This is a genomic window from Bacillus sp. JJ664 (assembly GCF_036962205.1).
Lineage (GTDB): Bacteria > Bacillota > Bacilli > Bacillales > Bacillaceae_G > Gottfriedia.
The window spans coordinates 89,682-130,481 of sequence record NZ_JBALMS010000005.1 but is presented as its reverse complement, the minus strand read 5'-3'; the positions used below and the strand labels follow the sequence as shown (position 1 = coordinate 130,481).

The 40,800-nt window shown below is 33.6% G+C and carries 36 protein-coding genes and 1 pseudogene; 19 read left to right on the top strand and 18 right to left on the bottom strand.

The annotated features are described in order from the left end of the window. Positions 1-478: 478 nt before the first annotated feature. Together V7056_RS01200 and V7056_RS01195 are read left to right on the top strand one after the other, a co-directional pair. Complete coding sequence (locus V7056_RS01200) at positions 479-1,951, top strand: sensor histidine kinase (protein WP_499698533.1); 1,473 nt, start codon at positions 479-481, stop codon at positions 1,949-1,951. Next, complete coding sequence (locus V7056_RS01195; RefSeq protein ID WP_499698532.1) at positions 1,952-2,641, top strand: response regulator transcription factor; 690 nt, start codon at positions 1,952-1,954, stop codon at positions 2,639-2,641. A gap of 153 nt (positions 2,642-2,794) precedes the next feature. On the opposite strand, the gene V7056_RS01190 is transcribed toward V7056_RS01195, so the two are convergent. Next, positions 2,795-3,703: a Gfo/Idh/MocA family protein gene (locus V7056_RS01190; RefSeq protein WP_499698531.1), complete on the bottom strand. Its 909-nt coding sequence runs from the start codon at positions 3,701-3,703 to the stop codon at positions 2,795-2,797. A 169-nt stretch (positions 3,704-3,872) separates the two neighbouring features. On the opposite strand from V7056_RS01190, the gene V7056_RS01185 reads away from it, so the two are divergent. The 3 genes and pseudogenes from V7056_RS01185 to V7056_RS01175 all read left to right on the top strand — a co-directional run. Further along, the gene (locus tag V7056_RS01185; protein WP_499698530.1) at positions 3,873-4,859 is read left to right on the top strand and encodes a LacI family DNA-binding transcriptional regulator; all 987 of its coding nucleotides are present in this window, start codon (positions 3,873-3,875) and stop codon (positions 4,857-4,859) included. 132 nt (positions 4,860-4,991) lie between these two features. Continuing rightward, positions 4,992-6,278, top strand: a complete 1,287-nt coding sequence (hisD, locus tag V7056_RS01180; RefSeq protein ID WP_499698529.1) for a histidinol dehydrogenase — start codon at positions 4,992-4,994, stop codon at positions 6,276-6,278. 7 nt (positions 6,279-6,285) lie between these two features. After that, positions 6,286-6,642, top strand: a pseudogene (locus tag V7056_RS01175) (GntT/GntP/DsdX family permease); the annotation flags it as partial. A gap of 205 nt (positions 6,643-6,847) precedes the next feature. Here the strand turns inward: V7056_RS01175 and V7056_RS01170 are convergent. Then, complete coding sequence (locus V7056_RS01170; protein ID WP_499698528.1) at positions 6,848-8,365, bottom strand: DHA2 family efflux MFS transporter permease subunit; 1,518 nt, start codon at positions 8,363-8,365, stop codon at positions 6,848-6,850. Positions 8,366-8,548: 183 nt separating this feature from the next. On the opposite strand from V7056_RS01170, the gene V7056_RS01165 reads away from it, so the two are divergent. After that, positions 8,549-9,445, top strand: coding sequence for a TetR/AcrR family transcriptional regulator (locus V7056_RS01165; RefSeq protein ID WP_499698527.1), 897 nt, complete (start codon positions 8,549-8,551; stop codon positions 9,443-9,445). A 156-nt stretch (positions 9,446-9,601) separates the two neighbouring features. Here the strand turns inward: V7056_RS01165 and V7056_RS01160 are convergent, their stop codons facing one another. Then, complete coding sequence (locus V7056_RS01160; RefSeq protein WP_499698526.1) at positions 9,602-10,270, bottom strand: YdeI/OmpD-associated family protein; 669 nt, start codon at positions 10,268-10,270, stop codon at positions 9,602-9,604. 233 nt (positions 10,271-10,503) lie between these two features. Between V7056_RS01160 and V7056_RS01155 the strand changes: the two genes are divergently transcribed. The 4 genes from V7056_RS01155 to pdxA all read left to right on the top strand — a co-directional run bounded on the left by V7056_RS01155 (position 10,504) and on the right by pdxA (position 15,707). Then, positions 10,504-12,270, top strand: coding sequence for a sigma-54-dependent Fis family transcriptional regulator (locus V7056_RS01155; protein ID WP_499698525.1), 1,767 nt, complete (start codon positions 10,504-10,506; stop codon positions 12,268-12,270). 122 nt (positions 12,271-12,392) lie between these two features. Continuing rightward, complete coding sequence (locus tag V7056_RS01150) at positions 12,393-13,355, top strand: 2-keto-3-deoxygluconate permease (RefSeq protein WP_499698524.1); 963 nt, start codon at positions 12,393-12,395, stop codon at positions 13,353-13,355. Between the two features lie 49 nt (positions 13,356-13,404). Continuing rightward, positions 13,405-14,709: a four-carbon acid sugar kinase family protein gene (locus V7056_RS01145; RefSeq protein ID WP_499698523.1), complete on the top strand. Its 1,305-nt coding sequence runs from the start codon at positions 13,405-13,407 to the stop codon at positions 14,707-14,709. Continuing rightward, the gene (gene pdxA / locus V7056_RS01140) at positions 14,709-15,707 is read left to right on the top strand and encodes a 4-hydroxythreonine-4-phosphate dehydrogenase PdxA (RefSeq protein ID WP_499698522.1); all 999 of its coding nucleotides are present in this window, start codon (positions 14,709-14,711) and stop codon (positions 15,705-15,707) included. The genes V7056_RS01145 and pdxA overlap by 1 nt, the downstream gene beginning before the upstream one ends. Positions 15,708-15,750: 43 nt before the next feature. On the opposite strand, the gene V7056_RS01135 is transcribed toward pdxA, so the two are convergent. The 8 genes from V7056_RS01135 to queC all read right to left on the bottom strand — a co-directional run bounded on the left by V7056_RS01135 (position 15,751) and on the right by queC (position 22,758). Then, complete coding sequence (locus tag V7056_RS01135; RefSeq protein ID WP_499698521.1) at positions 15,751-17,697, bottom strand: FtsX-like permease family protein; 1,947 nt, start codon at positions 17,695-17,697, stop codon at positions 15,751-15,753. Continuing rightward, positions 17,687-18,448 carry an ABC transporter ATP-binding protein gene (locus tag V7056_RS01130; protein WP_499698520.1) on the bottom strand — a complete coding sequence of 254 codons (762 nt, stop codon included), beginning with the start codon at positions 18,446-18,448 and terminating at the stop codon, positions 17,687-17,689. The genes V7056_RS01135 and V7056_RS01130 overlap by 11 nt, the downstream gene beginning before the upstream one ends. Before the next feature lie 102 nt (positions 18,449-18,550). Further along, entirely contained in the window at positions 18,551-19,555 is a 1,005-nt protein-coding gene (locus V7056_RS01125; RefSeq protein ID WP_499698519.1) for a sensor histidine kinase, read from the bottom strand. Next, positions 19,552-20,241, bottom strand: coding sequence for a response regulator transcription factor (locus tag V7056_RS01120; RefSeq protein ID WP_499698518.1), 690 nt, complete (start codon positions 20,239-20,241; stop codon positions 19,552-19,554). The genes V7056_RS01125 and V7056_RS01120 overlap by 4 nt, the downstream gene beginning before the upstream one ends. A 170-nt stretch (positions 20,242-20,411) precedes the next feature. Further along, the gene (queF, locus tag V7056_RS01115; RefSeq protein WP_088001569.1) at positions 20,412-20,909 is read right to left on the bottom strand and encodes a preQ(1) synthase; all 498 of its coding nucleotides are present in this window, start codon (positions 20,907-20,909) and stop codon (positions 20,412-20,414) included. 5 nt (positions 20,910-20,914) lie between these two features. Next, positions 20,915-21,631 carry a 7-carboxy-7-deazaguanine synthase QueE gene (gene queE, locus V7056_RS01110; RefSeq protein WP_499698517.1) on the bottom strand — a complete coding sequence of 239 codons (717 nt, stop codon included), beginning with the start codon at positions 21,629-21,631 and terminating at the stop codon, positions 20,915-20,917. After that, a complete protein-coding gene (gene queD, locus V7056_RS01105; protein WP_088001565.1) occupies positions 21,624-22,100 on the bottom strand; it encodes a 6-carboxytetrahydropterin synthase QueD in 477 nt (158 codons plus the stop codon). Before queD ends, queE begins: the two co-directional genes overlap by 8 nt. Further along, a complete protein-coding gene (gene queC, locus V7056_RS01100; protein ID WP_499698516.1) occupies positions 22,093-22,758 on the bottom strand; it encodes a 7-cyano-7-deazaguanine synthase QueC in 666 nt (221 codons plus the stop codon). Before queC ends, queD begins: the two co-directional genes overlap by 8 nt. Positions 22,759-23,627: 869 nt before the next feature. Between queC and V7056_RS01095 the strand changes: the two genes are divergently transcribed. Next, the gene (locus V7056_RS01095; protein ID WP_499698515.1) at positions 23,628-24,809 is read left to right on the top strand and encodes an Alp7A family actin-like protein; all 1,182 of its coding nucleotides are present in this window, start codon (positions 23,628-23,630) and stop codon (positions 24,807-24,809) included. Between the two features lie 9 nt (positions 24,810-24,818). Continuing rightward, positions 24,819-25,388 (top strand): hypothetical protein, encoded by a 570-nt coding sequence (locus V7056_RS01090; RefSeq protein WP_499698514.1) that lies wholly within the window; start codon positions 24,819-24,821, stop codon positions 25,386-25,388. A gap of 56 nt (positions 25,389-25,444) precedes the next feature. Here V7056_RS01090 and V7056_RS01085 read toward each other — a convergent pair whose 3' ends face one another. The 3 genes from V7056_RS01085 to V7056_RS01075 form a co-directional block, all read right to left on the bottom strand. Next, a complete protein-coding gene (locus V7056_RS01085) occupies positions 25,445-25,858 on the bottom strand; it encodes a CBS domain-containing protein (protein WP_499698513.1) in 414 nt (137 codons plus the stop codon). A gap of 142 nt (positions 25,859-26,000) precedes the next feature. Next, positions 26,001-26,909, bottom strand: coding sequence for an EamA family transporter (locus V7056_RS01080; protein ID WP_499698512.1), 909 nt, complete (start codon positions 26,907-26,909; stop codon positions 26,001-26,003). Between the two features lie 65 nt (positions 26,910-26,974). Beyond that, positions 26,975-27,796: a purine-nucleoside phosphorylase gene (locus V7056_RS01075; protein WP_499698511.1), complete on the bottom strand. Its 822-nt coding sequence runs from the start codon at positions 27,794-27,796 to the stop codon at positions 26,975-26,977. 280 nt (positions 27,797-28,076) lie between these two features. On the opposite strand from V7056_RS01075, the gene V7056_RS01070 reads away from it, so the two are divergent. The 7 genes from V7056_RS01070 (at position 28,077) to V7056_RS01040 (ending at position 35,959) form a co-directional block, all read left to right on the top strand. Next, positions 28,077-29,294 (top strand): ROK family protein, encoded by a 1,218-nt coding sequence (locus tag V7056_RS01070; RefSeq protein WP_499698510.1) that lies wholly within the window; start codon positions 28,077-28,079, stop codon positions 29,292-29,294. Between the two features lie 310 nt (positions 29,295-29,604). Continuing rightward, positions 29,605-31,023 carry a PTS system trehalose-specific EIIBC component gene (gene treP, locus V7056_RS01065; protein WP_499698509.1) on the top strand — a complete coding sequence of 473 codons (1,419 nt, stop codon included), beginning with the start codon at positions 29,605-29,607 and terminating at the stop codon, positions 31,021-31,023. A gap of 68 nt (positions 31,024-31,091) precedes the next feature. Continuing rightward, positions 31,092-32,756, top strand: coding sequence for an alpha,alpha-phosphotrehalase (gene treC, locus V7056_RS01060; RefSeq protein WP_499698508.1), 1,665 nt, complete (start codon positions 31,092-31,094; stop codon positions 32,754-32,756). Positions 32,757-32,791: 35 nt separating this feature from the next. Then, positions 32,792-33,514, top strand: a complete 723-nt coding sequence (gene treR, locus V7056_RS01055; RefSeq protein ID WP_499698507.1) for a trehalose operon repressor — start codon at positions 32,792-32,794, stop codon at positions 33,512-33,514. A gap of 190 nt (positions 33,515-33,704) precedes the next feature. Continuing rightward, complete coding sequence (locus V7056_RS01050) at positions 33,705-34,163, top strand: MarR family winged helix-turn-helix transcriptional regulator (RefSeq protein ID WP_499698506.1); 459 nt, start codon at positions 33,705-33,707, stop codon at positions 34,161-34,163. A 29-nt stretch (positions 34,164-34,192) separates the two neighbouring features. Then, positions 34,193-34,558 (top strand): DUF1304 domain-containing protein, encoded by a 366-nt coding sequence (locus V7056_RS01045; protein WP_499698505.1) that lies wholly within the window; start codon positions 34,193-34,195, stop codon positions 34,556-34,558. Positions 34,559-34,759: 201 nt separating this feature from the next. Next, positions 34,760-35,959, top strand: coding sequence for a class I SAM-dependent rRNA methyltransferase (locus V7056_RS01040; protein WP_499698537.1), 1,200 nt, complete (start codon positions 34,760-34,762; stop codon positions 35,957-35,959). 329 nt (positions 35,960-36,288) lie between these two features. On the opposite strand, the gene pepT is transcribed toward V7056_RS01040, so the two are convergent. The 4 genes from pepT to V7056_RS01020 form a co-directional block, all read right to left on the bottom strand. After that, positions 36,289-37,521, bottom strand: coding sequence for a peptidase T (pepT, locus tag V7056_RS01035; protein WP_499698504.1), 1,233 nt, complete (start codon positions 37,519-37,521; stop codon positions 36,289-36,291). A 104-nt stretch (positions 37,522-37,625) separates the two neighbouring features. After that, the gene (locus tag V7056_RS01030; RefSeq protein WP_499698503.1) at positions 37,626-38,261 is read right to left on the bottom strand and encodes a lysoplasmalogenase; all 636 of its coding nucleotides are present in this window, start codon (positions 38,259-38,261) and stop codon (positions 37,626-37,628) included. 179 nt (positions 38,262-38,440) lie between these two features. Beyond that, positions 38,441-40,021 carry a L,D-transpeptidase gene (locus V7056_RS01025; RefSeq protein ID WP_499698502.1) on the bottom strand — a complete coding sequence of 527 codons (1,581 nt, stop codon included), beginning with the start codon at positions 40,019-40,021 and terminating at the stop codon, positions 38,441-38,443. Between the two features lie 357 nt (positions 40,022-40,378). Further along, the coding region (locus tag V7056_RS01020) for a nucleoside transporter C-terminal domain-containing protein (RefSeq protein WP_499698501.1) at positions 40,379-40,800 on the bottom strand (422 nt) is incomplete at its 5' end.

Genomic DNA, 40,800 nt, shown 5'->3' with positions numbered 1-40,800 from the left:
GATTTAAATAATATAAACTATAGGAGAAATTTAACTAGTACAGAGATTAATAAAGTTGAAGCATAGAATAAAGGAAGCGCGGAAGTAAAAGAAGCAAATAAATAGACTTGGTGCATATCGATCAGGTAGTGGTAGAATAACTTTTGAAGTAAATCATAAGAACATTGCTAATGAATTTTAATACTAGGTTGTTTTCTCATTAAGAGACCGAAGTGTTACAATTATCTTTGAAATAGAGGGGAAAATGACTGTAAACTACGTGTCATTTGTGCAAGCAGTAGTTCAAGGGCATACCCAAAAATTTCGATTGCCTGAAGGGAAATCGTAAAGCCTGGAATTAATTATAAAGTGTCATCTGAAAGGCAGTAACGTAACAAGTGTTTCCTTTGTTGTTAAATGAAATTAGGCTTTAATAATAGTTGTCATTTATTTAAGGACAACCTTTCTTTTTAAGTTTTATTTATTTAGGAGTGATTGCATGTCAATCCGTTTGAGAATGTTATTATCTTATACAGCTATGTTAGTCGTAACAATTGGACTATTTATTATATCGGGGTTACTAATGATTTTAGCTATAACAGGAGATATGGGTAGTATCAAACACTTATTTGCAAATCATTATTCACATAAACCTATAACGGCTCAGGAGGAAAGCGTATTTTTAGATTTGAAATATTTAGCTTTGAAACAACCTGAACAGCTCTTAGATGAAGATACTTTAAAAGGATATGACGAACAGTTAAAGGACGTACCGTCAGCCCTTATTATTCGAAAGGGAAATTCATTTGTTTATAAAACAGATAAATTAAAATCGATCCATAGTGTGAAAAATCTTCCAAAATTTGAGCCATCTAATATTCATATTAGAGATACAATTAGTTACGGTAAGTATTATTTTTCTTATGTGAAATTTGATTTTTATTTTAATGATAAAGATTTAGGTAGCATTTTTGTGATAAAGAAAGTTAGTCCATACGTGGCTTTATCGAAGAATTTATTTCCAATCTTAATTGGTATATTACTTATATTATTAATTGTAACGAATGGCATATTAAACTTCTTGGTAACGAGAAGTATCGTAACACCCTTGTCTGCTTTAAAGCTCGCTACACAAAAAATTAGAGATGGAAACCTAAATTTCAAAGTGACAGCAAAATCAAATGATGAGATTGGACAACTAAGTGTAGCTTATGAAGAAATGCGTCAGAAACTAAAGGAATCAATAGATCTACAGTTAAAATATGAGGAAAATCGAAAAGAACTTATTTCAAATATATCCCATGATTTAAGAACACCAATCACAGCTATTAAAGGATATGTAGAAGGCATCAAAGATGGAGTCGCTGATTCTCCTCAAAAAATGGATAGTTATCTTTCAACAATTTATAATAGGGCAACTGATATGGATGCTTTAATTGATGATTTATTTCTATTTTCAAAATTAGATTTAAAGAAGATACAGTTTAATTTTGAAGAAATAGATATGGTACGCTACATTAACTATTTTATTGAGGAACTAAGCTGGGAATTTGAAGAACAGGGTATCGAAGTACGCTATCATACAAATGAAAACAACCACGAATTGGTTATTGCAGATAGGGAGAAATTAAAGAGAGTATTCGTTAATATCATTCAAAATTCGATTAAACATATGAAAAGTCATGAGAAAATAATAGAGTTCTCAATAGAAAATACTAATGAATTTATTAAGATTGAAATAAGGGATAATGGTAATGGAATAGAACCTACTTCTATACCTCATATATTTGATCGATTCTATCGAGCAGATAATGCTAGAAATGCTTTAACTGGTGGAAGTGGACTTGGTTTAGCTATTTCTAAACAAATCATTCATGAACATGGTGGGGATATTTGGGTAGAAAGTGAATTATGTAAAGGAACGAGTATATTTTTCACACTTCAATATGCCAAAAAAAGTGAGGGAAGTTAATTGAAAAAGATATTAATAATTGAGGACGATCCAAGTATCGGCGAACTTCAAAGAGACTATCTTGTAATCAATGGATTTAACGTAGAATTGGTCGCATCAGGAAAGGAAGGGCTTAACCAAGCTCTTTCGATTGATTACGATTTAATCATTTTAGATTTAATGTTACCTCACGTAGATGGATTTGAGATTTGTCGTCAAGTCCGCGCTGTAAAAGAAATTCCTATATTAATCGTCTCAGCTAAAAAAGAAGACATCGATAAGATTAGAGGTCTGGGCCTTGGCGCTGACGATTATATCATTAAGCCCTTTAGTCCGAGTGAACTTGTAGCGAGGGCAAAGGCACATCTAGCACGTTATGAAAGATTGAGCGGCAACAAGCCAGTTGAAAAAAAAGAAATTCGAATTAGAGGGTTAATAATAGAGGGAGCATCACGGAGAGTCTATGTTAATAATAAGGAAGTAAATCTAACTGCAAAAGAGTTTGAGCTATTAACATTTCTTGCAAAGCATCCTAATCGGGTATTTAGTAAGGAAGAACTGTTTGAACTGATTTGGGGATTCGACTTAGCGGGAGATATCTCTACTGTTACAGTACACATTCGAAAGATTCGTGGGAAAATCGAATTAACTCCCGCGAATCCACAATATATTGAAACAGTTTGGGGTGCAGGATATCGTTTTACTATTTAAATAGTAAACATAGAAATGATTTGATTGAAATTCTTGTGGGGCGTGAAAAGTTAGACCCCACAGGCGCAATTGCGCGAACGTTGACTCACCATCTATAGCCCCACAGAAAGCATCCTATAATTAAAATCATCGATCTTTTATATCATCTAAAACTTAATTACGATTTTCAATATACTCAACAATTTTTTCACATATCTCATGCGTAATCAATGAATCATCAATTGAAGGATTAGGTGTTTTATTCTGTCTTATACAGTCAATAAAATGGTCAACTATTTGGTGAAATCCACGCTTATATAGGGTAGGCTCCCAGTCGCCAAATTTCGTTATATTAACTTCATCTTGGTGATAATGTGTTGTTTCCACAAGGCTGTTTAATACAAACTTATGCTGATTGACCATATACTCAATTGTTTCTTCTGTTACGCCGCTATTCCTATTCATAATTCCGATCGCAGTACACTGTTCTCCTATTAATTGAAGTACGATATGATCAAGCTTTTCGTCATTTTTTAGATACTCAACTTTTATATCATTCACTGGTGTATCCATCAAATATCTAAGTGTATCCACGACATGAATAAAATCCTCTACAATAAATCTTCTAGTATAGTCAGGGGATGCATATCTATTTTTTTGCATAATCATTAAGCTCGGTTTTCCATGTTCCTTGAGCTCTTTGACTCTAGGAATGAATCTTCGGTTAAAACCAACCATTGCAATTTTACCTGCTTTTTTTGAAAGCTCGACGATTTGTGCTGTTTCCTCAAAATTCATTGAAATAGGTTTATCTATGTATACATGAATTCCGTTATTAAGTAGCGTTTGAGCTATCTCAAAATGAGCCTCTGTAGCGGTGCTGACAAATGCAGCATCGATATTTTTTGTTACCAACTCTTCAACAGTCTCGGCTGTTTCCCATATTCGGTATTTTTTTGCTAATTGATTTAACGTTTCCGTATTTCTAGTACAAAGCACCAACTCTAGATCTTCTCTTTCTGATAGAACAGGTAAGTAAGCTTTTTTAGAAATATCGCCTAATCCAATTATCCCAATCTTCATTTATTCACCCCACATCATACGTAATGAAACTATTTTACATAAATAAGTTTACTTTACTAAAGGAAGAGGAAGTAAGCAAATAAGTAGTCAGAACACTCTATTTTTTTAGCCCTAAATGATAGTATAATTAATTATTATACGTAATTTAAGATAAGGTTGGTTATGAATCATGATAAATGGGGTTAATGCAAAAGATGTTGCTAAACTTGCAGGTGTTTCACAGTCTTCTGTTTCAAGAGTGTTTTTTGGCGGGACACCTGTTTCTGAGAAGACGCGTAATAAGGTGTTATCTGCAGCAGAAGAATTAGGATATAATCCAAATGAATTTGCACGTAGTTTAATCACAAAAAAAACTAGAATTATTGGTCTTGTCATGAAGGGTGTAGAAAATCCTTTCTATCCACAGGTATTAAAAGAGTTTACGACAGCTTTTAAAAAGCTAGGTTATAGCATTCTATTTGTTCAAACGAACAATGAAGAAATTCAAAAAGAAGATATTGATATGCTATTAAACTATAATGTTGCCGGTATTATTATTACAGATGCAATGCTTTCTTTAACTGTGACAAATGATATTAAGAAAAATAAAATTCCACTAGTTTTATTTAATCGAAAAGCAGAAAAAAATGATTTCCTGTCTGTTTGTACAAATAATTTAGATGCTAGTCGCCAAATAGCTAATTTTTTACAACAAAAAGGCTGCTCAAATATGGTGTATATTTCAGGTGATCGAAACACATCAACGAGTAGGGATCGTGAACAAGGTTTTACTGAAACACTAGATAAGCACCAAGTAGAATATAAAATTTATGAATCTGATTATTCTTATGAAGGTGGATATCAAACAGCAAAGAGTATTGTACAAAAAGGCGAGATTCCGTCAGCATTTTTCGTAGCGAACGATATCATGGCAATGGGTGTATTAGACGCGCTCCGTAAACATTCTATTGAAGTTCCTTTAGCAACGAAAGTAGTTGGATTTGATAATATAGCTATGGCGAATTGGCCAATTTATAATTTAACAACGTGGGAACAACCAATTTCTAAGATGGTTGAAGAAACCGTAAATTATGTGATGGAAGAAATTGATAATTATTCTGGCATTGCTGGAAATATAGAAATTGAAGGGCAATTAATTGAAAGAAGTACAACATAAAGTGTTGACTTTTTGTTATTTTTAGAATATTCTCTACATATAGTTTTTGCATACGTATTCAAAAAAATGAATGCGTTTTCTTTTATCGAAAAATGAATACGTATGCAGAAAAGGGTAAAGGGGGTATTTATAATGGTAAAGGTAATTAAAGCTGGTAAATCGAAAGAGGAAGTATCTAAAAATGATTTGGAAGTTTCAAAAATAGTAGCGGAAGCAGTTAAAGAGATTGAAACTCGTGGTGATGAAGCAGTTCGTGAGTTTTCGATTAAATTTGATAACTGGTCACCAGAATACTTCCGTTTATCGAGTAAACAAATTGAAGAGATCATCTCTGAAGTACCAAAAGAAGTAATTGAAGATATAAAATTTGCACAAAAAAATATTCGTGAATTTGCTGAGGCACAATTGGCATCACTTCATGAAGTTGAGGTTGAAAATATTCCAGGTGTTATTTTAGGACATAAAAATATTCCTGTTAATAGTGTTGGTTGTTATATTCCAGGTGGGCGTTACCCAATGGTGGCGTCTGCACATATGAGCGTACTAACAGCAAAGGTTGCAGGTGTGAAGCGAGTGATTGCATGCACACCACCAATAAATGGAGAAATTCCGAATGCGACAATTGCAGCAATGTATTTGGCAGGTGCAGATGAAATCTATTTATTAGGTGGAATTCAGGCTATGGCAGCTATGGCAATTGGTACTGAAACGATTGATGCAGTTGATATGATCGTAGGTCCAGGTAATGCATTTGTTGCAGAAGCTAAACGTCAATTATATGGTCGTGTAGGAATTGATTTATTTGCAGGTCCAACAGAAACTTTAGTAATTGCCGATGAAACTTCAGATGGTGAGATCATTGCAACTGATCTTCTTGGTCAAGGTGAGCATGGTCCAACTTCTCCTTGCGCATTAATTACGACTTCTGAAAGAATTGCACATGAAACACTCGCAGAAATTGAAAGACAACTTAAAACACTGCCAACTGCCGATGTAGCGAGCGTTTCATGGAGAGATTATGGGCAAATTTTATTAGTTGATAGCATTGAAGAGGCTGTAATCGAAGCAGATAAACTTGCTTTTGAACATGTTGAGGTATTAACAGAGGATCCAAATTATTTCTTGGAAAATATGACGAATTATGGTTGTTTATTTTTAGGTCCAGAAACAAATGTTGCTTATGGAGATAAAGTAATTGGAACAAACCATACACTTCCAACAAAAGGCGCTGCTCGTTACACAGGTGGGCTTTGGGTAGGGAAATTTATTAAAACAGTAACTTATCAAAAAGTGAGCCCTGAAGCGACTGCTTACATTGGAGAATATGCTGCACGACTATGCATGATTGAAAACTTCACAGGTCATGCAGAGCAAGCATTATTACGCGTACGAAGATATGGAAACGGTGGGGAGAAGTGATGAAATGATTCTTGGATTTATTGGTTTGTTTGGTGGATTAGGTTTGCTAATCTATTCAACGATGAAAGACATGAATCTGCTTATAGTAGCACCTCTTTCTGCAGTATTTGTTTCAATCTTAAGTGGTCTTCCGCTGCTTCCCCAACTTGCTGAGGAAGGTACAGCTAAATTTGTGACGAATTATATGAATGGATTTGCAGGATTTATAACCTCCTGGTATCTCATGTTTTTAACTGGAGCTATTTTCGGAAAGGTAATGGAAGATAGCGGTGCTGCAGACAGTATATCAAAATGGAATGTTGATGAAATTGGAATGAAAAGGGCTGCTCATAATATAAATGTGAATGCTGTTGCACCGACATTTATAGAAACTGAATTAATATCTAAAATGTTTGAAGACGAAAAGTTTAAAAAGATATTTAGCATCTAATCTAGCCAATTTTGTAACAGGAGAAACAATCAAAGTTGATGGTGGTTGGACTGCGATTTAATTTTGAAAAGTCATGACAGGCTACTTACGTAAAAGAATCAAAAAAGTTCAACCATATAAAGGTTGAACTTTTTTCTTTTTAGTTTTCAGCTAGTTTTTTATTTAATGTTGTATTTGGTTGTTCTACTACTTCTTCAGCTGGTGTTGCTCGCTTAATAAAGAACGCAAGGACCAATGCCACAAGCGCGACAAATACTGTTACATAGAATGAGAAGTTAATTCCTTCTAACATTGCTTTCGCTGTAATTTCTTGTTTAATTTGAGCTAACATTTCAGGTGAAGGTTTAGTTGTTACATTTTTCATTGCATCCGCTGCTAAATCCTTAGCATATGATTCTGTACGGTTAGACATGATTGTAATTAATAACGCAGTACCAATCGCACCTGATACTTGCTGAAGTGTATTATTCATTGCAGTACCATGCGGATAAAATTGTTTTGGTAATTGATTTAATCCATTTGTTGAAACAGGCATCATTACCATAGACATACCAAACATACGTAATGAGTATAAGATGATTAAGTTTGTATATGTTGTATCCAAAGTTAGTTTGCTTAAGAAGTAAGTTGTTACTGTCATAATCGCTAAACCAATGACAGCAAGTATTCTCCCACCAATTTTATCAAATAATTTACCTGTGATTGGTGACATAATTGCCATTAAAAGCGCACCTGGTAGAAGCATTAAACCAGCATCAAATGGCTTAATTCCACGAAGTGTTTGAGTGTAAATTGGTAAAAGCATCATTGCAGAGAACATTGCCATTGTAACAACAATCGAAATCGCTGAAGACAAAGCAAACATTGGATAGCGATAAATTTTAAAGTTTAGCATTGGTTTATCAAGTTTTAATTGTCGAACGATAAATAAAACTAATGAAATTGCTCCGACGATCAGTGTTACATATACATACGGGCTATCCCAGCCTTTACTTCCAGCCGAGCTAAATCCATACAGTAATCCACCGAAACCTAAACTTGATAGCAATACAGATAAAAGATCTAAGCTACTAATTACTTTTTCTTTTTTATCTTTTAGTAAGAAAAAGCCAATAATTAGGATGATTAGAGCAATAGGTGTAACGAAATGGAATAACATTCTCCAATCGTAATGCTCAATTAACCAACCCGATAATGTTGGTCCAATTGCTGGAGCACCCATCATAACAAGTCCAAAGAATCCCATTGCCGTTCCTCTTTTTTCGATAGGGAAACTTGTTAACATAACGTTCATTAACAAAGGCATTAAAATTGCTGATCCTGAAGCTTGAATCATACGTCCCGCTAATAATAGAGGGAAAATATGCGCAAACCCTGCCGTAAGTGTACCTATATTAAATAAAAGCATTGCCGCAATGAATAAATGTCTAACTGAGTATTTTTGGATTAAAAATGCTGTAGTTGGTATTAAGATACCATTAACTAACATATAGCCAGTAGATAACCATTGAACTGTAGAAGGCTCTACATCTAAATCCTTCATAATTGAAGGTAATGCGATATTAAGTAAAGTATTATTTAAGAATGCAATAAAAGCCCCAATCATCAAGATTGTAATAATCCCGTATGGTGGACGTTTTTCCATGGACTGTACCATGAATTCCCCTCCTTTATACCTTTAGTATATTTTTTTGAACTGTATTTCCATATAAGTTTATATGATATACCATTGTTACAAATGTTTCAATTAAAAATCTCTAATGTTTCTACTAGTTTAATTTGATAAAATAATGTACTATGTGTTTTAAACAGAAATTTATTGGGAATTAAAGGTGATTAAATGAACGATAGAAAGCAGCGTGTCATAAAAATAGCCCATGAATTATTTATTGAAAAAGGATATCAAGCAACGTCAATACAAGACATTTTAGAATATAGCGGTATCTCAAAAGGAACTTTTTATAACTATTTTTCTTCCAAAAGTGATTTATTAGTCGCTCTTTTTCAGATGATTTACTCAAAGCTTGAACAAGAACGAAATCAGTTGCTTATTGGTCAAGAGCCTTCAAATATAAATATTTTCATTAAACAAATGGAATTAATCTTGCAGACAAATAGAAATAATAAATTATTTACTCTTTTCGAAGAAGTAATCTTTATTAACGATATAGATGTAAAGCATTTTATCAAACAAGGTAATTTTAAAATGCTGAACTGGTTGTACGCTCGATTTTTAGATATTTTTGGTGAAAGCAAAGAGCCATATTTATTGGATTGTGCCATTATGTTTATTGGGATTTTACATCACAATATAAAGTACACTGATTTGGCTGATGAATTAGATTTAAGTGTTCATCAAGTAGTGAAATATAGTGTAGAACGACTTGTGAAAATCGTTGAAGAGGTTTCATTGGCTGGGGAGCAATTAATTAAGCCTGAATTACTAAAAAATTGGGTTCCTGCTTGTAAAACAAGTGTGACTATTCAACAGGAGTTAAATGAGTGTATCTGCAAAATGAAAAAGAAGCTTACTCAATGTGAGGAGCAGGCAAAATATCAAGAGTTACTGGAATTTATTCATAATGAATGTAACCATACAAAAATTCCACGTAAATTTTTAATTGAAAGTACACTAGCTGCTATAAATAAAGCACAACCTTTCTTTGAAGAAAAGGAACTACAAAAATTGCATCAATTAGTAACATTAAATATTAAAAGTAAAAATCCAATAGATTAAGATTAATGTGAATTGTACAGGTGGTACAAAATAGACGTTCTTCCTCTCTTTAAAGGGAGCTGCAATAAAATAGAGGGTGTCTCTTTGGTTGATGATGTTGACCAAGAGACACCCTTTATATTTCTTCTAAAACTAATACATTTGTTATTCATTTTTTTATTTATTACGTTTATACAAATCCACACTTTTAAAACCAAATCCTAAAATCATTCTCATTTCTTCACGTCTTTTGGATTTAGTGCTTTCTTGTTTTGCACTATAAACATATCTAGCCCAATCTTTCTGATAACCTGGGGTAAGAGATTGGAAAAACGTTAATAAATCTGGTCTTGCTTCTAGATCCTTTTCAATGAAAGGGATCATTTCAATATAATCATCTACACACTGGCTTGCTTTAGAAGAAGCCTGGACTTTACTACGAGAATCTTCTTTAAAACCTACGACAGTAAAAGTTTCATCTAATCCTACCATACGGGCAAATTTCATATTACTCGTCCCTATAAACCCATCTTCATCTGCACCCAGGCCTCCAAATAAATCATCTCGATGAATATATGTTGGATATACTTTGTTACCTTTTTTAGGATAGGCACAATATAAATAGCTAGTTTTATGTAAGTAATTCTGTTCAATAACTTTTGTTACGAGTGCTTTCAAAGAATCCATATCAAACACAAATGCAAAAATTAAGTCATAAGTTTCTTCCACTAAGCTTGTGTCATAATTTGTTAATTGCTCGAAATAATTTGCACCACTTGGTAATTGTAATACAGCTATCTTTTTATATTTTTGCAAGTTTAGTTTTTCCACTATTGTTTTGTTCATCAGTAACCACCTCGTATTGGACCGCATCATTTCCATTCTTCATAAAACTATTATAAAGCTGCACATAGATTTAATGTATCGGTAAAATTAATTTTTTTGTAGAGAGGTATCACCTTAAAATAGAAATGGTTCAATTTTAGCCAAATCCTATCTGTTATTTTGTTAATTTATAGCGACTATTGTATAATTTCCACATACTGTTTCAAATAGAAACACTTTTGGAGGAAGCATAAATGAAAATTAAAGTGAAAGGGATTGCGCCTTACCCTGGACTTCGTGATCTTCTATTACAAGTTGTTGGTGAAGATAATAGATTTGAAATAGATGTGGAAGTTGCAGATTTAGAAGCTGCACTCCCAATTGTATTAAGTGCTCAAGAACAGAACTATGATGTCATTATTAGTCGAGGTGGTACGGCCTCTTTTATTAGGAAACATGTTTCAATTCCTGTCGTAGATATACCTGTTTCGGGATATGACATTTTAAGAGTTTTAACATTAATAAAGGATTCAAATAGTAAGTTGGCTATTATCGGTTTCCCTAATATTTGTCAAGGTGCTCTAACAGTTTCTAGTTTATTAGATTTTGAAATTCCAATTTACTCGATTAACCATGAAGCGGAAGTTAGAGTAAAGCTTGAAAAGGCAGTCAAGGAGGGAGCCCAAATCGTTCTTGGTGATGTGGTAACAGTTAAAACAGCCCAAGAAATGGGACTTCATGGAATCCTTATTACATCAGGTGTTGAATCGATACAGGATATGTTATCGGAAGTGAAATCTGTACATGATATTTATTTAAAGAGTCATCAAAAAGCTTCTTTTTTCCAGCATATACTTCAGAACTTCCCGACTGGAACATTAGTATGTGATCCAAAGGGGAAAGTTCTTTATGTAAATGACACATGTCAGCAGTTATTTGGCGAAATAACGATATTGCCACAGGACTTAGCATTTTTACTGAAAGTTACTGGGATTCATTCAGATAAAATTCATTTTGAACATGTACTGATTCAGAAAAAATCATACAATCTTAAAACTGTGCCCTACGGTGAGGATGTTTTCATTTATATTGAACCTAATAAAACACCATATATGTCGGAGTTAGATATGGTTCAGATGCCTGCACAAATTGCTTCGTTCGCTCAAATTATTGGGTCAAGTTATGAAATTACGAAAACAATTAAACGGGCTATTGCCTACGCAAAAACAGATAATCATGTATGGTTATCAGGTGAAGTTGGGACAGGTAAAGCAGTATTTGCAGAAGCCATTCATTCAGCTAGCTCCCGTAATAGAGGGAGATTTTATCATGTAACTTGTCACTCAATTATTGAATCAAAATTAGCAGCAGAACTATTTGGAACTGATTCAAAGGTAGGTCTACTTCAGATTCCATCTAATGACACTTTATATCTAGAGTATATCGAAAATCTTTCAATTCAATTGCAGGAACGATTGGCAAATGAACTTCGAAAAGGAACTAACTTGAGAGTAATTAGTTCTTCTAAGAGTACATTCAAACATCTATTGAAAGACCCAAATATACATCAGGAATTACTTCACTTACTTGGGGAATATCAACTAGTTATTCCACCTCTTCGTGATCGAACCGAGGATATAGAGGAGATCGCAAGAGTATTAATTGCAAATCATAATTCAATATACGGTAAACAGTTTGTAGGAATGAGAGAAGAAGTTCTAAATCGACTAATGGAGTACAATTGGCCAGGTAATTTAAAGGAATTAGAAAATATAATTAGCGAATTACTAGCACTGGCAAAAGGACATTATATTGGGATAGCAGAATGGGATCTTGTTTGGGAAAGATATAGCTTTACGGAAGTCAGTTCTTCTGCTCAAAGAATCGATTTAAGTAAAACGTGGGTAGAAATCGAAAGGCAAATATTAGAGGAAGTATTAAAAGATGAAGGAATGAACCAATCAAAGGCTGCTAAAAGATTAGGCATTAGTAGAGCAACACTTTGGAGGAAAATGCAATAACTGTTTCGTATTTAAACGATACCAGTGTTGTATTTAGAATTTTCAAGAAGTATAATCAAAATTGTAAACGCTTTTAAAATTTAATGTTTCAAATTAAAACACATACAAGGGGGATTATTTTTATGAAAATCAAAGCAACACTGGACCGTATTCCAGGTGGAATGATGATTGTTCCATTATTATTAGGTGCTATTATTAATACACTTTTTCCAACTGCAGGAGTGACATTTGGATCATTTACAGGAGCGTTAATGACGGGGGCATTACCAATCCTGGCAGTGTTTTATGTATGTATGGGATCAACAATTGATTTCAAAGCAACTCCTTATATTATGAAAAAAGGTGGATCTTTACTTGCAACTAAAGTAGGTATGGCAGCATTAGTAGGATTTATTGGTGCAAAAGTATTTGGCGACGGTATGGTTGAAAGCGGATTCTTTTTAGGCTTATCAGTTCTAGCGGTAGTTGCTTCAATGAATGATACAAACGGTGGATTATATATGGCCTTAATGGGTCAATTCGGTAAAAAAGAAGATGTTGGAGCTTACTCAATTATGAGTTTAGAATCTGGACCATTCTTAACGATGGTTACACTAGGGGTTGCAGGGCTTGCAGCATTTCCTTGGCAAACATTAGTAGGCGCAATTATTCCGCTAATCGTTGGTATGGTTCTAGGAAACCTAGATAAAGATATGAGAGATTATTTAAGTAAAGCAGTGCCAGTTTTAGTGCCATTCTTTGCATTCGCATTAGGTGCTGGCATGAGTTTACAAAACGTTTGGAAAGCAGGTATCTTAGGAGTTTTACTGGGGGTAGCCGTAGTAGCAGTTACAGGTACTGCTTTATTAATAGTAGATAAATTAATTGGTGGAAATGGTATTGCAGGATTATCGGCTGCTTCAACAGCGGGTAATGCAGTAGGTGTACCGGCGGCTGTTGCTTCGGCAAACGCAGTGTATGCACCATTTGTTCCATCTGCTACAGCTCTAGTTGCTTCTTCTGTTATCGTAACATCTATTTTAGTTCCGATTGTAGTTGCATGGTATGCAAAACGAATTGGAGTAAAAGGAAATACGGTCGAATAAATACTAACTTCTAGTTTAGTATCGAGAGGAAGAAAGGACAGGGTACATCATGAATAAAGTCGGAATGATTGCAGATGATTTAACAGGAGCAAATGATAGTGGTGTACAGCTAGTAAAACAAGGATTACGTTCATCTGTCATCTTAGATTTAAATGTATTAGCACCCGAACATGTTACAAGCGATGCCATTATCATTGATACAGATAGTCGCGCAATAAGTAAGAATGAAGCATATGAGGCTGTTCGGAAGGCTTCAATCTTTTTAAAAGACAATCTATATACGCATATTTTTAAAAAAGTTGATTCAACTTTAAGAGGAAATCTTGGTGTTGAAATTAAAGCAGTAACCGATGTTTTTGAATACGATTTTTGTATAATTGCACCAGCATTTCCACGTATAGGAAGAACAACTGAAAAGGGAGTTCATTATTTAAACGGGAAGCCTCTTTCAGAAACAGAAATTTCAAGAGATCCAAAATGTCCTGTCACTGAGTCTTCTATTTGTAAATTGATTGAAAACCAGACAGGTGTAACTGTTGGGCTTGTAAATACTGCTGAATTAGGTACAGATTTAAGTGAATGGAAAGCTGAGTTGCAAAAATGGCAAGAAGCAGGTATTAAGTGGTTAGTATTTGATGTAACGACGGATAATCATCTTCAACAAATAGCTAACAATATTTCTCAAATTACGAAGCAAGTCATTTGGATAGGTTCCGCAGGTTTAGCTGAATTCTTACCGAATGAACTAGGGCTTACCAAATCAAATGATCGTTCAAAACAGGTTGCTATTAGCAACAAGAATATTTTAGCGGTATCAGGTAGTCTCTCAAGTGTGACGAGACAACAAGTAAAGAGATTAATAGAGATGGATGATATGAAAGCTGTCGAGGTTAATCCTTTAGAAATGTTTGAAACTGATGACCAATGGGAGAAACAAAAGAATCAATATATCAACCAGCTCGTATCGACATATGAAAAAGGATATAATGCGGTATTATATGTAGATTCAAGTACTGAAAATCGTCAAAATACAGCTAATGCTGGAAAGCAGTTAGGTTTAACATCTTCTGAAGTTAGTAACCGTATTTCAAAAGGGTTAGGTGAAATTGCAAGTGAGCTTGTAAAAAACTACTCTTTTGTTTCAGGACTTGTATTAACGGGTGGAGATACCGCAAAGGATGTTTGCCTTCAAATTGGAGCAAGTGGCTTAGAGTTATTGAAGGAAGTTGAAGCAGGTATTCCATTAGGGAAATTAGTAGGTGAACACGAGTTGTTCGCGATTACGAAAGCAGGCGCTTTTGGAAATGAATTTTCCTTAGTTAATGCAGTGAGAGAATTAAAAGGAGGACAATAATGAGTACATTACCAGTAGTTGGCATTACAATGGGTGATCCCGCAGGAGTAGGGCCAGAAATTATACTAAAGAGCTTAAACAATAAAGAAGTTTACCAACAATGCAGACCAATTGTCATTGGTGATGCAAAAATTTTAGATCGTGCTCAACAATTTGTGAATACGAACCTAGAGATTATCACGATTGAAGATATCGGAGAAGCGACGTATGAAGAAGGTAAAGTATATTGTTTAGATATGAACCTTGTGCCGGCTGATCTGCTAATAGGTCAAGTTTCAGCAGAGGCGGGGCATGCTGCATTTGAATTTTTAAGAAAAGCAATAGAGTTAGCAAATGACGGGAAAATCGATGCGATTTGTACTGCTCCATTAAATAAAGAGGCATTGCATAAAGGTGGTCATATTTATCCTGGACATACTGAAATTTTAGCAGAATTAACGAACACAAATGACTTCTCAATGATGCTATCGGCACCTAATTTAAAGGTTATTCATGTAACAACTCATGTCGGAATTATTGATGCCGTTAAAATGATTAACCCAGAGAGAGTTTATAAAGTCATTAAACTTGCTGATGAAACACTTAAAAAAGCAGGCTATACAAATCCTAAAATTGCTGTATGTGGTATAAATCCTCATGCAGGAGAAAATGGCTTGTTTGGCTATGGTGAAGAAGAAGAAAAAGTAATTCCTGGAGTGGAGAAAGCTGCATTAGAAGGAATTAATGTAGTAGGTCCACTACCAGCAGATACACTGTTTTTCCGTACGGTTCGTGGAGATTTTGATATCGTTGTAGCGATGTACCACGATCAAGGTCATGGTCCAGTAAAAGTACTAGGATTAGATGCAGGTGTAAATATTACAGTTGGATTGCCGATCATTCGTACTAGTGTTGACCACGGAACTGCATTTGATATTGCAGGAAAAGGAATCGCTGATGAAAAGAGTTTGCAAGAAGCAATTCGTCAAGCAATAGAGTTAGCGCCAAAAAGAGTGTGAAAAGTAAAAGCTCCGGTCATTAAAATGACTGGAGCTTTTTAATTTATAGTGCGTCGTTAATTACTTTTTTATAGTAAAACACAGACAAGATACCAAAGATTGAGTATAGCACTGTATAAAGAACCATAACGATAATCATAGGAGCCCAAACTTCAGTTCCAAAAAGGAACCAGCCAGATTGTACTGCAAAGTAGCTATGAAGTAAGCCAACGACTAATGGAATGCCAAAGTTAAACACTTGCTTTGAGCGTATTCCTTTAACTAAGTCTGAACGTGAGAATCCAAGCTTTCTTAAAATTGTATAATTTGGTTTCTCATCAACACTTTCGTCCATTTGTTTAAAGTATAAAATACACCCAGAAGTAATTAAGAATGCTAAACCTAAAAACCCAACGATAAACATAATTAATCCCATTGTTTGTTTTTGCTGATTACTGATTTCTAGTCGCGAGCTATTTAAATATCCATCATTTAAATTATTTAGATTAAAGATTTCATTTGCTTTAACGAGATTTTTTTCATCATTAATATCAATACCGATATAGATTGTCGAATCTCTTTGAATAGATGGATCGATATCTGCTTTTAATTTGTTAAAAACCTTTTCATCAACGATTGCAGTTGGAAAACCACCGCTCGTAAAATAATTAGAAATAATATAGTCTTTCTTTAATCCTATATATGATTGTGGTATCTCTTCATGTTTAGTATTAAATTTAATGTGACCACTTTCTTTTAACGTCATAAAGCGTTGCAATAAATCATTGTAGCCTGTAAAAACTGTTTCCTCTTCAGATAAGTTCATTTTAACCGAGTTTTCACTAATGACTGGGATCGGTAAATCATCTGAACTTTTCATAGCAGATGCATCAAGCTTGGATTCTAAAATGCTATCTAAATTTGCACTAACTTGGATGACTTCAATCTTCTTTTCAGTAAATTTGATATTATTTTTTGATAATGCATCCGTAAATTGATCAGCGTCTTTTGTATTGGTAATAGAGAAATTGTTAGGTACGTTATTTTCGGCTGTTTTTTCAGCTGAATAATAAGAAATATAACTTAAAGATAATAAACCAATTGCTAATCCAGACACAGTCGTGATGATAGTTAACAATAGTGCATTTGATTTCATTCTGAACATAATTGATGACAGTGATAATACATTGTTGATTGTTAAATAACCATTTTTACTTTTACGGATGATATTTAATATAAATCGTACTGAGCCTTTATAGAATAAATACGTACCGATAATAACAGAAGCTAATATAAAAATCATTGCTAAAAATAGCTCCATTGTTGAAGAAAAGTCCCCGCCAAATAGTTTCGATGAAATAAAATAGCCAGAGCCGATTGAGATAATCCCCACAATTCCAATGATAATTTCAAAAACAGACATTTTCTTTACTTTACCTTCTGTTAAAGAAATCACTCTGAATAAAGATAAGATGGTTTGTCTTTTAATAAAGGTGTAATTCATTAACATAATGAATAAATAGATGACCAAGAAGACAATAACCGTTTGAATTAATGCACGACCTGAAAAGTGAAGTGTTGCGATCGCATTAATACCTGTAACTTTAAATAAAATCATAATAATTAATTTTGAAACTGAAAAACCTAGAAGAATCCCTAAGATTAAAGAAGTAAAATATAGGATGAAATTTTCAACTGTTAAAATTCGAAAAATCCTATTTTTTGTCATACCAATTAACTGGAATAGTCCAATTTCTTTACTTCTTCTTTTAATAAAAATGTTGTTAGCATATAGAAGGAATATAGATACAATTGCTACTAATAAAACTGATGCTGATTTTATTGCCGCAGCACCTTTAATTGAACCTTTTGTTTCATTCATTGAAGGATCATATTGCAAAGTAACAAATGCAAAATATAGAGCTGCACTAAATATTAATGCAAATACATATAAGTAATAGTTTTTAAGGTTTTTCTTTAAATTACGGAATATGAGTTGATTAATGCTCATTTTGCACCCCGCCTAACACACCTTGAGTTTTCATGATGTCTTTGAAGAAGTTTTGTCTTGTATCATTGCCTTTGTGTAATTGAGTATAAATTTGTCCGTCTTTTATAAAAATGACTCTGTGACAATAGCTTGCTGCTACAGGGTCATGGGTAACCATTACGATTGTTGCTTTTCTTTTTTCATTTAGTTCACTTAGTTTATTTAGTAAATCTGAGGCAGATTTTGAATCTAATGCACCTGTTGGTTCGTCGGCAAAGATGATACTTGGCTCATGAATAAATGCTCTAGCAGCGGAAGTACGTTGCTTTTGTCCGCCAGAAATCTCATTAGGATATTTATCTTTTAACTCAAAGATGCCTAATTCTTTTGCAACAGCTTCAAATTTTTGATCAGCTTCGGCTGGAGTTGCTTTCGTAATCGTTAAAGGTAATAATATGTTTTCTTTGACTGTTAACGTATCAAGTAAGTTATATTCTTGAAATATAAACCCTAAATAATTTTTACGAAATTCTGCTAATTGTTTTTCTTTCATACCAGAAATTTCTGTACCTTCGATCGTGATTGTTCCGCCGTTGATTTTATCAATTGAAGAGAGGACATTTAGTAAAGTCGTTTTACCCGATCCAGATGCACCCATGATACTTACGAATTCACCTTTTTCTATCGAAATATCTAAACTCTTTAATACTTCTTGTTTATTAAATTTATTTCCGTAACTCTTATGGATTTTTTTAGCTTCTAAAATACTCATTCATCTCCACACTCCTTTATATCAATAAACTAAGTATAGAAGTTTTTTTTAGTTATTTCCTTTGATTAAGCGAACAATCAATAAAAGCATGTGACAATTTTGTCACATGCTTTTAATATTTACAAATTCATTTTGTTTTGGAAATGATAAAGTGAATTCTGTTCCTTTTGCCAATTCCGAACTTACATCAATTTGGATTAATAGTGAATGTGCGGCTTTCTTCGCCAAATATAAGCCCATTCCGGTAGCAGCATTGTCTTGATGTTGAGTAGTAGAAGTAAAACCTCTCTCAAAAATTCTTGGTAAATCTTTTGAATCAACCCCACGACCAAAATCTTTAACCGTAAGAATCGTATGATCGTTTTGTTGTTTGCTACTAATGATAATATCTGAAGCATTACTGTATTTAACTGCATTAGTTAGCAGTTGTCTAATAATGAAAGAAAGCCATTTTGCATCACTTAGGACTTCGGTTTCTTCAAGTTGTATATCAAATCCAATCCCTTTGTGAATACACCATGATTGTAAAGTCTTTATCTCAGTAAATATGACAGATTCTAACTGTATTTTTTCTATATACAAGTCGTTTTCGATAAAAGGAATTCTCTTTTGATGAAGCTGTTGATCTAGTAAAAAATGAATACGTAGCCACTCATAAGTTATATGCGTTTTTAATTTTTCGTCTTGTAATCGATCAATCATTAAATGCATTGCAGTTAATGGCGTTTTTACTTCATGAATCCAAGACAAAAGCTCATCCTTTTCTTGCTCTAATGTAGTTTGATTGTGTAATGCAACTTTTTTTAACTGTTCAGTTTGATTCGTAATACTTGTCTCTACCAAATGCTCAAAAGGACTATCAGGTTCAGCTAACCCTGTTAAATCAAGATTATCCTCGCGTTCTACAAGACTTCTATAAAATCTTGTTTCCCTCGGGTATCGAAAAACCAAAAAAAAGAAAATAATGATAATTGATAAAAAGACAATATAAAGAATTGGAGTAAAAGGAATAGCTGTATCAATAAAAGCGACAAATAGTAAAAAAAGCTGAAGAAAAACGAATAAAGCAATCCAACTGATTCTTTCTAAGAGAAATTTCTTAATCATTGATATTCCTCTTCAAGGGCGATATAGCCTTGTCCCACCTTAGTTTCAATAAATCGACCTAAACTGATTTCATCCAATCTTTTTCTTAATCTGTTTACATTGACAGTAAGTGTATTATCACTAATAAAACGCTTATCGTCCCATAAGTCATTGATAATGTCTTCACGGCTAACAATTTTATTCTTTTGTTCAATTAACAGTTTTAAAATAAATATCTCATTTTTTGTTAGCTCAATTAACCCTGTTTCATTTGAAACAGTATTCTTCTCATAGTCAACAGTGGCACCACACCAAGTTTTCAACGCAACTTTCTCAGTGTTATAGTTATAAACACGTCTAAGAGTCGCTTGTATTTTTGCAATTAAAACATCAAAATGAAACGGCTTTTGCATAAAATCATCCGCGCCTAATTGCATTGACATGACCATATCAGAGGGATGATCCCGAGAAGATAAAAAGATAATTGGAATATTAGAATGGGATCGAATCATTCGACACCAGTGGAATCCATCATATTTAGGTAATTGTATATCAATGATGACCAAATCCGGTTTAATTTCAGTAAACTCTTGAAACACCTTACTAAAATCAGATATTCCGTACACTTCATAAGACCATTGAGATAATCGATCTTTTATTTCATTAAAAAGAGACGAGTCATCTTCGATTAATAAAACTTTAAACAAAAGGTTCACCACCCTTTTTACGACTTTTCCATTAATTGTAAAGTAAAACCAAATTGATTGCCATAAACGGTTAGAATTTATAGTGGTTTTCTAGACAATAAAAGCTCATTTCTATATAAGAAATGAGCTTTCATATTATGCTAGTTATTCATAAAGAGAGATAAATCTAATTAGCGATTATCGATCTTTTCTGGGTATAAATCATGGTTCATCATACGATGTTCTGCCATTTTTTCATATTTTGTGCCAGGACGACCATAGTTACAATAAGGGTCAATTGAGATTCCACCACGAGGTGTGAATTTGCCCCAAACTTCGATGTAACGAGGGTCCATTAATTTAATTAAGTCATCCATAATGATATTCATGCAATCTTCGTGGAAATCGCCATGATTACGGAAGCTAAAGAAATAAAGTTTTAATGATTTACTTTCTACCATTTTTTGCTCTGGAATATAGCTAATATAAATAGTTGCAAAATCAGGTTGACCAGTTTTTGGACAAAGTGAAGTAAATTCTGGGAAATTAAACTTAACGAAATAATCACGGTCAGGGTGAGTATTGTCAAATGTTTCTAAAATCCCTGGATCATATTCAAATAAATATTTAGTATTATTACTTCCTAGTAACGATACGTCTTCTAAAGTACCTTTTGATCTTCCTACCATTTTTGTTAAACTCCTCTCTTATTTCCCCATACAAATGCATGTAATTGAGGTAAAACCTTTACATTTTTAAACACTTTTGATTTCATTGTTTCATCTATAAGCCACTCATAACGATTTAACATGTGTTGTAATAATGATTCATTATGTGCGTTTAACCAGCTATTTCCAACTTGTAAGAAAAACGGGATTTGAGGAAACTTTTGATGAACAGTTTCTGCAAAAGCTAAATCTTTTTCGTCAAAAACAACTACTTTTAAGCAAGTTTTTGGATGATGTTCAAGTTGTTGAATAATACTTGTTAACACATCAAAATCTGTATTCATACCACTACTTGGTGGTTTCGGTGATAATGTTACTTCGTCTATTAAAGGTAACCACGTTTGCCATTTGCTTCCCTGTGTCTCAAGAGCCAATGTCATCTGTTTATCTTTTAAGAAATCGACAATAGGTCCTAGAGAAGGAAGAAGGGCAGGGTTACCACCTGAAATCGTAATATGTGAGAAGGTATCTCCGCCTAACTCTACTAAAGATTTCCAAACATCCTCTGCAGTCATCCAATTAATATTTTCTTTTTCGCTACCATCCCAAGTGAAGGATGAATCGCACCAGCTACATGAATAATCACATCCAGCTGTACGAATAAACATTGTTTTCTGTCCAATTGCCATACCCTCACCTTGTACAGTAGGGCCAAATATTTCAAGTACAGGAATTTTACTCATTTATCATCCACTCCCTACGAGCTTCTGCGTAGCTTGTAGGCGTTTCATATAAACGAACAAACTCTACTCTAATATCTTGTGCTGGATTCGTTTCATCTTTTAATGCATTTTCCATTTGCTCAAAGATCCAAACGACCATGTTTTCAGCAGTCGTATTCATTGGAGGAAGCATTTCATTTAAGTAACGATGATCTAAATAAATTTCGATTTTTTCTTTCCAAATCTCTTTAATATCACCAAAATCGATCACTAATCCAATATCATCGACAAAACCACTAATACCAAAAATGACTTTATATGTGTGACCGTGTAAATTCTTACATTTTCCTTCATAGCAATGTAAGTGATGTGCAGCATCAAAAGTAAATTCTTTATTAACAAGGACACGTTTATGATGGTATTTTAAGTCTTCTTTTTTTATATGTTCATCTATTTTATGGAGTCTCTCTACTATGCGAAAATCAAACATGGCTAGAGGCTCCTTTCATTTCTAAATAACGATCTAAACCAGCTTTACGAAGCTCGCATGCAGGGCATTCACCACAACCATCAGAAATGATGCCATTATAACAAGTTAACGTTTTATTTCTAACGAATTCGAAAGCGTTCAAGTCATCAGCTAATTTCCACGTCTCAGCTTTATCAATCCACATAAGTGGTGTATGGATCACAAATGGATAATCCATTGATAGGTTAAGCGTTACATTTAATGACTTAACAAAGATATCACGGCAGTCTGGATATCCGCTAAAGTCAGTCTCACAAACACCTGTAATGATGTGTCTTGCGCCTTTTTGTTTTGCAAGAACAGCCGCAAAAGACAAAAATAATAGATTACGACCATCAACAAATGTCGAAGGTAATTCACCTTCTTCATGTGTAATATCGATATCTGATCTTGTTAAAGCATTTGGTGCAAGTTGATTTAATAAAGACATATCAAGTATATGGTGAGGAATTTTTAATTCCTTACAAATATCTGCAGCGACATCTAACTCTAATTTATGACGTTGGTTATAGTTGAAGGTAACAGCCTCAACTTCTTTAAATTGCTGCATTGCCCAAAATAAACAAGTTGTACTATCTTGGCCACCGCTAAATACAACGATTGCTTTTTCATTTTTCATATTTCTTCTCTCCTTTACGTATTTAAAAAGAAGAGGGCATCCCGAATAACAAAAATAAAAACAATACGACAAATATTGTTTTTCGCCTTATTTTTTTGTAGAGGGGAGTTTGCGACCTCTACCATAAGTAGTTTACTTATGGATTTGTATTAAATTATCTATTAACAATTGTACGTAAAAAGTACAATCGTAATTACTATTATAATAGTTTAAAGAGAAAAGAACAAAAACTTTTCTAGAAAAGTAAAAAATTACAAGACATATCTAAAGACTCATTTCGAAAGTTTGTTGTTTTTGGGGGTTGAAACGATAAAGACAAAAGTTGATTACAGTAGAAGGTGTGAGACTCTTGTGGGATATATGGGAAGACAAAGACCCCGCAAGCCAAGCAAGCTAGATAAGATAACACCTCGACGTCCTGTCAACGCAAGCATGATCCACATCGTGTGGACCCCAGGCTCAAGCTTAGCACCCTAAAAAGAGAGCGACCCGGAGTGGTAATCAATTAAGGCGTTATTAAATAGCAATAATTGATGCAAAAACAGCCTAAAGAAAAGTAACCATTAAAGAAGTTTGGTCTTTTCATTAGACGAAATTATGTTGTATACATTTTTGTAAACAAGTATACAGAATGTAAACGATTGTACACATAAACGTATACATGTTTACAAGTATACAAATCTATATACATACTCACATTTAAATGAGTTTACGGTTTTGTATACAAGATGACAAATAAATCGTCTAGTTTACATTTTCATGTTAGTTGAGAGAGTATGATTGACCCTTAAAATAAACTCAGATAATCTTTTAGTCAGAATTAAATTAGTTATCAGTAAAAAAACAACATGATGAAAGGGATGATTTATTTGGTAAACGCTCGTATTGCTGCAATTGATGTAGGTAATGATTCACTTAAAGGCATATTTGGAAAGATGGAACATGAAATTAACATTCCTAATATTGTTGCGAGAGATATTGAAGATCGCCCCATAATTGGAGTAGAAGAATTGAATAATCAAGATCCAAACGATGGCATACATATTCGAGTACATTCACCGACTCTAAAAGATAATAATTCTATTTATCGTGTTGGATACTTAGCGACAAAAAGCAATAATGCTACGGAGTTAGATCCTGGGAGTAATAAATCAGAAGAAGATCAAACTTTAATTATGTTATTCGCTGCACTAGCACTAGATGCTGCTAGAGAGGAGAATAAACAAAACTTTAAAAGGTCAAATCAAGTGATTGAGGCTACTTATACATTGGGGACAGGCCTTCCATTAAGAGAAGTGAAGGAAGGGAAGGATGTTGCATATCGTTCTCGTTTACTAAGCTCGGTCCACCAAGTTGAGTTTCTAGTGACACCTAAGTATCAAGGACTAAAAGTAAATATTAAGTTTGAAGAAGTGAAAATCTATCCTGAAGGATTTGCAGCTTATATTAATTTAGTGATGGACCAACATTTAAATATTATTAATAAAGAACTAATTGATAAAAGAATCCTCATTCAAGATATCGGAGGATTGTCTACTGATATCGCGGTCATAAAAAATAGGAAAGTAGATGATGATAAGGCCCAAGGTTTTCACTTAGGTGTTTCAGAATCTCTTGAGCAGATCCGTGAGGAAATACGGTCAAAATATGGCATAGAATTAGATAGTAGAAGAGATGTTGTCGAAATCATAACGAAGAAAAGTGACCGAAACCATATTATGGTGAAGGGAAGTAGGACAAGCGTTCATGACATCGTTGACAGAATTCTATTAGAACTGGCGAAAAAACAATACCGTCAATTACGAAATATGTGGCAAAGGAACTCTCAAACAGAAATTTGCTATTTTATTGGTGGAGGATCCATTATCTTAAAAGATTACTTAGTCGCGTTAAATAATAACCTCGATGGCTATCAGATTGATTTCTTTGAGGATGAAAAAGAAAGTATTTGGATGATGGTTAATGCCTATTATAAACTAATAGCTGATTTTTCAAGACGAAATCAGAGGGAAAAACAAAGTGAAGAACAAAAAATGGCAAAGACAAAGTAAGGTGACTTTATGAAGAAGGAAAAAGAATTAACGAGAGGACAACCCATTACATTTCGTATCCCTTCTGATACACCTAATCACATTTTGAAACATTTACAAAGCTTAAAGGAAAGTGAAAGACGAAATTTCTCGAGTAAAATTGCCGAGTTCACTTTGAGAGGAGTGAACGAAGAAATATCGATTCAAAAAGAGACTATTACAATCCCACTTCCAAACCGCTTAAATAAGGTTCAAAGAGACTGGTTAAAGCATGAACAGTCTGAAGCATTACTAGGAAGTATTGTCTATCAACTATTATCAGATCCAATCAGGACTGTGTCATTGCTGACCTCATTAAATAGTGGCGCGGCATATACGTATGAACAGAATGATGAAATAGCAGCTGCTGAATTAGCCTGGGAGCCAGTTCCAAGTGATAATCTATTGGATGATACAAGAGATGTTCGAGGTATAGATAGTATAGATATAGATGACTTTACTTGGGAGAGTAAGCAGGAGATAGAGCAGACAAATCATAAAAATGATAAAGAAGATTTGGATGACCTTCTAGGAGACTTTCTTGCACAAATGAATAAATAATGAAGTCAAAAGGAACCGATAATATATTACGGTTCCTTTTGCTTTTTCAACTTATCTTATTGCACATCATTTTGAGAAATTTGTGATAAAGCTTCTCCAGCACTTTCATCTGATTGATCTTGAACGGCCAAGTCCCCTAAAGAGAGCATGCCCACAAGATTTCCGTTTTCAACAACAGGTAGTCTTCTAACTTGGTGTTGGGCCATTAAGCTAGAAGCTTCTTGAAGATTAGCATCTGCATCAATTGTAACGATGTTATTAGACATAACTTGAGAAGCATGTCCGTTTCCATTTTGTCCAATACCTCGAAGTGCCAGGTCGCGGTCCGTAATCATACCGACTACTTGACCATTCTCAACAACTGGTATTGCACCTACATTTAAAGATTCCATTTTGCTTGCAACTGCTTGTAATGAATCTTGGTTAGAGCAGCTTTCTACATTGCTTGACATAACGTCTCTTACTTTCATTTTAAAACACCTCCGTTAGACTGTAACAAAGATATTATTTGGGAAAATGATAGAAATATACTTACAAATTACTTAACTCAGGGTTATGATTTCTTCGATTTACTCAACAAAAAATAAAAAAACACTCCCAAAGGAGTGTCTTTTAAGATGTCTGTAATGATTTTTTCTTTACTAATTCTGGAAGGGCAATACCAGCCAATATTAAGAATACGCCTATATATTGTGCTGTACCGATTGATTCTTTTAACACAAGTGCTGACATCAAAACAGCAGTCGGAAGTTCTGCTGCTCCTAAAATAGAGGCTAAGCCAGACCCAGTTAATGGCACCCCTTTTGAAAACATGAATGTAGAAAAGAATGGACCTAAAAACCCTAGAATGAGGCCATATTTTAATGTGATTTCAACAAATAATGTTCCGTCACTAAAAAAGTTAGGAGGGAGAAAAAGGGCACATATTATAAAACCGCCCGTAATCATAAGAGCAGTTTTTGTAACAGGGTTAGTTTGTACTGCAACTCTTCCACTTAAGAGCACGAAAATAGAATATGAGATTGCAGATAACAAACCAAACAGTAAACCTAGCAAGTGTAATTGCTGAATACCTGTCGAAAAAACATTTGTTGCAAAAAGAGTTCCAATTATTAATGGGATTAGAGAGATTACCTTTCCTTTCTCGGGAAATTTTCGGTTAAGTATAGCTTCTAAGAAAACACCGATCCAAGTAAATTGAAAAAGTAAAACGATAGCGAACGAGGCTGAGATATATTGAAGAGACAAATAATAAAACATTCCTGTTAATCCAGTCGTCGATCCTAATACAGTTAATAATAATATATCTTTTTTAGCAGGTTTTTTATATGTCTGAGCTGTTGACTTCTTTTTAATTAGCTTATTTATAAGAACAATAGACCACAATAAAACAGCTCCAACAAACATTTGAATCCCGACAACATCATTCACAATAAAACCATCATTGTATGCTAGTTTCACAAATGTAGACAATACACCATAACACGCAGAACCAATGATGATATACAATATTCCTTTCAAAATGACACCTCGTTTACGAATTAAAAAAGTAAAGAGGGTATAGACCCTCTTTACTTCCACTTTTATTAATTAATCTCTTCTAAAATACCTTTTACTAGTCCAACAAACTTAGTACGTACCATGCTTGCAACTTCGATTACTTCTTCATGGTTTAGAGGTTGATCTAGAATGCCGCATGCCATGTTAGTTAGGCAAGAGATACCAAGTACTTTCATACTGCTGTGAACCGCTACGATTGCTTCTGGTACTGTAGACATCCCAACAGCATCAGCACCTAATGTACGAATCATACGAATTTCAGCAGGTGTTTCATATGAAGGTCCACTCCACCAAGCATAAACACCTTGTTGTAATTGAACGTCTTGTTTTTCTGCTACTTTTAATGCAAGCGCACGTAACTCTTTATTATAAACTTCTGATACGTCTGGGAAACGAGTACCTAATTCAGGGTTGTTTGGCCCAATTAATGGGTTGTTTCCAACTAGATTGATATGGTCAGTAATTAACATTAAATCGCCAGGATTAAAGCTGGTATTAACTGCTCCACATGCATTTGTAACAATAAGTTTTTCAACTCCAAGAGCTTTCATAACACGCACTGGGAACGTTACTTCATCTAATGTAAAGCCTTCATAATAATGGAAGCGGCCTTTCATTGCGACTACAGCTTGTCCTTTTAATTCTCCGATCACTAATTCATTAGCATGTCCTACAGCTTCAGATTTAGCAAAGTGAGGTATTTCACTATAAGGGATTGTAACTGAATTTTCGATTTCATCCGCAAGTGTTCCTAATCCAGACCCTAAGATTAAGCCAACTGTTGGGCGGTAATTTGTTTTGTTAAGGATAAATTCTTTTGTTTCTAGAATATGTTCTGTTTTATGCATTTTTATTTCCTCCTTGAATGAGTTAATAATTTGTATTCATAAAAATTTAATGTAAGAGATGACTTCTTTCAATATAAGTCTAAATGATTTTTTCCTAATTGTAAATGGACTAAATTCCATTTTGGTAAAAAGTAAATTGTTATGAGAAAAAATACTATTATCAATTGTCAAAAATAGCTATACTTATTTTATAAAATAAAAAAAGTCAATTGAATCTAAGCGTTGCTTGCGGAATAAATCGGGTATGATATTGATAATGAAAAAGCTTTGGAGGAAAACGATGCTAAGGCAATTTGTAGGAGTACATTCGCCAAAATTAAAAAGTTTAAAGCTTTTATATAGCTTAATTCGAAAACTAGGACCAATAAAAGTAAGCTCACTAACAGAGCTAACTGGTTATAAACATACAACTTGTGTGAGATTATTAGACGAATTAGTACAGGCCGGATTGATTATAGATAGTGGTTTAGGTGTATCGAGCGGCGGCAGGAAGCCCGTAATGTACGTAGTAAATCCTACATCAAACTATATAATTGGCGTAGAGATTACAAATTTATATACAACTGTTCTATTATTAGATTTACATTTAAATATTTTAGAGACAAAGAAACTAAAGATGGATCAAGGAAGTACTGGAGAATTTACGCTAAATTTTGTAACGAACTGTGTTGATCAATTATTAGTTCAAAAGGATATTAGTAGAGAGAAATTATTAGGGATTGGAATAGGATTACTCGATCCAATCGATTCAGAAAAAGGAACTATCATTAATTCTGACTCATTTATTGCTGGTGGGTGGGAAGATTTAAATATCATAAACTACTTAGAGAAAACGAATCAATGTCCAGTTTTCATTAATAATGGCACAAATTTAGCTGCTTTAGCTGAATATCGATTAAAGTATGGAAAAGAGTCGGATAATATTATATTTGTTTCAAGTGATATGAGTATTCGATGTGGTGTTGTTCAACAAGGAAGATTACTCAGTCATAAAAATGAAATGGACGATGCATTTGGTCATATGATCATTGACGTTCATGGACAGCGTTGTTCATGTGGATCTTATGGATGTCTTCAAGCTTATAGCAGTTTACCTGCCATTCGTGAAGAGGTAATTAAACGGATTAAACGTGGAGAGCCATCCTATCTTCAAGAATGTGTGGAAGATATAGAAGATACAAGCTTGCACCAAGTTTTAGATGCATTAGAACAAGAAGATCGTTTAAGTTTAGAAGTGTTAAAGGATGCAGCTTATTATTTTGGAATCGGCCTGGCTAATCTGATTTTTTTACTAAGACCAGATATTGTCATTTGTGGAGGTACATTAGTTCCAAAGCCATTTTTTTTCGATATTGCATCTGATATTGCGAGATCAAGAATGCAACACTATCCAAATAGCCCAATTCAAATAGTAAAATCAACTACAGCTTACAATATCGTTGCACAAGGTGCAGGATGTATGGTAATTGATTATTATACAGAAGAAAGTTTTTCATAAAATAAAGCTCGGTTCCTCAAATGCAAAAGGGGGGGAATCGGGCTATTTTTGTTATGACTTTAAACCTCACTTATTAATGGAAAGTAATATTTTTGGAACTATAAATAGTAGTAAAACTCATATAAAAGACGCATTATGGCGATTTACATAAATTTGCGCTAATAACTGAATGTACTTCTTGTTTGATAAAAAAAGAAGTCGTTGTGAGCGTTTTCAAAAAAACGCTTGCTTTCCTGTACGTACAGGAATATACTTGTCTTGTACGTACAGGGTATAGATAAAAGAGAAATATAAGGGGAGGGGTATTGAAATGGGTCGTTATAGTGATGATGCAAAACAATTACTTCAACATATCGGTGGCAAAGAGAATATCGCAACAGTTACACATTGTGCAACTCGTATGCGTTTTGTATTAAAAGATGTTAAAAAAGCTGATGAGAAAAAGATACAAGAACTTAAATTAGTTAAGGGAACATTTACACAGGCAGGGCAATTCCAAGTTATTATTGGGAACGAAGTATCAATGTTCTACAATGATTTTGTAGCATTAGCTGGTGTTGATGAATCATCTAAGGAAGACGCAAAAGTTGCAGCAAGACAAAATATGACTTGGTTACAACGTGTGCTTGCGCATTTATCAGAAATTTTTTCTCCATTAATTCCTGCAATTGTTGTTGGGGGTCTAATTTTAGGATTCCGAAATATTATTGGTGATATTAAGTTACTAGAAGATGGAACAAAAACGATTGTAGAAACTTCACAATTTTGGGCTGGTGTGCATTCATTCTTATGGTTAATAGGTGAAGCAATCTTCCACTTCTTACCTGTTGGTATCACATGGTCGATTACAAAGAAAATGGGTACAACACAAATTTTAGGGATCGTTCTGGGGATTACACTTGTTTCTCCACAATTATTAAATGCTTATGCAGTTTCCGGTGGGGCAGATGCACCATTCTGGGACTTTGGTTTCGTTAAAATTGACATGATTGGTTATCAAGCTCAAGTTATTCCAGCTATTTTAGCAGGTTTTACATTAGCATTTTTAGAGAGAAGTATTAGAAAAGTTGTTCCAAGTGCCATTTCAATGATCGTTGTTCCTTTCTTAGCACTTGTACCAACAGTATTAATTGCTCATGTTGTTTTAGGACCACTTGGTTGGAAAGTTGGTTCTGCAATTTCACATGTAGTTTATTCTGGATTAACATCATCATTTGGTTGGTTATTTGCTTTAGTATTTGGATTCTTCTATGCACCATTAGTAATCACAGGCTTACATCATATGACGAATGCAATTGATTTACAGTTAATGAGTGAGCTTGGTGGAACGAACTTATGGCCAATGATTGCTTTATCAAATATTGCTCAAGGTTCTGCAGTATTAGCAATTATATATTTAAATAGAAAAAATGAAGAAGAAAAACAAATTTCAATTCCAGCGGCTATCTCTTGTTATTTAGGTGTAACAGAACCCGCAATGTTTGGTATTAACTTAAAATATGCATATCCATTCTTAGCAGCAATGATTGGATCTGGAATCGCTGGCATTATTTCAGTTGGTTCTGGCGTTATGGCAAACTCAATTGGAGTAGGTGGATTACCTGGTATTCTATCTATTCAACCTAAACATATGGGAATGTTTGCAGTAGCAATGTTAGTAGCAATTGTTATTCCATTTATTTTAACAATTATCTTTAACAAGAAAAAACTGCTAGTAAAAAATTCATAATTATTTAAGAGGAAGGAAAAGTTATTTTTCCTTCCTTTCAAAGTTTACAATCAAGGAGATTATTCAAAATGAAGGATTTTAAGAACAGTGTTGTATACCAAATTTATCCGAAGTCTTTTTATGATTCAAATGGAGATGGCTTTGGAGACTTAAATGGAGTTACAAAAAAACTAGATTATTTAAAAGAATTAGGTGTCGACTACATTTGGCTTACCCCATTTTATGTATCTCCGCAAAATGATAATGGTTATGACGTTGCAGATTATCGCAATATTGATCCTGCTTATGGGTCAATGAACGATTTTGAGGAATTAGTACAGGCTGCAAAAGAAAGAAACATAGAGATCATGCTAGATATGGTATTTAATCATACTTCATCAGAGCATGAGTGGTTTCAAAAGGCACTAGCAGGAAATAAAAAATATAAAGATTATTATATTTTTAAAGAAAGTAAAGATGGAGAAGCACCAACGAATTGGATCTCAAAGTTTGGTGGTTCTGCATGGGAGAAATTAGACGGTTCGAATGAGTATTATCTTCATCTTTTTGATAAGACACAACCAGATTTAAACTGGGAAAATGTCCAAGTTCATAAGGAAGTATTTGATATTGTGAATTTTTGGATCGGTAAAGGTGTCAAAGGCTTTCGTTTAGATGTTATTAATTTGATTTCAAAGCCAGATCAATTAGAAGATGATGAAATTGGCGATGGTAGAAGATTCTATACAGACGGGCCAAGAATCCATGACTATCTAAAGAAACTAAATAAAGAAACGTTCGGACAAACGGAAGATATTATTACAGTTGGAGAAATGTCTTCTACTTCAATTGAACACTGTATTCAGTACTCAAATCCAGAAGAAAAAGAATTATCAATGGTATTTAACTTCCACCATCTTAAGATAGATTATAAGGATGGAGAAAAATGGTCTGTAATGGAATTCGATTTTATGGCACTAAAAAATATTCTTGATTCATGGCAAAAAGGAATGCAAGAGGGTAATGGTTGGAATGCATTATTTTGGTGCAATCATGATCAACCACGAATTGTTTCCCGCATTGGAAATGACCAGGAGTACCATAAAGAATCCGCAAAAATGCTTGCGACTGTGATGCATTTATTAAGAGGTACACCGTATATTTACCAAGGCGAAGAAATAGGTATGCCAAATCCTAAATTCGATCAAATTGAACAATATAGGGATGTAGAAAGTTTAAATTACTATGAGATATTAAAATCTGAAGGCGTATTAGAGTCAGACATAATCAATATTCTACAAAGTAAATCAAGAGATAATTCTCGTACACCAATGCAGTGGGATGGCTCAAATCATGCTGGTTTTACAACTGGAACACCGTGGATTCCTACCGGTAAAGATTTTAATAAAATAAATGTAGAAAACGCGCTAAGCGATCAGAATTCCGTTTTTTATCATTATAAAAAGCTTGTTCAATTACGAAAACAGTATGACATTATTTCAGAGGGCGATTATGAATCCCTTATGATGGATCATGAAAATATTTTTGCTTATGCACGTAATTTAGAAAACCAAAAACTAATCGTCATTAATAATTTCTATCCTGACGAGACAATATTTAATTTACCTGACAACATTGATATTACCGACTATAAACGAAGCATTTTGATTTCGAATTATGATGATTCTAGTTTGGATTTACATGAAATTCGTTTACGTCCTTACGAGTCAATCTGTTACCTTCTTGAGAAATAAGGAAGATTATAATAAAATTTTCCTAGGTGATGAATATGAATGCGAAATATATTTCTATCTACCATAAGTTGATTGAGCAGATAGAAAAAGGCATTTATTCAGTTGGAAGTAAAATACCTTCTGAAAAATGTTTAATGGAACAATTTGATGTATCTAGAGATACAATTAGAAAATCATTGCAAATGCTCGAACAAAATGGTTATATCAATAAAGTTAAAGGTAAAGGCTCATTTATTTTAGATACTGCTAAGTTTAATTTTCCAGTAACTGGACTAATTAGCTTTAAAGAACTATCAGCGCAAATTGGAAGAACAGCTGAAACGATTGTTGAAAGGCTAGAATTGAAGAAACCTAGCAAATTTATCAAAGAACAATTACAAATTGATGGTGAGACATCAATCTGGAAAGTAATCAGATCTAGAAAAATCGATGGGAAAAAAATTATTCTTGATAAAGAATACTATAACGGTGAATACGTAGAGAAACTTTCAAAAGAAATTTGTGAAGGCTCAATCTTTGATTATATAGAAAATACCCTATCATTAAATATTGGCTTTGCTAAAAAAGAAATCGTTGTACAAACTTGTAATGATGACGATCGAAAGTACTTAGATTTAGATGGCTATGATATGGTTGTAGTTGTGAATACATTCGTTTATTTAGATGACGGATCACTATTACAATATGGACAATCTCGTCATAGGCCGGATAAGTTTAAATTTGTCGATTTCGCTAGACGTATTCAACAGAATAATTAATTAAATAATATTTGAAGGCCCTGTTAAAGCTTGATGTTGATATTTCATATAAATCAGCTTTTAGATCGAATCTACGAACCTTATCCATTATGGATAGGGTTTTTTCTTTGTTAGTAGACACGAGAATAAAAATAGTTTAATATTGGATTGTTCATAATTGAACTAATTTATCAGCTGGGGAGTTGTTCTATTGGTAAATAAAAAGGTTTTAAAAGAAGCCGGAGAAATAATGAAAGCAATCGTTTCAGTAAACAATGCACTTATTCCTTTCACGAAAAATATTTCAATGAAATTAAATATCACAGCACCTCAATTAGAAATTTTGAGTGTTATTCAATATCATGGAGCAAGTACTTTAAAGTCAGTTGTCGAACAATTATCACTTCCAAAAAGTACAGTAAGTGTAAATGTAGAACAGCTGGTTCAACAAGGTTTAATTGAAAGAAAACAGTCTACTGAGGACAGGCGTGAAGTTCAACTAACAACAACTGTAAAAGGTTCTAAGATAGCGCAACAAGCAGTGGTAGAAAACAATGCATATGATGTGATTATGCAGACTGTGGAAGATATATCAAATGATGATTTGAAAAAATTGCTTGAATTTCATGAAAAACTATTAAATTTACTTAAAGAGGCATCACCTAAATAGAGTGATTAAATGAAAGGGAGGAAATTCTTATGGATATGATCAGTCTTGTACTTATTTTACTAGTTGCTATATTACATTTTTATTTTCTATATTTAGAAATGTTTGCTTTTACTAAAGCAAAAACATTAAAAACTTTCGGTATTTCAAAAGAAAAGGCAGAAGCTTCTAAAGAGGTGGCAGCTAATCAAGGGTTATATAATGGGTTTATGGCAGCGGGATTAATTTGGAGTGTGTTATACCCTTCAACGACAATCGGTTATCAAATTGCACTATTCTTTTTAAGTTGTATTGTTATCGCTGCAATTTACGGAGCTGTCACAGTTACAAAGAAAATTTTATTTGTACAAGGATTTCCTGCAGTATTGGGTCTCATAGCAATTTTAGTAAATATTTAATCTAAAAGCTCTTGTATTCATTCATATACAAGAGCTTTTATACGAGATAATAAATTGCCTTTAAGTATTGTGTATACTATGCTTAATAAAGCAATGAAAAGGCTAAGGAAAACGATGATTATCAAATGTTTTCACTATCTATTTTAATTAAAAATGATTATGGAAATACTGAGATAAAATATGAGAATGACTGGTGAAACCATGAAAAATGAACTTCAATTAAAGGTGAAACAAAAATTTGTAAAAGATTATAAAAATGGATTTCCGCTTATTTCGAAAGAATCCATTATGAATAGTAAAGATTTAACGAATGAAGGAACGGTTATTAAGCTAATTGATGAACGTAATCAATTTATTGGAAAAGGTTATTACGGTAAGCAAAATAAAGGCTTAGGTTGGTTACTTAGCTTTGATCAAAATGAAGAAATCGGTCCAAGATTTTTTAAAGATAAGCTTCAAACAGCTATAGATGCTCGAGGCACTTTTTACAATAATCCCGATACAACTGCTTTTAGAGTATTTAATGGTGAAGGTGACGGTATAGGAGGATTGATCATTGATTATTATGATGGGTATTATGTTATTAGTTGGTATAGCGAAGGCATTTATCAATTTAAAGACTACATCATTGACGCATTAACAAAAATAGTTGAGTTTAAAGGGATTTATCAGAAAAAACGTTTTGACGCAAAAGGTCAGTACATTGAAGAAGATGATTTTGTTACGGGAGAAAAGGGCGAATTTCCAATTATCGTAAAGGAAAATGGTGTTCATTTTGCAATCTATTTAAATGATGGAGCGATGGTGGGTGTATTTCTAGATCAGCGTGAAGTGCGTAAGTTAATACGTGATAAATACGCTTATGGAAAAAGGGTACTCAATACATTTTCATACACAGGCGCTTTTTCTGTATTTGCTGCGGTTGGTGGCGCACAAAAAACAACAAGTGTAGATTTAGCAAATAGAAGTTTACAGAAGACTAAAGAACAATTTAATATAAATAACATCGATCCAAGTACACAGGATATCATTGTTGAAGATGTATTCCATTACTTCAAGTATGCAGTTAAGAAAAACCTTTTATTTGATATGGTAATCTTAGACCCGCCAAGCTTTGCTAGATCAAAAAAACATACGTTCAGTGCGGAAAAAGACTATAAAGATCTTCTAAAAGAGGCAATTACAATAACTGAGGATAATGGTGTCATTGTAGCATCAACAAATTGTAGTTCTTTTGGGATGAATAAATTTAAAACCTTTATAGACACTGCTTTTAAAGAATTAGGTGGTCAATATAAATTAATGGAAGAATACTCACTTCCAGATGATTTTAAAACGAATAAGCACTTTAAAGAAGGAAACTATTTAAAGGTAGTATTTATTAAAAAGGTAAAGACTTAAATCTATAAGGTAAATGTTTTTAAACAGTTATCTTAAGTCAAATAATCGATTTATTAAGAAGTTGATTGGAACGGAAGGTGCTCGGCTCCTGTGGGAGTAGCGGGACAGGTGAGACCCCGCAGGAGGCCCACATGATGTGGGTCATGCATGCGTTACGACAGGACGTCGTGGTTTTAGCATGCCTACCTATTCCCAGGAGGCTCAGCGCACGCCCCACGGAAAGCGAGCATCCTGGAGTGGAAATCAACAACTTTTTTTAACCGAGCCAAACATAAAAAAAACGCATAGTACTTACTAATGCGTTTTTTCTCATGTTTATTTGATTGACCTTAAGCTTTTTTCTCATATAATTTAATGACTTCAATCATGACATTTGTAGCTTTGATCATGTTATCGACTGAGATATATTCAAACTTTCCATGGTAGTTTTCTCCGCCAGTGAAAATATTAGGAGTTGGAAGACCCATGTATGAAAGCTGAGAACCGTCAGTACCTCCACGAATTGGTTCGACAATAGGTGTAATATCTAAGTTTTTCATCGCTTCATAAGCAATATCGACTACGTGTTTAACAGGTTCGATTTTTTCTCTCATATTGTAGTACTGGTCGTTCATTTCTATTAAGATACTGTTTTCACCGTGAATTCCTCTTAAGCGATTAACAATATTGTTTAATGTTTCTTTACGTTGTTGAAACTTTTCTTTATCGAAATCTCGGATAATGTATTGTAATTTCGTTTCCTCAACATCACCTTCAATTGAGATTAAATGATAGAAACCATCGTATCCATCTGTATATTCTGGCGCTTCTTCTGCTGGTAATGATTGATTAATTTCCATGGCAATTTTTGTGGAATTAATCATTTTACCTTTTGCTGTGCCCGGGTGAACGCTTTTCCCTTTTACAGTAATAGTCGCACCAGCGGCATTAAAGCTTTCATATTGAAGCTCTCCTAATGGACCTCCATCCATTGTATATGCATACTTTGCATCAAATGCTTTCACATCAAATTTATGTGGGCCTCTACCAATCTCTTCATCAGGTGTAAAGGCAACTCGAATGCGACCATGCTTTATTTCTGGATGTTGTACTAAATATGCCATTGCTGTCATGATTTCAGCAATACCTGCTTTATTATCTGCGCCAAGTAGTGTTGTGCCATCCGTTGTAATTAACGTATGTCCTTTATACTTGCTAAGCTCAGGAGATTGTTTTGGAGACAGAATGATATTTAGTGAATCATTTAAAACAATATCTTCACCATCATAATTTTCAACGATCTGTGGATTAACATTCTTACCAGTAAAGTCAGTAGCAGTATCAACATGAGCTAAAAAACCAATAGTAGGAATGTCTTTTTCAGAGTTAGCTGGCAAAGTAGCCATTACATAACCATTTTCATCCATCGTTACGTCAACTAATCCAATTTCTTTTAACTCTTCAACTAGAATACGTCCCAATGTTAATTGTCCCGGTGTAGAAGGGCATGTATTGTTGCTTGCGTTTGATTGTGTATCCACTTTAGCATAACTAATTAAACGATTCATTAATTCATTTTTCATTTGAATAGCTCCTTTTCCATATGTAAAAATGCGCTTACATTTACTAGTTTAACGATTAAGCTTACTATTTTATTTTAGTTTGTTCTGTATTTGAAAGTAAAATATTATGCCGTGGATTTTAACGATAATATACTTCTAGCGATTAAAAATTGCGCACTATAATATGTAATCATAATCAATTCATGACTGTAACGAACGGTTTGTACAAATAGATCCCACGAAAGAATAGAGTCAGAGATAATAAATAAAACGCTGCCGAATATTGCCCATTTATTACCAGTCATGATAGCAGTGAATACCATCGTAGAAATAGCAATGGTATAAGCAATCACAGGAATAATTAAACCACGATCACCTTTATCGATTAGTGCTGCCGTTATATTAGAACACATTAAAAATGCATATATGGCAATAGGGATAATAGATAACATGCGTTTATTTGAGTAATTCCAGCTTGAAATAAAACCCGCAGTGTAAAATAAATGTCCAATTAAAAAGGCACTTAAACCAATGACAAACCAAATTAATGTACCATCTCCAATCATGCAAAAAAATAATCCAGTGATGATGAGCGTACGATATTTCGATGACTGAACTGGCTTCAAAGAAAAAGCAAAATACAAAATTAATAGCATGGGAATTAATTTAAATAAAATTTTTAAACCAATTGGTTCAGAAGGTATGAAAAATATATAGAGAATGCCAAACACGAGAATCAATAACGGTAGAAATTTTTTCAAAACAAACCGACCCCTTTCTAGAATTTTCCTATTTACTTATTATTATTAATGAAAAATGAATAGAATGCTATCAGAAAATATGATTGGTATAGAGCAGTAAAGGCTGAAGGTATGATACATCTTTTATAAAAAAAAAGACTGCCGAGACATACCCGGACAGTCTGGATGTTATGTTCAACTTAAGAAGCAATCGAAATGCCATGTGAATGAGCGATTTTTCCATTAGAGTTGGAAGATTTAGCAATGATAACAGTAGTGCCTGTTTGAATTTGTTCAAAAAGCCATGTAATCTCGCTGTTGTGCATACGAATACAACCATTGCTAACTGATTTCCCAATTGAGCTTTCCTTATTATTTCCATGGATTCCATAAGAGTTTCCTGGAGAATCACCCACACTTAATCCCATCCAACGCTTCCCAAGTGGATTTCTTGGATCGCCACCAGGAATATTTTCTTTATACCAAGGTCGATTTTTAATTTTGTTTAAGATTTTAAATTTACCAGTTGGTGTAGGAGTTGATGATTTACCAGTTGCTACGCTAAATGTTTTAACAAGTTTTCCTTTATTGTAATATGATAGTTTATTAGATTGTGTATTAATAATAATTAGCTGGCCATTTGAAATAGGCTGATTGCTTTGTACCTCAATAGTAGCAGGCTTACTTTGATTTCCAGCTAGATCTTGAGAAGTAATTTTAATACTAGCATAAGCTTTTAATTTGCTTACTCTAAATGAATACGTACCAATACTATTTGATGTTGTTTTTGCGATGTAACCATTATTAATGTAAAGCTTAACAGTTGCTTTTGGTTCTGTTTTCCCTGTAATAATCGTTGCATTCTCCTTAACAGATTTAATAGAAGGTACTGATGGTGCTGAACGGTCAATTACGCGAACTGATAAAGGCTTACTTTGATTGTTACTTTTATCAATTGTAATGACTTCAAGTACAGCATTTGCTTTTTGTTTAACGATTTTCACGTTAAATTTTCCATATGAAGTCACGACACCCTTACCTATTAGCTTCGTTCCGTTATAAACCTTAACATTTGCGTAGGCTTCAGACTTACCAGTTATATACTGTGACTGGTCAGAAACAGCAGAAATAGACGATACAGATGGTGCGATTAAATCAGAGACTGAGATTGTAGTAGATTGACTTTTTATATTATTACTTAAACCGACTACAGTCATTTTCGTTCCAGCTTTAATCGGTTTTACGGCATAAGAATATTCGCCCTTAGAATTCGTAGGTAAAGTTTTTAATAGAATATTATTTTTTAAAATCTGAACCTCGCTATTTGGAAGAAATACACCTTTAATCGTTGTTGACTTATTTGACATCTTTTCAATAGTTGGTGCAGGCAGATCTACAATTGAATATTTAATATCTTTATCTGTAATTGATAAATCTTGTTCATCTAGCTTAATAGATGTAAGCTGGTAAACTCCTTTTTCAAAATTGCTTGTAATATTTATTTTTCCAGAATAGTAATTGTTAGATGTTTTTACTAAAGATACCTCATTCTTTTTTGTTCCATTTGAAAAGAATAAGGATATATGTCCAAAGCTTTTTTTCGTTGTTAGCCCAATATCAATTGTTTGTCCATATGCAGCTTCAGTTGTATTCATTGTGAGATTATCTATATAGTTAGAGAACTCATTATCAGTAAAACTGGAAGTCAAAGAAGTAGCATTAGCAGTCGGTAAAAGGAATAAAAACATTCCGAGAAGTACAGATACGATCTTATTAGTCATTGTCTCTCTCCTTATAATTGGAATTACTTACTAAATTTGCTTTTAATCTATTTAAATCCTTTATTTTTTTAGAATTATAAAACGTCAAATTTCTGCAAAAAAAATAATCAACTAAAAATGACCATCATTTATTCTTTCATTCATGATTTTCACAATAGGATTCACTCTTGATCCCGCATCACTCTCCTAAAATCTTTATGTTTGTATCATAGGATTTAAATGTTTCTAACTTTGTCATAGAATGTTTCCATGTTGTAAACTTTTTAATGTGACTTTGAGAATGAATGATAAAACTCCAACAAAAAAAGCATAAAGGGAAATGTCCCTTTATGCTTGTTATCAAATTACTTATTTTACTTATGTCAGAACCAAACTAACAATAATCGCTGATAAAACACTTACTAAGGTAGCCCCGTAAAGTAACTTCAATCCAAATCGTGCAACGGTATTACCTTGTTTTTCGTTTAATCCTTTAACTGCTCCCGCAATAATACCAATTGAAGAAAAATTAGCAAAGGAAACAAGAAAAACTGAAATAATTCCAATCGTTTTTGCAGAAAAGCTTTTGGCCACTTTTGATAATGCATCCATTGCAACGAACTCATTTGTAACTAATTTGGTAGCCATGACCCCACCAGCTTTGATCATATCTGATGATGGAATACCCATTAAGAATGCAATTGGTGCAAAAACATAGCCCAGAATTTCTTGGAATGTAATTCCAAAAATTAAATCAAAAACATTATTAATTAAAGAGATCAGAGCAACAAATCCAATTA

Coding starts and splice junctions, on each gene's coding strand:
- V7056_RS01170 (WP_499698528.1), bottom strand. CDS start 8,365: ATGGTACAGTCCATGGAAAAACGTCCACCATACGGGATTATTACAATC.
- V7056_RS01200 (WP_499698533.1), top strand. CDS start 479: ATGTCAATCCGTTTGAGAATGTTATTATCTTATACAGCTATGTTAGTC.
- V7056_RS01150 (WP_499698524.1), top strand. CDS start 12,393: ATGAAAATCAAAGCAACACTGGACCGTATTCCAGGTGGAATGATGATT.
- treR (WP_499698507.1), top strand. CDS start 32,792: ATGAATGCGAAATATATTTCTATCTACCATAAGTTGATTGAGCAGATA.
- V7056_RS01075 (WP_499698511.1), bottom strand. CDS start 27,796: ATGCATAAAACAGAACATATTCTAGAAACAAAAGAATTTATCCTTAAC.
- queC (WP_499698516.1), bottom strand. CDS start 22,758: ATGAAAAATGAAAAAGCAATCGTTGTATTTAGCGGTGGCCAAGATAGT.
- V7056_RS01125 (WP_499698519.1), bottom strand. CDS start 19,555: ATGATTAAGAAATTTCTCTTAGAAAGAATCAGTTGGATTGCTTTATTC.
- pdxA (WP_499698522.1), top strand. CDS start 14,709: ATGAGTACATTACCAGTAGTTGGCATTACAATGGGTGATCCCGCAGGA.
- V7056_RS01190 (WP_499698531.1), bottom strand. CDS start 3,703: ATGAAGATTGGGATAATTGGATTAGGCGATATTTCTAAAAAAGCTTAC.
- V7056_RS01040 (WP_499698537.1), top strand. CDS start 34,760: ATGAAAAATGAACTTCAATTAAAGGTGAAACAAAAATTTGTAAAAGAT.
- V7056_RS01085 (WP_499698513.1), bottom strand. CDS start 25,858: ATGAAAGTAAGAGACGTTATGTCAAGCAATGTAGAAAGCTGCTCTAAC.
- queD (WP_088001565.1), bottom strand. CDS start 22,100: ATGTTTGATTTTCGCATAGTAGAGAGACTCCATAAAATAGATGAACAT.
- queE (WP_499698517.1), bottom strand. CDS start 21,631: ATGAGTAAAATTCCTGTACTTGAAATATTTGGCCCTACTGTACAAGGT.
- V7056_RS01135 (WP_499698521.1), bottom strand. CDS start 17,697: ATGAGCATTAATCAACTCATATTCCGTAATTTAAAGAAAAACCTTAAA.
- V7056_RS01045 (WP_499698505.1), top strand. CDS start 34,193: ATGGATATGATCAGTCTTGTACTTATTTTACTAGTTGCTATATTACAT.
- V7056_RS01130 (WP_499698520.1), bottom strand. CDS start 18,448: ATGAGTATTTTAGAAGCTAAAAAAATCCATAAGAGTTACGGAAATAAA.
- V7056_RS01165 (WP_499698527.1), top strand. CDS start 8,549: ATGAACGATAGAAAGCAGCGTGTCATAAAAATAGCCCATGAATTATTT.
- V7056_RS01185 (WP_499698530.1), top strand. CDS start 3,873: ATGATAAATGGGGTTAATGCAAAAGATGTTGCTAAACTTGCAGGTGTT.
- treC (WP_499698508.1), top strand. CDS start 31,092: ATGAAGGATTTTAAGAACAGTGTTGTATACCAAATTTATCCGAAGTCT.
- V7056_RS01070 (WP_499698510.1), top strand. CDS start 28,077: ATGCTAAGGCAATTTGTAGGAGTACATTCGCCAAAATTAAAAAGTTTA.
- V7056_RS01090 (WP_499698514.1), top strand. CDS start 24,819: ATGAAGAAGGAAAAAGAATTAACGAGAGGACAACCCATTACATTTCGT.
- V7056_RS01145 (WP_499698523.1), top strand. CDS start 13,405: ATGAATAAAGTCGGAATGATTGCAGATGATTTAACAGGAGCAAATGAT.
- queF (WP_088001569.1), bottom strand. CDS start 20,909: ATGGTAGGAAGATCAAAAGGTACTTTAGAAGACGTATCGTTACTAGGA.
- hisD (WP_499698529.1), top strand. CDS start 4,992: ATGGTAAAGGTAATTAAAGCTGGTAAATCGAAAGAGGAAGTATCTAAA.
- pepT (WP_499698504.1), bottom strand. CDS start 37,521: ATGAAAAATGAATTAATGAATCGTTTAATTAGTTATGCTAAAGTGGAT.
- V7056_RS01025 (WP_499698502.1), bottom strand. CDS start 40,021: ATGACTAATAAGATCGTATCTGTACTTCTCGGAATGTTTTTATTCCTT.
- treP (WP_499698509.1), top strand. CDS start 29,605: ATGGGTCGTTATAGTGATGATGCAAAACAATTACTTCAACATATCGGT.
- V7056_RS01155 (WP_499698525.1), top strand. CDS start 10,504: ATGAAAATTAAAGTGAAAGGGATTGCGCCTTACCCTGGACTTCGTGAT.
- V7056_RS01160 (WP_499698526.1), bottom strand. CDS start 10,270: ATGAACAAAACAATAGTGGAAAAACTAAACTTGCAAAAATATAAAAAG.